Origin of the sequence: Nocardia sp. MDA0666 (assembly GCF_003023875.1) — a bacterium.
Lineage (GTDB): Bacteria > Actinomycetota > Actinomycetes > Mycobacteriales > Mycobacteriaceae > Nocardia > Nocardia aobensis.
Genome location: NZ_PYHT01000003.1, coordinates 284782 through 342452 on the forward strand (window position 1 = coordinate 284782; position 57671 = coordinate 342452).

Here is a 57671-nt window from a genome sequence, read left to right on the forward strand (position 1 = left end):
TGGCGAAGACGACCACCTTCATGGTCGACATCCTCGCCGGTGTGCCCTCGATCGTGGCGGCGCTGTTCGTCTTCGCGCTGTGGATCGCCACCTTCGGTTTCCCGCAGTCGGCCTTCGCGGTGTCACTGGCACTGGTGCTGCTGATGTTGCCGGTGGTGGTGCGCAGTACCGAGGAAATGCTCAAACTCGTGCCCGACGAATTGCGCGAGGCTTCGTACGCGCTGGGCATCCCGAAATGGAAGACGATCCTGCGGATCGTCGTGCCGACCGCTCTGCCCGGCATGATCAGCGGTATGTTGCTCGCGGTCGCCCGCGTCATGGGCGAAACCGCGCCGGTGCTGGTCCTCGTCGGCTATTCGAAGTCGATCAACACCAACATCTTCAACGGAAATATGGCGTCGCTGCCACTGATGATCTACCAGGAACTGGCCAACCCGGAAGCGGCCGGCCGGATGCGAGTGTGGGGCGCGTCGCTGACGCTGATCCTGATCATCGCCCTGCTGTACATCGGCGCGGCCGTGGTCAACAAACTGCTCACGCGGAATCGATAGAAGCGAACGGAATACGACAATGGCCAAGCGGATCGACGTCAAAGATCTCAACATCTACTACGGCAAATTCCACGCCGTAAGCGATGTGTCGCTGACCGTATTGCCGCGCAGCGTCACCGCTTTCATCGGTCCGTCCGGTTGCGGTAAGTCGACGGTGCTGCGTTCGCTCAACCGCATGCACGAGGTGACGCCGAATGCCCGCGTCGAGGGCGCGGTGCTGCTCGACGGTGAGGACATCTACGGCTCCGCGGTCGACCCGGTCGGCGTGCGGCGCACCATCGGCATGGTGTTCCAGCGGCCGAACCCGTTCCCCACCATGTCGATTCGCGACAACGTGGTGGCCGGGCTGAAGCTGCAGGGGGTGCGCAACCGCAAGGAGCTCGACGAGGTCGCCGAGCGCTCGCTGCGCGGCGCCAACCTCTGGAACGAGGTGAAGGATCGCCTCGACAAGCCGGGCGGTGGCCTGTCCGGCGGTCAGCAGCAGCGTCTGTGCATCGCCCGCGCGATCGCTGTCTCGCCCGACGTGCTGCTGATGGACGAGCCGTGTTCGGCGCTGGACCCCATCTCCACGCTCGCGATCGAGGATCTGATCTCCGAGCTGAAGAAGGAGTACACGATCGTCATCGTCACCCACAACATGCAGCAGGCCGCGCGTGTGAGTGACCAGACGGCGTTCTTCAACCTGGAGGCCCAGGGCAAGCCCGGCAAGCTCATCGAAATCGATGAGACCGAGCGGATCTTCTCCAACCCCACGCAGAAGGCGACCGAGGACTACATCTCCGGCCGCTTCGGCTGAGCGGGCCGAGCCTGTCTGTGTTTCGGAAGCCCCGTCCCTGGTGGGACGGGGTTTTCTCTTGTCGCACGCAGGAATATTGATATGGCGTGCATCACAGTGGTCTCCGAGTTGTGTGCTCGCTCATCTCATACCGTAGTCGGTTGTCTGACACTCGTGGTAACAGTTATCTTCCTCCTGAACTAAACCGATCGTTATAGTCAGGAGGCGGGATGACGGTGTCAACGGCGAGACCAGTAGCCCAGCAGGGGATTCCGATCGCGACGCGGATGCGGATCTTCGCGTTGATCGCGATCTGTCTGGCCGAACTGCTGGTCGTACTGGACAACACACTGGTCAATGTGGCTCTACCGTCGATGGCGGTGCAGTTGCAGGCCCGGATGAGTGGCCTGCAGTGGATCGTGGACGCGTTCACCCTGGCGTTCGCCGGACTGCTGCTGCCGCTCGGCCATCTGGGCGACCGCTACGGCCGCCGCCGGCTGATGATCATCGGCCTGGCGGGCGTGGCCGTCATGTCGGCCGCCGGTGCCATGTCCTCGGGCCTCGGCCAGGTGATCGCCGCGCGCGCCGGCATGGGCGTCTTCGCCGCCGCGGTCTTCCCGGCGACGCTGGCGTTGATCATCAACCTGTTCCCGGAGGCGCGGGCCCGGGCCGCGGCCATCGCGTTGTGGACCGCCATGGCCGGTATCGCGGTGGCGATCGGACCGGTGACCGGCGGGTGGCTGCTCGAATACTTCAGCTGGCACGCCGTGTTCTGGATCAATGTGCCGATCGCGGCGATCACGATCGCGGCAGTGCTCGTCGTCGTTCCCGAATCGCGGGCCGAGCACAGCGGCCGGCTCGATGTGCTCGGCATCGGTCTCTCGCTGGTGGCGGTCACGACGCTGGTGTGGACGATCATCGAGGCGCCGAAGCACGGCTGGCTGTCCGGGCGCAGCGTCGGCGGCTATGCGCTCTCGCTGATTCTGCTTGCGCTGTACGTGATCTGGGAGTTGCGGGTCGAATCACCGGTGCTGAACATGCGGCTGTTCCGGATCCGGCGCTTCTCGGTTCCGGCCCTGGCGATCACCGTCTCCTATTTCTGCGCCTTCGGATTCCTGTTCCTGATCACCCAGTACTTCCAGGGGGTGAAGGAGTTCAGCGCCCTCGAATTCGGTATCCACTCCTTGCCTTTCGCGGCGGCGGTGGGCTTCGGCGCGCCCCTGGCGACCCTGGCAGCGCAGCGCATCGGCACTACCGCCACCGTGGTGTGCGGTCTGCTCCTGCTGGCCGCCGGCATGTTCTTCGCGGGCCGGGTGACCGTCGAAACACCGTATCTGGGAACGGTTCTGGTCTCGATGGTGCTGATGGGCGTTGGCTTCGGCGTCGTGCAGGGGCCGGCCACGGAATCCATCATGGGTGCGGTGCCGATCGAGGAGGCGGGCGCCGGGTCGGCGGTCAACGACACCACCCGCGAGGTGGGCGGCACCCTCGGTGTCGCCGTCCTCGGCTCGATCATGACCTCCGTCTACACCGATCGAGTCGGCGCCCGCATCGACGCGATCCCGGACGCGATCATGAATCCGACCCAGAAGAGTCTGGCCCGCGACACCCCGATCAGCGTGCTGGAGATCGTGAAGGCGCCGATCAGCCCGTTCTTCGCCAGCGGGAAAGCCGATCTGGTGCATGCCATGAAGGTGGCCGCTCTCGCCGGCTCGACGGCCGCATCCTGGGCGGCGGTCGGCGCACTGCTGGTCTGCGCGGCGCTCGTGGCGGCGCTGTTGCCCTGGAAACCTCAGCGCGGCGCGTCACTACTGCTGGGCCGAACCACGGAGGAAGTCCCGGCGACAGTGGGCCGCCCCACGGCGGACACCCCGGCGAAAGCCGAAACCGTCAGCCGCACATAACACCTCGCTGCCCGTCCGCGTGCCGGACGGGCAGCGGGCTCCGTCCGGCCCCGGAGAGGCGGAACAGGCTCAGATCTTCTCGGTCGCGGCGTCCGGGTCGGGCGGCAGCACACCGGTCACGAGGAAGACGACCCGGCGGCCGATCTCGACCGCATGGTCGGCGAAGCGTTCGTAGTAGCGGCCCAGCAGCGTGACATCGACGGCGGCGGCCACGCCATACTTCCATTCCCGGTCCATCAGCAGCGAGAACAGGTGGCGATGCAGATCATCCATCGCCTCGTCGTCCTCGTTGAGTTGCGCGGCCCGCTCCGGATCGCGCGTCTCCAGGACCTCCTTGGCGGCGGCGCCCATATTCACCGCGATGCGGCCCATCTCGGCGAAGTAGCCGTTCACCGATTCCGGGAGCGCGTGGTTCGGGTGCCGGCGGCGGGCCACCTTGGCCACATGCAGCGCCAGCACACCCATCCGATTCACATCGGAGACGATCTGGATGGCGCTCACCACCTGCCGCAGGTCGCCGGCCACGGGCGCCTGCAGCGCCAGCAGCGCGAACGCCTTCTCCTCGGCCTGCGCGATCATCTCGGCGATCCGGTCGTACTCGGTGATCACCTGTTCGGCCAGCGAGATGTCGGCCTGCAGCAGCGACTGGGTCGCCCGCTCCATGGCCGAACCGGCCAGTCCGGCCATCTCACCCAGAAGATCGGCGAGTTCGGCCATTTGTTCGTTGTAGATGACACGCATGAAACCAAAGACTAGTTCCCGGCTCTGACCAAGTCACGAACGGTGGGTGAATCGTCGGTGCCGGGCAGACCGGCGCTGTCGTCGCAGGTGAGCGCGGCTCACTTGCAGAGGTCGTCGCCCGCGTTGACGTGCTCGAGGTCGGAGGGGAGTGTGACCGGCGTCGCGGCGGCATCGGTGGCTCCGGCCGGGGCGGGAACCGGCGACCCGAACGCGGTCGGCGTGCCGACGGTGCCGGAGAAGTCCGCGCCGAGGGCCACCTCCACGATGCTGCCCAGATTCGATGCCACGGCCAGTTTCGCGCCCGGCAATGCCGAGGCCACCGTCGCGGCCTCGGCCTCGTGACCGGCCGAATAGCGGACCGTGGTGTTGTCGATCGTGCCGCCGGAGTAGTTGCCGACGTTGTAGATCTGGAAGCCGTCGGCCGCGAACCTGGTCGCCGCCGTACTCGCCACGCCGGTCACTCCGGAACCGTTGGACACCTGCACCGACACCGTGTTCGGATCCACGGCGGTCAGCTGCGGCGGGGCCGGAGCCGGAGCGGACTTGGACGGCTCCGGCGCCTTCTTCTCGCCCGGCAGCGGCTGGTCGTCGATGATCGCCTGGAAGATCGCCTTGATATCCGATTCGCGGGGAATCTCGTTGCCGTAGGAGGTGGTGCCCGCGGTCGGCACCGTCAGGAACGTGATCGCGCCCGCGCTCACCTTCTGCAGCGAGCGGCCCAGCATCAGCAGATCCTTGGTGTTGACGTTGTCCATGAAGGCATGGCTGCTGAACGCGCCGATGAAGCCGTTGAGCTTGCCGATGTCGAAGAGCACCTTCGAGGACAGGGCACTGCGCAGCAGCGAGGACAGGAACAGCTGCTGGCGGTGGATGCGGTCGTAGTCGCTGCGCTCCTCGCCCTGGACGTGGCGGGCGCGGACGTAGTCCAACGCGGTCGGGCCGTTGAGGATCTGGCGGCCCGGATTCGGCAGCACCGTGCCGAGCTCCTCGTCGACCAGCGGCCGGTTGGTGCACACCTCGACACCACCGATGGTGTCGACCATCGACTGGAAACCGCTGAAGTCGATGCCGACGAAGTGGCTGATCTTCAGGCCGGACAATCTCTGAATCACCTTGGTCAGGCATTTCGGCCCACCCAGGGCGTAGGTGGCGTTGAGCTTGTCGCCGATCGCGGACGGGAATTTCGCGTCGGTGTATTTGGCCTTGTCGTTGTCCCAGCCCTCGCATTCGGGGCGGCTGACGTCGAGGTCGCGGGGGAACGAGACGGCCACGACGCGGGAGCGGTTCGCCGGAATGTGCACCAGCATCACGGTGTCGGACCGGGCGCCCTCGGCGTCGTCGGTGGTGCCGGCGCCGAGCGAGCTGTCCACGCCGGCGCGGGTGTCGGTGCCGACGATGAGGAAGTTCTCGTCACCGGTCTGGCCGCCGGGATCGATGATGTCGGCGGAATTCTCGTCCAGTGCCGACACCTGGGTGAACCCGTTGTCGGTGGCGCGCAGGTAGTTCCAGCCGACACCGGTCATGACGAGAGCCAGAACCGCACACATCGACGTGGTCACCCGGGCCGCGAGCCGGGTACGCCGGCGCCGGCGCTGCCGGCTCGCCGCCAGCCGCGACAACGGCGGCTTGCCGACCGTCTCGGGGCCCGCCGAAGCCGTTGCCTCCGTGCCGGATTCGTCGTCGGGTACGGGCAGCTGGTCGGTCACCTGGTCGGCGACGGGCGCCTTGGCGGGGGCAGGTCGATCGGCCGGACCCTCGGCAGCGGGGGCGCGGTAGACCGCGGTCCGCTGGCCGTCGGCGGAAACCGGTGCGGCACTACGCGTTGCGGCGGATTCCGGTCGTTGCGATCCCGGTTTCGACGCTGCGCGTGGATCGGATGCGCCCCCGAGGCGACGTGGGTCCGCGGCCGTACCCGGCGGGACCGGAGCGGCCGGCGGGCGTGTGCCCGCCGCGGGTTCACGCTGCGCGGCGGCCGGCCCGGGCTGTGGCGGCGCGGGCTTCGGATCGGGGCCACGCCTGCCCGGTGCCGCGGGTGTGGCGGACTGCTCGGGGCGCGGCCGGCGAGTGCGCGGGTCGGGCGCCGGGCCGGATGTGCCGCTCGCGGCGTTGCCGTCGGCCGGCTTGCGGCCGCGTGTGGTCGGGATGGCGCCCGAGGCACCGGTCGGTGCCTTCCCGCGGGCGAGGTCGCGCGGGTCGCCGCCGCGGCCGGGCGGGTTTGCCGGCTGGGCGCCCCGCGGGGCGCCGCTACCGGCCGCTCGGTTCGCGCCGGTGGCGGGCCGGGCGGTGTTATCCGTTGTGCGCCCGCGGTTTCCGGCCTGACGGCCGGTGTTCTCGGGCTGCGGGGTGCGGCCGCGGCCGGTGCCGCTCTCGTTCGCGGTGCGGCGCTGACCGGCCTCATCCTTGCGGCGGCGCTCGATACGTTCACTGTCGACCCGCTGCACGAGGTCGTGGACGGTGATCGGCTTGGAGGTCTGCGGTTCGTCCGCACGCCGGTTACGGGGGGCCTCGTCGGAATCCGGCGCAGGGTATCGCTCCCACGGGGCGCGACCTCCGGGCCGGGACGAACGCCCGCGCCGATCGTCGTCACCCACCAACGAACCTCACTTCACTCTTCGTCGCGACCGGAGCTGTCGATTCCATCACTCCGGTGGCGGCACGCGCAGTCACATCCGGCCGAATCGGCCCCAGCCATGATAACGATTACGCCACAGTTGGCCACTTCTCAATCACCCATAACTGTCGGCGCAGGTCGGAGAGTATGCGCGCGTCAGCCTCCGCTGTGCATCACGTCGGCGGCCGAGGGCACGGTGGGATCCTCGGGATCGTCGAGCCAGCCCTCGGGCAGCACCACCTTCGCCGCCGGGGAACCCTGGCGGCCGCGCGGCCCCTGCGCATCCGCGGGGAACGGCACGTCCGGCGGCAGTTGCTCGATCAACTCGCGCAGCTGTGTGAGACTGCTCACGGTCGCGAAGCCGCGGCGCAGCTGCGAACCCAGCGGGAAGCCCATGAAGTACCAGGCCATGTGTTTGCGGATATCGCGCATGGCCTTGTCCTCGCCGTCGTGGTCGACGAGCAGGGTCGCATGCCGGTACAGGATTTCGCCGACCCGGCCCAGTCGCGGTCCCTCCGGAATCGGTTCCCCGCGCAGCGCGGCGCTCAGTTCGGCGAACAGCCACGGACGGCCCAGGCATCCGCGCCCGACGACCACTCCGTCACAACCGGTTTCGGCGATCATCGCGAGTGCGTCTGCGGCACTGAAGATATCGCCGTTGCCGAGTACCGGAATCGTGGTGACGGCCTCCTTGAGCCGCGCGATGGCGGACCAGTCGGCGGTGCCGGAATACAGCTGCGCGGCGGTACGGGCGTGCAGCGACACCGCGGCGGCGCCCTCGGCCTCGGCGATGCGCCCGGTGTCGAGATAGGTCCGATGGTCGTCGTCGATGCCGATGCGGAATTTGAACGTCACCGGCACACCGGCGGGTTCGGCCGCCGCGACCATCTCCCGCACGATCTCGGCGAACAGCCGCCGCTTGTAGGGCAGCGCCGCACCGCCACCGAGCCGGGTCACCTTCTTCACGGGGCAGCCGAGGTTCATATCGATGTGGTCGGCCCAGCCCTCGCCGACGATGATGCGCACCGCCTCGCCGAGCGTCTTGGGGTCCACGCCGTAGAGCTGCATCGAGCGGGGATGCTCGTCCTCGTCGAAAGCCATCATGTGCAGCGTCTTCTCGTGCCGCTCCACCACCGCGCGAGCGGTGATCATCTCGCAGACGTAGATCGAGGTGCGGCTGCCGAATTCGCGGCACAGCTTCCGGAACGCGACATTGGTGATCCCGGCCATGGGCGCGAGCACCACCGGCGGATCGACGGGGTAGGGGCCGATTCGCAATCCGGTTCTGGTGTCGAGTGCCGCGGTCACGAGTTCCAGTGTCCCATCCGAATGACAGTGCGAGAGATCACAGGTCTCCCAGTGCGTGCGACGGGACCGGTGCCGTGCGGCACCGGTCCCGGTCCTAGTCGTGCGGGCGAGCTCAGCTCGCCGCGGTGAGGTCGCGCTCGCGCTTTGCGGCCTCGCGGGCCAGCATGCGGTCGCGCTGCTCCTCGAACTTCAGGACGTCCTTGCCCAGCTTGTCCAGGAACAGGCCGAGCCGCTCGCGGGTCTGCTCGCCGTGCGCGGTGAAGTCGTCGCGCTCGAAGATCTGCCACTTCTTCAGCACCGGCTGCACCACGTCTTCGAGGTGCTGGCGCAGGTCGTAGATGCCGTGCTTGGCCATCAGCACACCGTTGCGGCGGAAGTTCGGCATTCCGGCGCCGGGCATCTGGAAGTTCTCGAGGATCAGGGTGATCGCGTCGAGGGCCTGATCCGGCGCCAGATCCAGCGCCGCACCGCACATGTTGCGGTAGAAGATCATGTGCAGGTTCTCGTCGGCGGCGACGCGCTGCAGCATGCGGTCGGCGATCGCGTCGTCGCACACCTTGCCGGTGTTGCGGTGGCTGACGCGGGTGGCCAGCTCCTGGAAGGTCACATAGGCGACCGAGTGCAGGAAGCCGGCGTCGGCCTCGGCGGGGGAGGCGAAGCCGTTGGTCATGTGGACCATGCGGGCCTGTTCCAGCGCCACCGGGTCCACGCCGCGGGTGACCACGAGGTAATCGCGCATCACGATGCCGTGGCGGTTCTCCTCGGCGGTCCAGCGGCCGACCCAGGTTCCCCAGGCGCCGTCCTGGGAGAAGTTCTCGGCGATCTCGCGGTGGTAGGAGGGCAGGTTGTCCTCGGTGAGGAGGTTGGTGATCATCGCGGCCTTCGCCACTTCACTGAGCTTCGACTGCTCGGGATCCCAGTCGACGCCGCCCAGCGCGGCGAAGTTGCGGCCCTCGTCCCACGGCACGTAGTCGTGCGGGTGCCATTCCTTGGCCATCGAAAGGTGCCGGTTGACGTTTTCTTCGGCAACCGGCTCCAACTCCGTCAGCAGCTCGAGTTGAGTCAGATCCCTTGCCATACATACGCCCTTCGGTGTTGTCCTGCGATATTGCTGGTCGCCCCCCTGCTGGCCGTGCCGCAGCCGCCCATACCTTACGGCACCGTAGGTGTGATGCGAAGCGCACCTGTATGAGTTCACAGCCTCGGTGACAGAACTCATAAGGGTGTTCGGCACATGCCCCAACCGGTTGCGAGTGTAGGGGGGAGACCTGTGCGTCAACGGTGTATCGGCTGGGAGTCTCGAACGTTAGCCGAGTATCGGATTGCCCAGGTCCCGGGCACCCGCACTGGGGGACTACGCCGGAGACGGCGATGGGCCGGAGCTTGCACTCCGGCCCATCGGTGTGCCCCCACCAGGGCTCGAACCTGGGACCTGCGGATTAAAAGTCCGTAGCTCTACCAACTGAGCTATAGGGGCGCGGTCCGCAAGTCTAATGTTTCGCGCGCGGAAGTGGTAACCGGTATCCGTGTGACGGTGGGGCGGTGGGTATCTGCGCTGGTCGCGCGGCATTCGGCGGCGGGGTGGCGGCTTCCGGGAGCGGGATCGCCGCCGGCCATATCGGGGCAGCCCCCTGAACGCCGGGCCGCGCCCGCCTCGACGGTCCGAGGGTTCCGTATCCCGGCCTCGCCGGTGCCGGAGCGCCGGGGCGTCCCCGGATACCCGGCCGATTGCCGGGCAATCGCCTTGCTCAGCAATTTGTTTCAGCGCGGAAGTGTGGAAACATTGTTCAAACGTAGTGCGTGACAACATATTTGGTACGGGAGGTGATCGTGTCGGTGGATCCGCCCGGTGGCCGACCGCAGCGGCCGGGATGAGTCCCGGGTATCCACGGCGCCGGCCGGTGGTGGTGAACATTGCTGGGGCGCGCCGGAATTCGCATACCCGGGCGCTAACCGGGCATTTGCCGCAACCGGCTCCGGTTCCCGGTGAAGTGACTCCTCGGTACGTGGCGCGCTGCCCCGGGATTGGGGGTACGGTGATCGCTTGGTGAATTCCGGCGAATCCGGGAGATCTTCCGGCCGTTGGGATTCGGCCGAAGATTGTGGTGCCGGCACATCTCGCGACCGGCCGGGCCGGTCACGAGGTCGGAGGAGACGACGTCGCAGGAGGCGGATCCGAGACGAACAAAACGCCCGGGTGCGCACCCCCTGCGGCGCACCCGGACGTCGAAACTATACCAGCTGGTGTGTTTCAGGTATCCCTGCGAATTTTCGTACCGAAAGTCTGAAAGCCGGGCGTTAGCCCGGAATTAAGTATTTGAAAATCTAATAACTTCTCGTCGAGGACCGTCCCCTATCGGTTCCTCCGGCGGCAAGCAGCTTCGGAGGCGTTTCGAGCATGGCACGGCAGCAAGAGCGGGCCCGCCGGACACGGGCGGCGATCATCAGGTCCGCCGCCGTTGAATTCGGGAAGAGCGGCTATGCCGCGGCATCGCTGAATCGCATATTGGAGGGATCGCGCGCGACCAAGGGCGCGATGTACTTCCATTTCGATTCCAAGGAGGATCTGGCCCGGGCGGTGCTGGACGCTGCCGTCGAACGATATCGGGCGACCACCGAGAGGTGGCTGGCCAGAACGGATCTCGAGCCGCTGGACATCATGCACGGGATGATCGACGAGGTCGCGCTGCGCCTGGAGAACGACATCATCGCCCAGGCGGAGTTCCGGCTCGTGATCGAACCGGAGTTCTACCAGGACGCGCGAGCCGGCGGCAGCCGCATCGTCAGCCGGTCCGCGCGGCTGCTCGCGGTGCGCGCCGTCGACCGCAAACAGCTGCGCCTGGACACCGACCCGGACCGCTTCACCCGAACCCTGGCCGCCGCGCTGGCCGGCCAGCGCTACATCATCGATCTGCTCGGCGGCGGGGTCGATCTGCGCACCCGGTTCACCGAGGCGCTGGAGGTGATCATCGAGGCGATGGCGACTCAGGATTGGCTCGAGGAGTTCCGCCGGCACGGCTGGAAGGCCTCGGCACGCCTGGAAGATCTGAATCTGGGCCTCTGACCAGCCGATTTGGGAATAGCGCAGAGCCTGTCATAAGCTATGCGAGCTCCCAACGGAAGCCGTTGAGGTACGGACCGGAGAGATCCGGCGGGCCCCCTTCGTCTAGCGGCCTAGGACGCCGCCCTTTCAAGGCGGTAGCGCGGGTTCGAATCCCGTAGGGGGTACGGTGGCAACACCGTTGAGAGCATGCAAGGCCCTGTGGCGCAGTTGGTTAGCGCGCCGCCCTGTCACGGCGGAGGTCGCGGGTTCGAGTCCCGTCAGGGTCGCTTTGTTGTACGGCATTCGGTTCGGGTGCCCCGGCCAGGTAGCTCAGTTGGTACGAGCGTCCGCCTGAAAAGCGGAAGGTCGCCGGTTCGATCCCGGCCTTGGCCACTTTCAAATCCCCTCGACCTGCGGTCGGGGGGATTTTTCGTGTCCGGGATATCACCGAGCGTCAGGCGAGCCGGCTGCCGGGGCGCGATGTCTCTCGGCTCGCCGGGATGGATATGAACCGTTCGTTCGTCTCGGGGAGACGAAATCTGTGCGGAACGGGGGTGGGGTTGGGGTTGGGGGCCTACCGTCCGTGGTGTGGTGAAGGCGCGGGATGGTGACGTCGGGTCGGGCGAATATGTCGCTCGGATCGCCGCGCGGTTGAACGAGCAGGTGACCGGGGTCAGTTCGCTGATCAAGGATGCGCTCGAGCAGCTCATTCCGGAGTTGCGGGGGGATGCGCGGACGGTGGAGCTGCTGGGGGCGAGTGTCGAGGGGAATGTCGACACGATTCTGCATGCGCTGCGGCACGGGATCGCGGTGGAGCGGATCACCGCGCCGACCGCCGCGCTCGAATACGCCCGGCGGCTCGCGCAGCACGGGGTGCCGGTGAATGCGCTGGTGCGGGCATATCGGCTGGGGCAGCGGCGGTTGACCGAGCTGGTCTTCGCGGAGCTGCACGCCATCGATATGGAACCGACCACCCGGATCGCGGTGATCGAGGAGATCACCGATGTGCTGTTCGCCTATATCGACTGGATCTCACAGCAGGTTGTCGCGGTCTACGAGGAGGAGCGCGAACGGTGGCTGGAGAACCGAAACAGCGTGCGCGCCATGCGGGTCCGGGAGGTGCTGGCCCAGGACACCGCCGTCGACGTCGACGATGCCGCCGCCGCGATCCGGTATCCGCTGCGCCGGCATCACGTGGCGATGGTGCTCTGGTATCCGGACGCCGACTCCGACGGCGACGACCTGGCGCGGTTGCAGCGATTCGTCCGGGAACTCGCCGGTGCGGTCGATGTGGCTGCCGCCCCGCTGTTCGCCGCGGCCGACCGCACCAGCGGATGGGTCTGGCTGCCGTACACCTCGGATCCCGATGATCCGGCCGCGCGGATCCGCCGGTTCGCCGCCACCCGGCCGGACGCACCGCACATCGCGATCGGCGCCGTGGGGGTGGGAGTCGAGGGTTTCCGCCGCTCGCATCGTCAGGCCCAGCGGGCCCGCACGGTGGCGGCCCGGAGTGGGGCGGCGGACAAGGTCGTGGCGGCCACCGATCCGGGCTTGACCGCGGCCGCACTGCTCGGCGAGAACCCGGCGGCCGTCCGGGACTGGGTCGCCGACGTCCTCGGACCGCTGGCGACCGACACCGCGAGCGATGCCCGGCTGCGCGACACCCTGCGTGTGTTCCTGCGCACCGGATCCAGCTACAAGGCGGCGGCGCAGGAACTGGATCTGCACTACAACTCGGTGAAATACCGGGTGAGCCGGGCGGTCTCCCGGCGCGGGCGACCGATCGCCGGCGATCGGCTCGATGTGGAGATCGCGCTGCTGGTGTGCCAGTGGTACGGCACATCGGTGCTCATGCGCTGAGCCCGCGAACGCGCACCGGGCACCGCCGGCCGCACATTCTTTGTCTCGCGAAGACGACACTTCCGCAGTAATTCGTCCACACGCGACGGTGTGGTCCAGCTCACTAATTCCTACGGTTGACGTATTCGTTCGAGATCGAGGATTCAGGACCGTCCATGCACCTTTCCGAGTTACCCGACCTGCGCAGCCGGCACGACCCCGGCGGGCCCTGTGTGGCCGACGATGAGGTCGAGCTGACCAACGCCGAGTTCGCCGATGCGGTACGAGGCGCGGCCACTGCCCTTGCCGCGCACGGAGTTTCCTCCGGCGATGTCGTCGCGGTGATGTTGCCCAACACCGTGGCGCTGGTGGTATCCCTGTTCGCCGCGTGGCGTCTGGGCGCCGCGGTGACGCCGATCAATCCGTCGCTGGTTCCGGCCGAGGCCGGCTATCAGGTCGCCGATGCCGGGGCCGAGGTACTCGTCACCGATCGGCCGATGGATATCGGGGCCACGGTCCTCACCCCTGCCGAGCTCACCGCGCGACCGCCCGCCGATATCGCCCCCGAAACTCGCGACGATGCGCTGGCACTGCTCGTCTACACCAGCGGGACCACCGGCCGGCCCAAGGGCGTCATGCTCGATCACGCGAACCTGAACGCCATGTGCGCCATGGTGATCGGCGCCTTCGAACTCACGGCCGCCGACCACAGCCTGCTGGTGTTGCCGCTGTTCCATGTCAACGGCATCGTGGTGAGCACGCTGGCGCCGCTGCTCGCCGGTGGGCGCACCACGATCGCGGGACGGTTCAGCCCGAACGCGTTCTTCGACCGGTTGGAGCGCAGCCGCGCCACGTACTTCTCTGCGGTGCCGACCATCTACACGATGCTGGCCGATCTGCCGCCGGACGTCGCCCCCGATACCTCGGCGGTGCGGTTCGCGGTCTGCGGCGCCGCACCCGCCAGTGCCGAACTGCTGCTGAAGTTCGAAAATCGTTACGGCATACCGATCGTCGAGGGCTACGGCCTGTCCGAGGGCACCTGCGCGAGCGTCGTCAATCCGCTGCGTGGCCGCCGCAAGCCGGGCACGGTCGGTCTTCCGCTCCCCGGCCAGACGATCCGCATCGCCGACTCCGACGGCAATCCGGTCGCCGACGGTGCCGCGGGCGAGGTGCTGATCCAGGGACCGAATGTCATGCGCGGCTACCTGAATCGGCCGGAGGACACGGCCCGGACGATCATCGACGGCTGGCTGCACACCGGCGATATCGGCCGCATAGACGAGGACGGCTACCTCGTCCTGGTGGACCGCGCCAAGGACATGATCATCCGCGGCGGCGAGAACATCTATCCCAAGGAGATCGAGAGCGTCGTCTACCAGCTGCCCGAGGTCGCCGAGGCCGCGGTGGTCGGCCGGGCCAGCGAGCTCTACGGCGAGGAGCCGGTGCTGTTCCTCGCCCTGAACTCCGGCGCCACCCTCACCGCCGAACAGGTGCTCGCCCACACCCGGCGGAGTTTGTCGAAATACAAACTGCCGGTGGCGATCACCTTCCTCGACGACCTGCCCAAGAACGCCGTCGGCAAACTCGACAAACCGTCGTTGCGCCGCGCGCCCACCGCCTGATCCGCCCCACGAGAAGGAGATATTCCGATGGGATTCACGAAGCCGGATCTGCCGGCAGTCGATCCGGACACGTTCCTGCAGAAACCGCTGATGGAGCGCATGCGTATCCTCGGCGCCGATTGGGCCGAAAACGGCTTCGGCTCACCGAAGATGGTGCATTGCGTCTACATCCTCAAACTGATCGTGCTCTACGCCATCGGCGGAATCACGGTGGCCACACTGACTTCCGGCCTCCCGGCGTTCTGGCATGTCGCCGAATGGTGGAATCAGCCGATCGTCTATCAGAAGGCGGTCGTCTGGACGGTGCTGCTGGAGGTCATCGGTCTCGCCGGTTCGTGGGGGCCGTTGGCCGGCAAGGTGAAACCGATGACCGGTGGCATCCTGTTCTGGGCCCGCCCCGGCACGATCCGGCAACGCCCGTGGGCTTGGATGCCCGGCACCGGCGGTGACCGCCGCACCTGGTTAGACGTCACCCTGTATCTGGCCCTGCTGGCGAGTCTGGTGCTCGCGCTGGCTCTGCCCGGCGCGCACAGTGATTCGCTCGCGGCGGTTGTGCCGGACAACGCGTCCGGGCTCATCGCTCCCGCTGTGCTGCTCGCGCCGATCGTGCTGCTGATCCTCAACGGATTGCGCGACAAGGTCGTCTTCCTCGGCGCCCGCGGCGAGCAGTATCTGCCGGCGCTGATCGCGTTCACCGTGTTCCCGTTCGTGAACATGATCGTCGCGTTGAAACTGCTGATCGTGGTCGTCTGGGTGGGCGCCGGATTCTCCAAACTCGGCAAGCATTTCTCCAACGTGGTGCCGCCGATGGTGTCCAACAGTCCGTCGGTGCCGTTCAAATCGGTGAAACGCGCGCACTACAAGGACTTCCCGCGCGATATGCGTCCCTCCGGCATCGCGCATTTCATGGCCCACGTCAACGGCACCTGTGTGGAGATGCTGGTTCCGCTGGTGCTGCTGTTCTCCACGAACAAGTGGGTGACGCTGATCGCGGTGCTGATCATGGTGATCTTCCACCTCTTCATCGTGTCCACCTTCCCGCTGGCCGTGCCGCTGGAATGGAACGTGCTGTTCGCCTACGCCACCGTCTTCCTGTTCCTCGGCTTCCCGGCCTGGAACGGATACGCCGTGTGGGATATGTCGCCGGTATGGCTGGTCGTCCCGGTGGTCGCCGCGCTGCTGTTCTTCCCGGTGCTCGGCAATCTGCGGCCTGACAAGGTCTCGTTCCTGCCGTCGATGCGGCAGTACGCGGGCAACTGGGCCTCGGCGGTGTGGACGTTCACCCCGGGCGCCGAGGAGAAGCTGAACCGGGTGACCCGCTCGGCCGGCAATCAGATCGATCAGTTCATCGAATTCGGTTACGAACCGCAGTGGGCGGAGATCACCCTGCAGAAGACGATCGCCTGGCGCACCTTGCACAGCCAGGGCCGCGGCCTGTTCTCGCTGCTGATCGCGCGGCTGCCCGATATCGATTCGCGTACGGTCCGGGAGGGGGAGTTCCTGTGCAACTCGATCGTGGGGTTCAATTTCGGTGACGGCCACTTCCACGACGAGGAGATGATCCGCGCGGTGCAGGACGAGGCTCGCTTCGAACCCGGCGAATGTGTGGTCGCCTGGGTGGAATCGGAGGCGTTCGGCAGCGGCGTGCAGCACTACAAGCTGATCGACGCCGCGCTGGGCGTGATCGAACGCGGCACCTGGCGGGTCGCGGACGCGGTCGCCGAGCAGCCCTGGTTGCCGAACGGGCCGATTCCCCTGCAGCCGATCTGGACTCGTGCCGCCGCAGCGCGGATCGAACCCACGCAGGACGATTTCGGAGTGGTGGCGTGACAACCGCACTGGTGGTCGGCGGCGGGCCCAACGGGCTCGCCGCCGCCGTCGCCCTCGCCTCCGAAGGCGTCGAGGTCACCGTGCTCGAGGCGGCCGAGCGGATCGGCGGCGGCACGCGCAGCGGCGAGGCGATCGTTCCCGGTCTGCTGCACGACCACTGCTCGGCCATCCACCCGATGGCCGTCGGTTCCCCGTTCCTCACGAGCCTGGGCCTGGACCGCTACGGGCTCACCTGGCGGCTGGCCGAGATCGACTGTGTGCATCCGCTCGACGACGGCAGCGCCGGTGTGCTGTACCGCTCGGTCGAGCAGACCGCGGCCGCGCTCGGTCGCGACGGCTCGCGCTGGCGCCTGGCATTCGAACGCCCGGTGCGGCGATACGACGCGCTGAGCGAGGACATCATGCGCCCGCTGCTGCGCCTGCCGCACCATCCCCTGACGCTGGCCCGGTTCGGGATGCCGACGCTGTTACCCGGATCCACCTTTGCCCGGCTGTTCCGGACCGAGCAGGCGCGAGCGTTGTTCGGAGGTGTTGCGGCGCATGCCTTCCGGCCGTTGCATCAGCCGCTCACCTCGGCCATCGGACTCGGGATCTTCACGGCCGGGCATCGGCACGGCTGGGCGGTCGCCGCCGGCGGATCGCAGGCGATCAGCGATGCGATGGCGGCGCTGCTGGCGGAGCTGGGCGGAAAGATCGAGACCGGAGTGCGGATCGAGTCGGCAGCACAGCTGCCCCCCGCCGACATCACGATCTTCGATCTGGCACCCGATGCCGTCGGCCGCATTCTCGGGGACCGCCTGCCAGGCCGAGTCCGTAAGGCGTTCAGTCGCTTCCGTCGCGGCCCCGGTGCCTTCAAGGTGGATTTCGCGGTGGCGAACGGAGTGCCGTGGACCAATCCGCATGCCCGCCGTGCCGGAACCGTCCATCTCGCCGGGACCTACGGTGAGCTGGCCGCGACCGAACGCGAGATTCACGCCGGTCGCATGCCCGAGCGTCCGTTCGTCCTGGTCGGCCAGCAGTACCTGGCCGATCCGCAGCGCTCGGTGGGCGATGTGCACCCGGTGTGGAGTTATGCGCACGTCCCCAACGGCTTTACCGGCGACGCGACCGAGTTGATCATCGCGCAGATCGAGCGGTTCGCACCCGGTTTCCGGGAACGCATCGTGGGACAGGCGGTTCGCTCGACGACCGAGATGGCCGTCTACAACCCGAACTATGCCGGCGGCGACATCATGACCGGCGCCAAGGACATTCGCCAGCTGATGTTCGGACCGCGAACCACATTGTCTCCCTACAGCCTCGGCGTTCCCGGCATGTACATCTGTTCGGCGGCAACACCACCCGGGCCGGGAGCGCACGGAATGTGCGGCGCCAACGCGGCACAGCTCGCACTCGCCGAGTCGAGGCGCGGGTAGGGCCGAGGCACCTCGTTGCGCAAGCCCGGTCCGATCACTTCAATACGTTGACCGCCCGCGCGATGACCAGAGCCGCGGTGATCAGCGATAGCGCGGATTCGGCCATCATCAGCGTCTTGGCCCAGCGCGTCATCGGCATCACATCGGTGGGGCTGAAGGCGGTGGCGTTGGTGAACGACAGGTAGAGGTAGTCGAGGAATTCCGGTTCCCAGTCGGCGGGCGCCAGGTCGCGGTTCTGCATCTGGACGAACAGAAAGTCCGGGAGCGGTTCACGGGCGTGCGCCCGGGCGGCCGGCCCGCCGCGATCGAATTCCCAATACCAGAGCGCGAATACGGTGACGTTGGTCAGCCAGATCGCCGCGCCGGAACCGAGCAGCACCGGGGGATCGTTGCTGAGGGTGCCGTCGATGAGCCCGGCGACGAGCCGGAACACCGACCATGCGGTGGCGATCCCCAGCAGCGCCGACATCGCCAGACCACACCACCGCAGCCAGATCTCCTCCCGGTCGAGCCGCACCGGACTGCTCACCACCAGCACGATGAGCAGCAGTACCTCGAGCAGCGGCAGCAGCCAGATCGGCCGCAGCTGGAAATGCTGGGGCAGCAGCAGCTGCAGCACGATGATTCCCACCATCGCCGCCGTAGCCGCCCAGCGCGATTCGCCCGCGGTGCGCCGTTTCCACGCCGGGATCTCGTCGCCGTTGGAGCTGTCGTTTCCGGAGCCGCTCACCCGAGCAGTATTGCCCGCGCAGGGACGGCATGCACGCAGGAACGCGGGCCTGTCAGGGCGGGGGGGACCCTAAGATGGGGAACCAAGGCGCGTAGTCGGCTCGCAGGAGGGTTCGGTGACGACTGTGGTTCGCAAGATAGTTCTGGGCGGCGCGATTGCCGTGATGCTGGGCTCGGGCATCGGGGCGGCGGCCGCAGGGACGGTTCCGTTTCAGATCAACCCCGCGCCGTACGGTAATCCGAACGGCAGCGTCGATTCGCTACCCGCCCGCTGTGTGGCCATCACCGGTGCACGAGCGGGGGAAATCACGATCACCGGCGCGAAAGACCGTGGGTGGGGCTGCTATTCGGCGCCGGTGCGATGGCTGAACCTCGCCACCGGCGCATCCGGCGAAGCGCGTCTTTCCGACGGCCTCAACGGGATTCCGCAGGCCGTCACGGTCGCGACCGGGAGCGGACCCGTCGTCGCCATCGTTCTCACCGGCGGCGTGTACACGCCCGGCTTCGTCTCCGTGCAGGTGCCGTAACCGACGGTCGGCTCACAGCGCGCGGGGCCGCGGTGGCAGGGGTACGAAGGCCGAAACCCTGTGCACCACATCCCGATACGCGGGGCGCCGCTGGAGACTGCGCTGTTCCATCATCGGAATGCTGACACCGACGAACATCGCGACCATCGTCACCACACCCGCGAGAACCCACCAGCTACCTGGGGCTGCGGCCAGACCGAACAGGCCGAACGAGAGCCAGACGCCGCACTCACCGAAATAGTTCGGATGCCGCGACCACGCCCACACCCCGCGGTCCATGACCTGGCCGGGAGATTTGGTGGCGGCGAAGCGATGCATCTGCAGGTCGGCGACGGCTTCCAGCGCCACCGCGCCCGCACCGATCACGAACGCGACGACGTCGAGCACGCCCAACGGTTCGCCGGCGCGCGTCGCCACCACGTACACCGGGATCATCCCGGCGAACACCTGCAACGTCGGAAAGACGTGAATGCCGAACAGATCCGCGGCGAAGGCGAATCTGCCCGCGCGTTCGCGCACCATCGGATAGCGCCAATCCTCGTGGTGCATACCGGGAAATGTGGTCACCCAGTTGGCGGTGAGCCGCACCGCCCACACCAGCATGACGGCCATCATCAGCCACCAGCGCGCGGGATCGGACGGCTCGTCGCTGCGGATCCACCAGTAGAAGGCCAGCAGCGGTGGGATCACGCTCCAGTACGGGTCGTAGAAACTGGAATTCTCGTAGATCCGGCTGAATGCGAAGACCACGACCGTCGCGATCAGATCGGCGATCAGGCCGTCCAGCCACAGCTGTCCGGTGCCCGGACCCCACAGCAGCCACACCAGTGCCACCGCGACGGCGACCACGTAGGCGGTCGTCACTCGAATCAGGGAGCCCGTTCTGCTCATGTGCGCACTCTATGCATCGTGCGGCTGGGTGAGGACGCAGATGGCGCCGGTACGAGATAATGTGACCGACAAGAGGTTTCACTCCATGAGATGTCGATATTCGTCCGCGGCGCCGGGAGCGAGCAATGTGGGCAGCACGAACCGCACCTGTGCCCGGATGTATTGCTCGACGGTGTAGCGCGGCGCGAAATGCCAATGCTTGAGGGCCCAGGCGTGGGCGAGCATCATCAGGTTGAAGACGACGAGATCCGGATCGAGGTCGTTCATCAGCCGGGCCGCGATTCCCGCCTCGACGGCGGCCCGCAGCGGGGCCGAGGTTTCGACCTCGAGTTCCTTGATCCGTTCGCGGCCTTCGGGATCGAGGGTCCGGCTTTCCCGATAGGTCAGGACCACGGCGTCGAGGTTCTCGTCGACAATTTCCACATAGTGGCGGAAACCGGCGACGAGCCGTTCCACCGGATCGTCGCCGACCGCGTCCATGGCCGGATCCAATTCGTCGCGGAAGGCATCGAGGATGTCGACGATGGCCGCGAGCAGCAGGTCTTCCTTACCGCCGAAATACTTGTAGATGAGCCCGACGCTCACATCGGCCTGATCCGCGAGTGCCTGCATCGACATCTGATGAAAGCCCGTGGTCTGCATGACGGCGACGGCCGCGTTGAGGAGTTGGCGCCGGCGCGAACTGGTTCGCACCGCACGCACGGCCTCCTCGATTTCCATCGGTGCGGATCGCTTCGCCATCGGGCATACCCTTCCGTATCTGCGCAGTCGAATGAACGACGGTTCACTCAACTCTAGAGTGGTCCACCGAGAATCAGATGCCCAGCTCCTTCGCGATGATCGTCTTCATGATCTCGGTCGTGCCGCCGTAGATGCTCTGAATACGCGCGTCGACGAAGGCCCGCGACACCGCGTATTCGCGCATATAGCCGTAGCCGCCGTGCAGTTGCAGACAGCGGTCGGCCACCCGCATCTGCAATTCGGTGGTCCACCATTTCAGCCGCGCGGCGCGGGCCGCGGTGAGGCCGCCGGTGATGTGTTCGGCGAGGCAGTCGTCGAGGAAGGTCCGCGCGATATCGAGTTCGGTCGCCAACTCCGCGAGCACGAATTGTGTGTTCTGGAAGCTCGCGACCGAGGTGCCGAAGGCCTTGCGTTCGCGCACGTAGTCCAGGGTCTGCGCGAGCACGCCCTCGGCCGCCGCGACCGCGCCGACCGACAGCGACAGCCGCTCCTGCGGCAGATTCCGCACCAGCTGATAGAAGCCCTCGCCTTCCGCGCCGAGCCGATTCGCCACCGGCACCCGCATCTCGGTGAAGGTCAGTTCGCTGGTGTCCTGGGCGTGCAGGCCGATCTTCTCCAGGTTGCGGCCGCGGCCGAATCCCGGTGTGCCGGCCTCGACGACCAGCAGCGTGAGCCCCTTGTGCTTGTCCTCGCCGGTGCGGACCGCGACCACGAACAGATCACCGTTCTGCCCGTTGGAGATGAAGGTCTTACTGCCGTCGACCACGTAATACTCGCCGTCGCGGACGGCGGTGGTGCGAATGCCGGTGAGGTCGCTACCGGTACCCGGTTCGGTCATGGCGATGCCCAGGACGGTCTCGCCGGTGACGACGCCGGGCAGCCAGCGGGCCTTCTGTTCCTCGTCGGTGAGATCGGTCAGATAGGGCAGCACCACATCGTTCTGCAGGGAGAACGCGATACCCGCGGCGGCCGCACCCGCCCGCGTGATCTCCTCGATCACGATGGCGTGGTAGCGGAAATCCTCGACCCCCGGACCGCCGAAGCGCTCCGGGACCGGGAAGCCGAGCAGTCCGAGCTTGCCCGCCTCGGTGAACAACGATCGGTCCAGGCAGCCGGCCCGCTCCCAGCCCTCGTGGGCTGGTGCGACCGTCTGGCGAACGAAATCGTGCACCACGGAACGGAATTGGCGGTGTTCGGAGTCGTACTCCAGTCGTGCGTTCATGAGACCTCTTGTCAGCGGAAGGCGTTCTGGCCGGTGAAGGCCTGGCCGAGCACGAGTTGATGCATCTCCGGCGTTCCCTCGTAGGTGAGCACCGATTCGAGATTCACCATGTGCCGGATGATCGGATATTCGAGCGAAATCCCGTTGCCGCCGAGGATGGTTCGCGCGGTGCGGCAGATCTCGATCGCCTCGCGGGTGTTGTTGAGTTTGCCGAAACTCACCTGTTCGGGACGCAGTCCCACCGAATCCTTGAGCCGGCCCAGATGCAGTGAAAGCAGTTGGCCCTTGTGCAGTTCGACGGCCATATCGGTGAGTTTCGCCTGGGTCAGCTGGAATCCGGCGATCGGGCGGCCGAACTGGTGGCGCTGCATCGAATAATCGCGAGCCGCCTGCCAGGCCGAGCGCGCGGCACCCATCGAACCCCAGATGATGCCGTAGCGCGCCTCGGACAGACTCGACAGCGGCGCCTTCACACCCCGGCCCTCGGGCATCATCGCCTCGGCGGGCAGGCGCACATCGTCGAGGACCAGTTCGCTGGTGATCGAGGCGCGCAGCGACAACTTGTGCTTGATGGTGTGTGCGCTGAATCCCGGGGTGTCGGTGGGCACGATGAACCCGCGGATGCCCTCGTCGGTATCGGCCCACACCACCGCGACATCGGCGATCGAGCCGTTGGTAATCCACATCTTGCGGCCGTTGAGGATCCAGTCGTCGCCGTCGCGCTTGGCGCGGGTCTGCATGGCCGACGGATCGGAACCGACATCCGGTTCGGTGAGGCCGAAGCAGCCGATGATCTCGCCCGCGGCCATTCCCGGCAGCCACCGCTGCTTCTGTTCCTCCGAACCGTTGTTCCAGATGGAGAACATGGCCAGCGAGCCCTGGACCGAGACCAGGGAGCGGATACCGGAATCGCAGGCTTCGAGTTCCAGACAAGCCAGACCGTAGTGCACGGCCGAGGCGCCGCTGCATCCGTAACCCTCGAGATGCATGCCGAGTAGGCCGAGCCTGCCGAATTCGCGGGCCAGATCGCGCGCGCCGGGCAGATCGCCCGCTTCGAACCAGTCGGCGATATGCGGGGTGATGTGCTCGGCGCAGAAGCCGCGCACACTGTCGCGCACCGCCCGTTCGTCCTCGGTCAGCAGCGAATCGATGGCCAGCGGGTCGAGTGCGTCGAATGCGGGGGGACGTTTCGCGCTCATGCTGATTCCTTGTCCGGATAGGTGAACAGGCCGGCCGCGGCATCGTCGCGGGCCTGCTCGGTAAGTTTGTAGTGCAATTTCTTGCCGGTGGCCGACACCGGCAGCGAATCGACGAAGCGGTAGGCGCGTGGGCGTTTGAACGCCGAGAGCATGGGATGGGTGCGGCAGTGCCGGTCCAGTTCGGCCACGCCGACGCCGGGTTCGGCGGCGACCACATAGGCCACCACCACCTGCCCCCAGCGCTCGTCGGGTATGCCCACCACCAGGCAGTCGTCTACGCCGGGATGTTCGTTGAGCGCCTCCTCGACCTGGACGGGATGGACGTTCTCGCCACCGGAGAGCAGCATGTCGTCCTTCCGTCCGACGATGGTGACGAATTCCTGCTCGTCCCAGGTGGCGAGGTCACCGATATACAACCAGCCGCGGTGGAACTTGCGGGCCTCCTGTTCGGGCGAGTCGACGTAGGCGCCCGAGCCCTTCGGAGAGCGGACGATGACCTCGCCCACCTCCGTGCCGTCCTTGGCGACGGTCTCCTCCGGCTCGGCCAGCCGGTCGTCGAGGACCCGCACCACCGCCACGTCGTCATCGATGCACGCGCGCCCGGCGGTCCCGGCCATGGCCGGCAGATCGGTCGGCCGCAGGAAGGTGTTCCAGAAACCCTCGGTACTGCCGTATCCGTTGAAGATGTTGGGATTCAACACCTTCTGATACCGCAGCGCCGCCTCGCGTTCCAGCGGAGCGCCCATCGTGACGATGCCGCGCAGGCTCGACAGATCGCGGCGCCGAGCCTCCTGCGCGTGGGCGAGCATGGCCAGATTGGTCGGCGCGCCGATCAGGAAGGTCAGGCCGTAGCGCTGCACGTGGTCCAGGGTGGTGCCGGCGTCGAAGGCGCGCATCGGCACCAGGGACGAGCCCAGGTAGAACGTGGGATTCGGTCCGGCGCAATACAATCCGCCGCGGTGGAACCACGGGGTCATGTTCAGCGTCTTGTCCTCGGGTGACAGCGGGAAATGCATGACGACGTCGTGTGCGCTGAAGATCTCCACCAGACTGTTGAGCGGTACGCCCTTCGGCATCCCGGTGGTGCCGGAGGTGTAGAGGCGGGTGGTCTCGTCCCACACCGTGCGCTGCGCGTCGAGTGGCCGCGCCGTCGCCGCGGACAACTCGTCGAAGCGGACCGCGCCCGGTAGCGGCTCGCCCGGACCCGAAGCCACCAGCAGTTCGGGACGGAACGCGCTGCGCTCCAGCGCTTCTCGCACCATCGGCGTGAGATAGGTGTCGTAGACGAAGACGCGGGGACGGTTAGACGCGAGGATGTAGGACGTCTCACCGGCGGCGAGCCGGAAGTTCATCGGCGAGCCGACGGCACCGGCGGCCTGCGTCGCCAGATACAACTCGGCGAACTCGACGCCGTTGAAAAGCTGATATGCCACGACATCACCCGGCTCGACACCGGCGTCGGCGAGGCCGGTGGCCAACCGGTCGACCCGCTCGCCCAACTCGGCGTAGGTGACGGTGGTGCCGGTCGCCGGATCCTCGATCGCCGGGTGGTGGGCGTAGCGGTGGACGTTGCGCCGGAAACCGTTCAGATAGGTGAAATCGTGTTCGAAGTACTGCCGGTAGGCGTGGGCGTCGTACATCTGGTCCTCCGAAGTCGGCTCGGCGCTCAGCCGGCCATGGTGAGTCCGCCGCTGACGCTGAGCACCTGACCGGTGATGAACGAGGCGTCGGGGGAGGCGAAGAACAGGGCCGGGGCGGCGACCTCCTCCGGCCGGGCGAGGCGGCGGAACGGAATCGCCTTGATCAGAGCCTCTTTCAACTTCTCGTCCTGGGCCTGGAACAGCGGGGTGTCGGTCGGTCCGGGGCAGACGCAGTTCACGGTGATCGAATAGCGGGCCATCTCGCGCGCCAGCGATTTGGTCAGGGCGATCACGCCGCCTTTGGCACCGGCGTAGATGGTTTCGCCCGAGCTGCCCACGCGTCCGGCGTCGCTGGCCAGGTTGACCACCCGCCCGCCGCCGGCCTCCACCATGCCCGGCAGGAACGCGCTGCACATGTGCACGGGGCCCAGATAATTGATCGCGACCACCTTCTGCGCGAATTCCGGTGTGGCATTGAGGAATTTGTCGGTGCGATCCCAGCCGGCGGCGTTGACCAGGATGTTCGGCATCCCGACCTCGGCGTGCACCTGATCACGCAGGACCTGCACCTGGGCGGCATCGGCGACGTCGACCTTCATCGCGACGATGCGGTCGGACTGCTGTTCGGCGGTGCGCTTGGCGGCGTCGAGGTCCAGATCGGCGGCCACGACCCGATCGCCGCGGGCGGCCAGGGCCAGGGTGATCGCCCGGCCGATGCCCGATCCGGCTCCGGTGACTACCGCGATGGTGTTGTCGCTCATCGTATTCGGCTCCTCAGTTACCGGTGACCGCGCGGGCGGAGGGGAAGTTGGGGGCGCGCTTCTCGCGCAGAGCGGTATAGCCCTCGGTGACATCCGGGCCCATGAAGCAGAGCATTTCGTAGGCGGCGGACTGGTCGAAGATCGGACCGGCCTGCTTGAGCCAGTTGTTGAGCGCCTTCTTCGTCCACCGGATGGCCAGCTGGGAACCGCCCGCCAGTTTGTTCGCGACCGCCAGGGCGTCGTCGAGCACCCGGTCGCGCGGCACCGCGCTGGTGACCATGCCGATGCGTTCGGCCTCGGCGCCGACGACCATCTCCCCGGTCAGCAGGTAGTACTTGGCCTTGGCCATACCGGACAGCAGCGGCCAGAGGATCGCCGCGTGATCGCCGGCGGCCACGCCGAGCTTCACATGCCCGTCGCCGAGCTTGGCGTCCTCGGCACAGATCGAGATATCCGAGAGCAGGGCCACCACGAGCCCCGCGCCGACCGCGACACCGTTGATCGCGGCGACGACCGGCTTCTCGCAATTGATCATGTTGTAGACCAGGTCGCTCATCTCCTGCAGCATGTTCGCCACCCGCTCGTGGTTGCCGGCCATGCGCTCGACCATCGCCAGGTCACCGCCCGCGGAGAACGCCTTCCCGGCGCCGGTGATCACCGCGACCCGGGTTTCGGGATCGGCGGAGACATCCGTCCAGACCCGGGCCAGCTCGGCGTGCATCTGCTCGTCGGCGGCGTTGTATTTCTCCGGCCGATCGATGGTGATCAGCAGGATGCCGTCGTCCAGGCGTTTGAACGTGAGCTGCGAGTAGGTCGAGAAATCCATTGCGCTTCCTTCTGCTCCGACGAGTCGGCGAGCGGATCACCGCCGCGATGAGTGAACTGGCATTTCTTGTGAATGAACGTACATTCACTGTGCGGGTGTGTCAAGGGCCACAGCCGCCGTCCGGTCCCGGCCGAGGCAGTCCGACGTGCGGATTCGCCGGTTACCTGACAGGCCGGGCCCCGGATGCGACGATGATCGGCATGGGCGATTCCGACGATCAGTGGTACTACTGCCTCAAACATCACCGCGCCGAACAGGGCAAGCGGTGCTGGTTCGCCGATCGGATGGGGCCGTATCCGGATCGCGCCACCGCCGAGCGGGCGCTCGAGATCGTGCGCGAGCGCAATGCGCGCGAGGATGCCCGCGACGGGAGAGACTGAGCCGCTCGTGCCCTCTCAGGTGGGTGGGCTACGGTTCTCCAGAGCACGTCGTGCCCTGATCCGGGCGCGCGCAGTCAGGTCGAATCGAGTGGAGGGCGACTTGTGAAGGTGACCGTGGTGGTGCCGACCTACAACGAGCGGGAGAACCTGCCGGTGGCGGTGGAGCGGCTGACCGCACTACCGGTCGCCGATCTGCATGTTCTCGTCGTCGACGACAACTCCCCGGACGGCACCGGCGAGGTCGCCGACAAACTGGCCGCCGAACTGCCGTCGGTGGTGGGCGTGCTGCACCGCACCGAGAAGGACGGCCTCGGCCGCGCCTACATCGCCGGCATCACCGCGGCCCTCGACCAGGGCGCCGACGTGGTCATCCAGATGGACGCCGACCTCTCCCACCCGGCCGAGGTGATTCCGGCCATGCTGGAGAAGCTCGAGACCTCCGATGCCGGTGTGGTCCTGGGATCGCGCTACGTCGAGGGCGGCTCCACCGCGGCGGAGTGGAAGTGGTACCGCAAGGCGCTGTCGGCGTGGGCGAACTTCTACGTCAACGCGATCCTGCGGCTCGGCGTCAAGGACGCGACCGCGGGGTTCAAGGCGTGGAAGGCGGACACGCTGCGCGCCATCGATGTGGCCTCCATCCACAGCAACGGCTACTCGTTCCAGGTAGAGATGAACTACCGCACGATCAAGCAGGGCATCTCGATCGCCGAGGTGCCGATCCGCTTCGAGGAGCGCACCAAGGGCGCGTCGAAGATGAGCCTCAAGGTGCAGCTGGAATCGGCACTGATGCCGTGGAAGCTGCTGTTCGGCCGCCGCGTCTGACGGCTGAGGCGTCGGAGGCCAGGGGTCGGGAGGCTGGGCCGTCCGAGGTTCAGGGCACCGCTTCCACCGCCGCGTCGACCGGCCAGTCCAGCAGCGTATCGACGAACAGCTGCCGCACGCGCGCGATGTCGGCGTCCATGTCCTGCGGATCCCAGCCGCTCACATCGATCGGTGCCAGCACCGCCACGTCCACCGTGCCCTTGCGCACGATCGCCGAATTCCGCCAGGCGATTTCGCCCGCGTTGCGGATGACGAGCGGAATGATCGGCACTCCGGCCTCGATCGCGATGTGGAAGGCGCCCTTCTTGAAGGGGCCGATCCGCGGCGTCATCGAGCGCGTGCCCTCCGGTGCCACCACGAGCGAGAGTCCGCCACGCAGGGTGTCGACGACCGGTTCCAGCGCCGCTTTCGCGCCGGTGGTGTCGGAGCGATCGATGAAGGTCGCCTCGGCGAACCGCAACAGCGGGCCGAAGACCGGGTTGGTGGTGACCTCCTTCTTCACCACCGCGGTGAATCCCGAGCGCAGCACCGCGGCCAGCACCACCATGTCGAACTGGCTCTGGTGATTGAACAGGAAGACCGCGGGACGCGGCTGCCGGGCGTGCTCGGCGCCCACCACCCGCACCCGCACGCCGGTGGTGCGCAGGGTGGCGTCGGCGGCGGTGGCGATCATGGCGTCGGCCATCGCGCGGTGGCGGCGGGTGGCCGCGCGAGAGGCGACCCCGAAGGCGGCGCCGCTCAGCAATCCGGTGAAACCTACTGCGGTACGGGCGAAGTCGGTGACGCCCGCCGGATCCCGCGGTTTGAAGGTCAGGGTCGGCCAGTCGCGTTCACCGGCGGTCATCGACATCCGCGGTCCCGGATTCACCGCGACCGGATGGCCGACCGTTTCCAGTAGCGGAACGTCCGGGGCCGCATCGGCATAGGCGTAACTGTCACCGGGATCGATATCGTGTTCGGCGGCGAAGCGGCGCACCGCCGCGGCCTTCTCGGTGCGCCACAGCGGTTTTCCCTCGGTGAAGCCGGTGAGCACACCGTCGGAGGTGGCCATCGCGGTGTAGAGCACATGGTCCACGCCGAGCTCCCGGGCGGCGGGCAGCACCTGGAAACGGGTGAGGCTGGTGACGATCACCACCGTGTGCCCGGCCGCCTCGTGCTCCCGGATCAGGTGCCACGCTTCGGGATACACGTGCCCGTGTACGGTGCTGCGGAACAGCTGTTCGCCGAGTTCGGTCAGCTCCTGCTCGGAACGGCCCGCCCACACCCGGGCGACGCGCTGCAGGAAGCGCTCGTACTCGCCCTCGGTCCGTGAACCGCGAATGCTGTACAGCAGCGTGTCGGTCAGCGCTCGGCGCGAGTCGCGTCCGCGCAGCAGGCGCAGCGGTGCGGCGGCGGGCGCGAAGCCCGCGACCACCGTTCCGCCGAAGTCGAAGACGGCCGCCACCCGCGGGCCCTGTGGCCCGGTCCGGATGGCGGAAATCGCTTCGGAAAGGTTCACACTGTCCCCTGCGGTGCGCGATTGGACGGGTCGAGGGCAGCCGCGCGGGAGATGCGGATGCCGATGGTGCGCAGTTCGTCGGCGAACTCACGTCGACGCTGCGCGAGATCCGGGGTGCCGAGGTCGAGCAGGCCGTAGTTTTCGGCGAGTTTTACTGCGCTGGAGAACAATTCGGACGATACCGACTCGGTGCTGTGCAGCCGTTGCTGCAGCAGCATCTGGCGTCCGACGGCCAGGCATTCGTCGATGAACTGTTTGCGGTCCAGCGGTGCGGCCGGGTCGGCGGCGGCCAGGCGCTCGGCCACCACGAGCTGGGCATCGAAGAACGAGCGCACGACACGGTGCGCCATGATGAAACCCGAATCGGCCAGCGCGCACACCAATTCCGCGGCGCTGCCGCGCTGCTCCCAATTGCGGTCCAGCAGAAGCAATTCCGCGCTCATCGCGGCGGCGAATTCGACCCGGTCAGGGAAGAAGAACTCGAATTTGAGCAGATCGCGCAGCCGGTAGGCGGCACCCCAGATGACCTCTATGCCGGGTGCGGCGCCAGCCTGTTCGTCAGCCACCTCCAGAATCGCCAATTCCAGAATCGCCCGGTTCACGAACCAGTGCACGGCGCTGTTGCGATAGAACGCCGCCTCCAGATGGGCGCCGGCCTCGATCGAATACACCGGTTCCAGCCCGCCTCGGTACACCGTCACCACCTTGGCCAGCGAGAGCTGTTCCAGGACCACCGCCAGCCCCTGGTCGTCGCGCAGCGTATCCAGCTCGCCGGTCGGCAGCGCGCGGCGTTCGATGTATCCGCGGACCGGCTCCAACGTCTGGCGCACCTCACCGAGGGTGAGCGCGCGCTCGTGCACACCGAGCAGGGCCAGCGTCACCAGCGCGTTGACCGTGACCGGCGTGACCGCGTTGATGCCGACCGCCACCTCGAAGGCCAAGCGCTGCACGGCTTTGCGCTGCCGGTCGGCCACTTCCTCGCCGTCCGGGGCCAGCGGTTCCGCGATCGGCTGCATCGGATCACCGTGCGCGGCCAGCCGGTCGCGCGCCGACAGCGGGGCGCCGAAGCGGACGTAGACCCGCCCGGCGGAATGCTGCTGGCTGCGGATGTAGCGGGCCAGCCAGGTCAGCCCCTCGGGTTTCTTGGCACCGCCGACCTGTTCGGTGGCAATGGATCCGAGTTCGTTGAGCCGCTCGTAGGTGATCGACACCGGCACCAGCATCACATCGTCGATGCGCCGCGCACGGATGGCCGAGGCCAGATAGTTCAGCAGTCCGAACCGGGGCGGCCGCAACTTCCCGGTGCGGGTGCGCCCACCCTCGAAATACCACTCCAGATTGAAGCGTTTGGCGAGCAGATAGGCGAAGTACTCCTCGACCACGGCCTTGTAGATCTCGTCGTCGCCGAAGCTGCGGCGAATGAAGACGGTGCCGGTGCGGCGCGCGACCGGCCCCATCGGCCAGAAGCTGAGATTGGCGCCGCCGATCACGTGATTGGGTGGAAAGTCGTTGCGCGCCAACGCGTCACCGAGGACGAAGGCGTCCACGTAGGAGCGGTGTGAGGGCAGGAACACCAGCGGGTAGTTGCGATTGAGCCGCCGCAGCGCGGCCAGCCCGGACCGGTCGCAGTCGATCTTCCAGGCCGAGGCGTGCACCGGCCGCATCGCCTGGGTGAACAGATCCGAGATCAGCCGGCTCTGCGCGGCCACGAGTTCCCGCAGCGCCTTCTCGGCCCGCCGATACACCTCCCTGGGTTCGGTGCCGGTTTCGGTGGCGATGGCGTCGAGCCGGCGCAGGAAGTCGGGAGAGTCGAGAATCTCCTCGACCACCATCCGGGGGACCTTGTAGCGGTCGCCGATCACCGATCGTTCGGCGCGTTCGAGCGCCACCGTGCCCGCGCGGACGATCGCCCGCGCGAACGGTTCCGAACTCTCCGCCGCCCCGGGGTTGTTCGCGCGCAGATCGCTGAGCCGCGCGGGCTGTCCGGTGAGGATGAGATGCCGGTCGGGCGCCTTGTTCACCAGCCGGCGCTGCAGCAGCCGGTGTGGCCGGCGCGGATTGCTCAGCAGCGCCAGATCGGCGAAGGTGGTGCGCCGCACGCCGTCTCGTTCCGGCGGCAGCCACAGCACCCGGATCGGGATCACGATCGGGTCGTCGCGGCGGCCGACGAGCCGGGCGGCAATGGCGGTGGCGTCCAGGTCGATCTGCGTGACGGGCGCGTCGATGCCGAGTTCGGCGGCGATCCCGCCCTCGGCGAGCCACCCGCCGATCAGCTCGCGTTCCACCGGCGACACCGCGTCGACCAGGGCGACCGCCGAGCGTGGCAGATCCTTCGCGGTACTCGGAGCCGGATTGCCGGCGGCGTGATCGATCATGGCGGGCCCCTCCTCGACGGCGCTCCACCATTCAAGCTCGCGGAAGCGGATTCGCGCAGGAAGTTGACCATGACGCTCGCAAAGCGAGTCCGATGTGTGCTCCGGCACAACACCGAAAAGGGCAGGTAATGCTAACCTCACCTCTTGTAGTTAGGTAAGCATAACCTTGGAGGAACGGTGTCGACCACGGACGAGCGGGTGCGAAACGGTTACGGGGACGGTCCGGGGGCGACGGGGCAGCTGGCACCGGGGACGGAGGTGACGGGCACGGCGTCGGCGATCGCACCCGCCGACGCCATGGCGGCGCTCGCCGCGGCCGACCGCTTCGGCGAGTACGTCGGGTACGAGGGTCCTGACGGCTGGGTGTTCGCCGCCGATCCGATCGGCAGCATCGAATTGGATTCCGGCGAACTGCGTGTCGAGTGGGAGGGCCGGGCCACCGTCGAGCCGTGGCAGGGGCGTCCGGCCGCGGTGATCGACGCGGCGCTGGCCGCGCTCCCGCTGCAGGGGCGCAACGCCTACGGCTGGATCGGATTCGAATTCTGCGCCTGGGCGCTGGGCGCCGACGCGCACGTACCGGCCCGAACCGCCCTGGCGCATCTGATGATTCCGCGCATCGAGGTGCGCATCGACACCTCCGGTGTGCGGGTGTCCGGTGCGACGCCCCGCGAGACCGCGGAGATTCACGAACTGATCGCACAGGCGAGTGCGCAACCTCCGGCCCCACCGCGGCCGGTGGATGTCACCATCGACCCCACGGACTACCGCGGCCGGGTCGCCGAGGCGGTAGACGAGATCCGGGCCGGGCGGTATCAGAAGGTGATCCTGTCGCGGAAGGTGGATCTGCCCTTCCCCGTGGACGTTCCGCAGACCTATCGGCTCGGGCGCGCCAACAACACGCCCGCCCGCTCGTTCCTGTTGCGGCTGGGCGGCCTGGAGGCGGCCGGATTCAGCCCCGAACTGGTGGCCTCGGTCGACCGGCACCGGGTGGTGACCACCGAACCGCTGGCCGGTACCCGCGCCTTCGGCCGTGGCGAGACGGCCGACGCCGCCGCCCGCGACGAGCTGGTCGGTGATCCGAAGGAAATCGTCGAGCACGCCATCTCGGTGCAGACCTCGTTCGGCGAGATCGCCGCGGTGGCCGAGCCGGGCAGCACCGCCGTCTCCGATTTCATGGCGGTGCGTGAACGCGGCAGCGTGCAACATCTGGCCTCCACCGTGCGCGGCACCCTCGCCGAGGACAAGAGTGCCTGGGATGCGCTGGAAATGCTGTTCCCCTCGGTGACCGCCTCCGGCATCCCCAAGCGCACCGGCGTGGACGCGGTCTTCCGCCTCGACCACGACGCCCGCGGCCTGTATTCCGGTGCGGTGGTGACCGTTTCGGCCGGCGGTGCGCTGGAGGCCACGCTGGTGCTGCGGGCGATCTACCAGACCACGGAGGGCGCCTGGCTGCGCGCCGGGGCCGGCATCGTCTCGCAGTCGCGCCCGGAGCGCGAATTCACCGAGACCTGCGAAAAGCTGGGCAGCGTAGCGCCTTACGTGGTGCAAGCCGTCGTCGATGCGTGAGCGGGACAGAGCCCGGCGGGAAGTGTCCTGCCGGGCTCTGCTGTACCGCCCCGCGAGGAGGCCGGCGGTGCGCCCGGCCGGGTCCTGGCCCAGATGTCGGGCCGCGAAGCCGGTTGTCGAACGACGCAACGGTCAGCCGATCGCGGTCGCGATACCCGATTCGTACCGGGCCCGCAGGATCTTCTTGTCGATCTTGCCGACGGCCGTGAACGGCAGCGCGTCGGCCTGCTCGAGGATGTCGGGCAGTTTGTAGGTCGCCAGGCCACGTGCGGTGAGGAACTCCTTGACCTCGACCAGGCTCGGCATCTCGCCGTCGATCACCAGTACGGCACAGACCTTTTCGCCGAGGGCCGCGTCCGGCAGGCCGACCGCGGCCGCATGACGGACCGCGGGGTGGGCCAGCAGGTGTTCCTCGAGTTCGTCGCAGGAGATGTTCTCGCCGCCGCGGTTGATCACATCCTTGATCCGGCCGGAGACGATCAGGTGCCCGCTCGGCAGTTGCCGGACCAGATCGCCGCTGCGGTAGTAGCCGTCGGGGGTGATGGCGCGGGAATTGTGTTCCGGGGCACGGTAATAGCCGCGGATGGTGTAGGGGCCGCGGGTGAGGAGTTCACCCTCCTCGCCGGGTGCGACGTCGTTGCCTTCGCCATCGACCACGCGGATCTCGTCGGCGGGGGAGAGCGGGCGCCCTTGGGAGACCGCGATCGTTTCCTCGGAATCGTCGAGGCGGGTGTAGTTGATCAGGCCCTCGGCCATGCCGAACACCTGCTGCAGTGTCGCGCCCAGCGCCGGAGTCACCTCGCGGGCATTGACCTCGGCCAATTTCGCGCCGCCGACCTGCAGCAGCCGCAGGCTGGACAGGTCGGCCTCCTCCCATTCCACTGCCGCACACCATAATTGAGCCAGCGGCGGTACCACCGCCGTCACGGTGACGCCGTGGCGTTCGATGGTCGCGAACGCGTTCTCCGGACTCGGGTCGGCCAGCATGACGATCGACGCGCCGGCCGCGACCGTGCCCAGAATGCCCGGGCACGACAGCGGGAAGTTGTGCGCGGCCGGCAGCGTCGCCATGTACACGTCGTCGGCGGTCAGCGCGCAGACCTCGGCGCTGGCGCGGGCGTTGTAGTGGTAGTCGTCGTGGGTGCGGGCGATGAGTTTCGGCAGGCCGGTGGTGCCGCCGGAAACGAGCATCACCGCGATACCGGACGCGTCGACATCCGGCAGCGAATCACCGTCGCGCGCAATCGTTCTCAGATCGACGTAAGCGCCGGGATCACCGAGGGCGAAGATCGTGCGCAGCGACGGCACCCGCTCGGCCACCGCGGCCGCCAGTTCGCGGTAGTCGAAGTCGCCGACCTTGTCGGCCACGATGTAGCCGGTGGCACCCGAGAGCCGGGTCAGATGTTCGATCTCGGCCTGCCGATGGGCCGGCAGGGCCAGCACCGGCACGATTCCGGCGCGCAGCAGCCCGAACAGCACCTCCACGAATTCGATCACGTTGGGCAGTTGGACCACGACGCGGTCGCCGGGTTCGAGTCCGGAGGCGAGCAACCCGTAAGCCGTGCGGTCGGCGCGGCGATCGAGTTCGGCATAGTCGATCGGTCCGGCGTCGGTGTGCAGGGCGGGACGCCCAGGCCCGGTGCGGGCGGCGTCGCGCAGCAGGTCGCCCAGCGGTTCGCCGCGCCAGTAGCCTGCGGCTCGGTAGCGCTCGGCGAGTTCGGCCGGAAACGGTACGAAACCGTCGAGCAGGTCCTGCTGGGCGGGGGATATCGAAGTCACGGGTATCGCCTCACGGGTCGAGCTGCGCAGATCGAAGCTGCCTTAGATAGGTTAGGCAACCCTATATTAGAAGTGGTGGTGTCGCGTCCGGGGTGGTCCGAAACGCCGCGGCCCGGCTCCGCGACAACAGCGCGCACCGGCCCGTGCCCGCCTAGACTCGTGCGGGTGAGCGGTTGGAACATCTCCGATATTCCGGACCAGAGTGGGCGCACGATCATCGTGACCGGCGCGAACAGTGGGCTGGGCGCGGCCACCACCAGGGCGTTGGCGCAGGCCGGTGCGCAGGTGATCATGGCCTGCCGCGACGAGGTGAAGGCCCGCGCGGTCGCCGACACCATCGGCGAACGGGTGCAGGTGCGCCGGCTCGACCTGGCCGACCTGTCCTCGATCCGCGAATTCGCGCGCACGAGCGAGGGCGCCGACGTGCTGATCAACAACGCCGGCGTGATGGCCCTGCCGCTGCGCCGCACCGCCGACGGCTTCGAAATGCAGTTCGGGACCAACCATCTCGGCCATTTCGCGCTGACCGGGCTGTTGCTCGACAAGATCTCCGACCGCGTCGTCACGGTATCCAGCGGCGCCCACATGATCGGCCGCCTCGACCTCGCCGATCCGAACTATCAGCACCGGCGCTACGAGCGCTGGCGCGCGTACGGGCAGTCGAAACTGGCGAATCTGATGTTCGCCTACGAACTTCAGCGCCGCCTCACCGCGGCCGGTTCGCCGAAGGTCTCGGTGGCGGCCCACCCCGGCTACGCCAGCACCGAACTGCAGTCGCACACCGAGTCGTTCCTCGACGCGATCATGGCTCTGGGCAACCGGATTCTCGCCCAGTCGGCCGAAATGGGCGCACTGCCAAGCCTTTACGCCGCCACCGCGAAGGTCGAACCCGGCGCGTTCTACGGCCCGACCCGCCTCGGCGGCCTGCGCGGCTACCCCGAGCGCTGCGGTTCCTCGGCCGCCTCCCGCGACGAGGTCGCCGCCCGCCGCCTCTGGGACCTGTCCGAACAGCTCACCGACGTCACCTACTCCTTCGCCCGGCGCTGAGCCGAACCAATTCTGTGTGACCGGCATCACTTCCGGCGATGTCACACCCCGTGGGTGCCGTTCCGTCATCTCTGTGTAGCGACGCCGCGCAGCGCGGCTCACTTTCCACAGGAGGATGGTCATGGAACCCCGTTTCGCTCTGTTCAACAACGAGATCGCCGCCAAGTTCGTCAAGCGGATCGGTAACGCCGGCCAGGTCGTGGACAACTCGCCGCTGCCCAAGGCCACCCAGGAGTTGGTCAAGCTGCGCGCCAGCCAGATCAACGGGTGCGGCTTCTGCACCGATATGCACTCCAAGGACGCGGCCGCCGCCGGCGAGACCTCGGTGCGGCTCAACCTGGTCGCCGCGTGGCGCGAGGCGATCGTCTTCACCGAGGCCGAGCGGGCCGCGCTCGCGCTGACCGAGGAAGGCACCCGCATCGCCGATGTCCACCGCGGCATCAGCGAGGAGACCTGGGAGCAGGTGCGCAAGCACTACGACGACGAGCAGATCGGCGCCCTGATCTCGCTCATCGCGCTGATCAACGCCTACAACCGGCTCAACGTCATCGCCGGCACCCCGGCCGGCACCTACGAGCCCGGCATGTTCTGACCGCCGTACGCGAATTCGGGCCCGGCACAGGATCGTCGAATCCCGGCCGGGCCCCGTCGCATCCTCGGTGGCTGTGGGGGCCGCCACGTCCGCCCACCCGACCGGACCCACCCGTGCCGCGCCCCTGGTACAGTCGCCCTCGTGCAGCGCGCGTATTTCTGGTTTACCAAGCCGGCCCCGGGTGGGTCGGTCGGTGACCCGCGCTGACCTTCTCCCACCCCGAGCCGGACTGCAGACCGGCTCCACGGGATTTCGCTCGGTGGGTCGGCCTGAGAAAAGGAACCCATCATGACCACCGCAGCCGATGTCGATGCCTCACACAGTGACCTCGACGATCAGCGCACGCTGAGTATCAGCCCGCTACTCTCGCCCGCCGAGGTTCGCCGCGAGCATCCGATCGACGATGCGCTCGCCGACACCGTGCGGGCCGGTCGCGCGACCACCGTCGACGTCCTCGCAGGCGCCGACGACCGCCTGATGGTCGTCGTCGGCCCGTGTTCGGTGCACGACCCCGAGGCTGCCCTCGACTACGCGCGCCGCCTGGCCGCCAAGAGCGCCGAACTCTCCGACCGGCTGCACATCGTGATGCGCGTCTACTTCGAGAAGCCGCGCACCACGCTCGGGTGGAAGGGCCTGATCAACGATCCGCATCTGGACGGTTCGTTCGACGTCAACACCGGTCTAGGACTGGGGCGGCGGCTCCTGGTCGACATCACGGGTCTCGGCCTGCCCGTGGCCTGCGAATTCCTCGATCCGATCACCCCGCAGTACATCGCGGATCTGGTGTCCTACGGCGCGATCGGCGCGCGCACCGCGGCCAGCCAGGTGCACCGGCAGCTGTCCAGCGCGCTGTCGATGCCGGTCGGGATCAAGAACGGCACCGACGGCGATGTGCAGGTGGCCGTGGACGGGGTGCGGGCGGCCGGCGCCAGCCACGTCTTCCCCGGCACCGATCTCGACGGCCGCTCGGCGCTCATCCGCACCAGCGGCAACCCGGACTGCCACGTGATCTTGCGCGGCGGTAGCGCCGGCACGAACTACGACGCCGCCTCCGTCGCCGAGGCCTGCCTGCGCCTGGAGAAGTCGGGGCTGCCCCAGCGGGTTGTCGTCGACGCCAGCCACGGCAACAGCAACAAGGACCACAACAAGCAGGTCGACGTGGTCACCGATATCGCCGAGCGCATCGCCGCCGGCGACCGCGCGGTGGTGGGCGTGATGATGGAGAGCTTCCTGGTCGCCGGCCGCCAGGACCTCACCCTCGGCCACGCCGACGATCTGACCTACGGCCAGTCCATCACCGACGCCTGCCTGGACTGGGAGACCACGGCGGCGCAGCTGGACCGCCTCGCCGACGCGGTGGCCCGGCGCCGCGGCTGAGACACGGTAGCGGTCACCTTCGGTCGCGGCTCGCGGCGTTGGTGACCGCGCGGTCACACGTGGGCCGCGTGCAGACGGCGGACCGCCTCGTCGAGTGTGTCGTCCCGCTTGCAGAACGCGAAGCGCACCAAGCGATTCCACGAGTCGCGGTCGTCGGCGAAGACTTCGATGGGGACCGCGACGACGCCGAGCCGCTGTGGCAGCTCCCGGCAGAAGACCAGCGCGTCGGCGGAGCTCAGCGGGCTGATATCGGCGCACACGAAGTACGTCGCATCGCTGCGCTTGACCAGGAATCCGGCGTCGGCCAACGCCTCCGACAGGCGAATGCGCTTGTCGGACAGGCTGTCGCGAAGATCGGCGACCCACTGCTGCTCGTTCTCGAGGGCGTAGGCGACCGCCGGTTGGAACGGCCCGCCGCCGACGAAGCTCATGAACTGCTTGGCGGCCAGCAATCCGTCGATCAGCGGTGCCGGACCGCACGCCCAGCCGATCTTCCAGCCGGTGACGCTGAAAGTCTTCGCGGCACTGGAGATCACGACGGTGCGCTCGAACATGCCGGGCAGCGTCGAGATGCTGATATGGGTGTTGCCGTCGTAGACGAGATGTTCGTACACCTCGTCGGAGACCACGATCAGATCGTGCTCGCGGGCCAGCTCCGCGATCGCCTCGAGGTCGGCGCGGGACAGGATCGCCCCGGTGGGGTTGTGCGGCGAATTCAGCAGCAGCATACGAGTTTTCGGGGTGATCGCCGCGCGCAGGCTGTCCAGGTCGAGGACGAATCCGTTGCCGTCGGGCACCAGCCGCGCGGTGCGGCGGGTGGCGCCGGCCAGGGCGACCACCGCGGCGTAGGAGTCGTAGTACGGCTCGATCAGCACCACTTCCTCGTCGGCCTCCACCAGGCCGAGCACCGCCGCAGCGATCGCCTCCGTGGCGCCGACGGTGACCACCACCTGCGAGTCGACGTCGTAGTCCACGCCGTAGCGGCGTTTCCGGTCCGCCGCGATCGCCCGGCGCAGAACCGGCATGCCGCGCCCCGGCGGGTACTGATTCAGCCCGTCGGCGATGGCGGTGCGGGCCACCTCCAGCATCGCGGCCGGGCCGTCCGTATCGGGGAATCCCTGACCGAGGTTGACCGCGTCGTGGCGCACGGCCAGTTCGGTCATCTCCGCGAAGATCGTGGCGCGGAACGGGCGCAGGCGGGCGACGGTGGGGATGGCTGACATGGTCCCAACGTAGCGATATCGCCGCCGTGGCCGCGGCGCGCACCCCGGGCCGGGGACCGGGCCGATGCTTGCCGTCCGTTCGCTACGGTTGCGGTGCGATAGCGAAAGGCTATGTTTCACATTTCATTCGGTCGTTTGACCTGTGTGGTTGTGCGGTTTCCCGGTGGCAGCTAGCCTCCCCGTGTTCTATCTCACAACCACTTCGGTGGTGGTTCGAAAGGGGCGGTGTATGGCCTCCTATCTCGACCTTCTGCTGCATCCGGCGGCGGGAACGGTTCTCGGATACATCAACGACACCCTGCACAACATCTTCAGCAACGATTGGGGCTGGGGTTCCTCGACGCCGAACTGGGGTACCGGATCGTCCACGGGCAACTGGGGACTCGGTTCGAGCACCCCGGACATGTGGACCGGTTCGTCCACTCCGTAGTCCGTCGATACCGCAGTCGAGCCGCCGGGACGCTCGATGCGTTCCGGCGGCTACGCCGGATCCCGGGGCAGGCGAATGCCACCGAGCTTCGCGGGATTGGCGACATCGTAAGTGCCCCAGATCAATCCGTCGCGGACGGCGAAGCCGACCACGCGCGGTGGTGATCCCGGCGCGCCGTTGCGCGGGGCGCGCTCGTGCAGTAGCAACCCGAGTTGCCCGTTGACGCCGACGAATTCGAATCGATCGGAGTCGGTGGGCGACAGCTCGGCCCGGTCCACCTGATACATCCGGATGAGCCCCAGCACGAACCGCGCGATCTTGTCCGCGCCGACGATCGCCCGCGCGGCCGTCTTCGCGGTGCCACCGGTATCGCCGATGAAGACCGAATCCGGATGCAGGGCCGCGACGACCGCGTCCACATCACCGGAATACAGCGCCTCGAGCAGTCGCTGCACGGCAGCGAGATGTTCGGTGTCCGACACCGGTTCCGGGGCCGCGGTCAGTGCTTTCCGGGCCCGGACCGCGAGCTGGCGGGCCGCCTCCGGCGTCACCTCGAGCAGCTGGGCGATCTCGTCGAACGGCACCGAGAACCCGTCGTGCAGGACGAAGGCCACCCGCTGCGCCGGCGTCAGCGTGTCGAGGACCACCAGCGCGGCGAAACGGCAATCCTGTTTGCGCACCACCGTTTCCAGCGGATCCGGCAGATTCGACGGGGTCGCGCCGGTGACGATCGGCTCCGGAAGCCATTGCCCCACATAGCTTTCCCGACGGACGGCGGCGCTGCGCAGCCGATCCAGGCAGATCCGGCTGACCACGGTCGTCAGCCAGGCGCGCAGGTCCTCGATCTCGGACTGATGGGTGGTGGCCAGTCGCAGCCAGCTCTCCTGCACCGCGTCCTCGGCGTCGGCCACGCTGCCGGTCAGCCGGTAACCCACCGACAGCAGATGCGCCCGATGGGACTCGAACAGATCGGCGAGCAACGCGGCAACCATTGGCCCGATTCTACGGTCGCCGGAAATCCGCTGGGCCACCGCAGGGTTGCGTGCCAGCATGAAGCGGTGGAGGACTGTGTACTGACCGACGAGACGGTGTGGTTGTCGCGCCCGGCCGCGGCCGATATCGACGCGATCGTCGCCTGCTGCCGGCAGCCGTCGATTCCGGAGTGGACGACGGTGCCGGTGCCGTATCGGCGGGCCGACGCCGTGGGATTCCTGACCGATATCGTCGCGCCCGGATGGGCCGCCCACAGCCCGGTCTGGGCCGTGCGCACGGCGGCGGACGGGCCGGTGGCCGGCATGGTCGGCCTCGAGGCCGGCCCGCAGCCCGGCGCCGCCGAGATCGGCTTCTGGCTCAGCGACGCGGTGCGCGGTCGCGGGTTGATGACCCGCAGCGTCCGGTTGGTCTGTGATTTCGGTTTCGCCGCCGACGGGCTCGGCCTGAGCCGCATCGAGTGGCGGGCGTTCGTCGGCAACCTTGCCTCCGCCGCGGTGGTGCGGCGGGCCGGTTTCCATTACGAAGGTCTGCTGCGCGGGGCCGGTGTGCAGCGCGGCGTGCGCAGGGATTCCTGGATCGCCGGGCGGCTGGCCGGTGACCCGGCGCAGCCGGCCACCGACTGGCCGCCCCTGCGCGGGCCCGGATCGGCGCACTGAGCCGCGTCCGGGTGCGAGTGCGCTCACAGCGAACATCTGCCCAGCTCGCGTAGGGTTGATGAAGGTTTGTCGGGGGGTCCGGCAACAATGTGGGACGTATTCCCCGGGCGCGGGGGCCGACCCGAGAATCTGGAGGAGGTGCCGTGACGGACGGACCGCTCATCGTGCAGAGCGACAAAACCCTGCTGCTCGAGGTGGACCACGAGCAGGCCGATGCGGCCCGGCAGGCGATCGCGCCGTTCGCCGAACTCGAACGCGCACCCGAGCACGTGCACACCTACCGGGTGACACCGCTGGCGCTGTGGAACGCGCGGGCGGCCGGGCACGACGCCGAACAGGTCGTCGACGCGCTGGTCAACTATTCGCGCTATGCGGTGCCGCAGCCGCTGCTGGTCGACGTGGTCGAGACCATGGCCCGCTACGGGCGGTTGCAGCTGGTCAAACATCCCGCCCACGGCCTGGTGCTGGTCAGCCTGGATCGTGCGGTGCTCGAAGAGGTGTTGCGGCACAAGAAGATTCAGCCCATGCTCGGCGCCCGCATCGACGACGACACGGTCGTCGTGCACCCGTCCGAGCGTGGTCGGATCAAACAGATGCTGCTGAAGGTCGGGTGGCCGGCCGAGGACCTCGCCGGGTACGTCGACGGCGAGGCCCATCGCATCGATCTGGACTTCGGCACCCACGAATGGCATCTGCGCGACTATCAGGAACTGGCGGCCGACTCGTTCTGGGCCGGCGGATCCGGGGTGGTGGTGCTGCCCTGTGGCGCGGGCAAGACGATGGTCGGCGCCGCCGCGATGGCCAAGGCCCAGGCGACGACGCTGATCCTGGTCACCAACACCGTGGCCGGCAGGCAGTGGAAGCGGGAACTGCTCGCACGCACCTCGCTGACCGAGGACGAGATCGGGGAGTACTCCGGCGAGCGCAAGGAGATCCGCCCGGTCACCATCGCCACCTATCAGGTGATCACCCGCAAGACCAAGGGCGAATACAAACACCTGGAACTGTTCGACAGCCGCGACTGGGGCCTGGTCATCTACGACGAGGTCCACCTGCTGCCCGCGCCGGTGTTCCGGATGACCGCGGATCTGCAGTCCCGGCGCCGGCTCGGGCTCACCGCGACGCTGGTGCGCGAGGACGGCCGCGAGGGCGACGTGTTCTCGCTGATCGGCCCGAAACGCTACGACGCGCCGTGGAAGGACATCGAGGCGCAGGGCTGGATCGCGCCGGCCGAGTGCATCGAGGTGCGGGTCACGCTCACCGAAGCCGAACGCATGGCCTACGCCACCGCCGAACCCGAGGAGCGCTACAAACTCTGCTCCACCGCGCGCACCAAACTCCCCGTCGTCGAATCCATCCTGGCCCGGCACCGCGACGCGCCCAGCCTGGTGATCGGCGCCTATCTCGATCAGCTCGACGAACTCGGCGAACATCTCGACGCTCCGGTCATCCAGGGTTCGACCCGCACCAAGGAGCGCGAGGCGCTGTTCGACGCGTTCCGCAACGGCGAAATTCCGGTTCTCGTGGTCAGCAAGGTGGCGAACTTCTCCATCGACCTGCCGGAAGCGTCCGTGGCCGTGCAGGTTTCGGGCACCTTCGGTTCCCGTCAGGAGGAGGCCCAGCGCCTGGGCCGGCTGCTGCGCCCGAAATCCGACGGCGGTCAGGCGCACTTCTACTCGGTGGTGGCACGTGACACGCTGGATGCCGAATATGCGGCCCACCGCCAGCGTTTCCTTGCCGAACAGGGGTATGCCTATCGCATCACCGATGCGGACGACCTGCTGGGCCCGGCGATCGGGTAGGCGCAGCCGATCGGCGGCGGTGGGCGCGCCGCTGGGTTACCGCTGCCGGACAGATGTGAGGATTTGAGACGTGCGACGCTTCGAATTCGCGGTCGACCGCGAACATGCCCGGGCGGTGAACGAAGTCGTCCGCGATATCCGGCGGCTGCGGATACTGGCCTTCACCGCGGCCATCGTGCTCGGCCTCGGCACGGCCGGGCTGATCTGGCTGAATCACCCGTACTCGTTCCTGCTGGCGGTGGCCTTCGCGTTGGCGACCATCAGCGCGCTGTTCGTCGCGCTGTGGACGCCGTACCGCTCACGCATCGAGAAGTTGTACGCCGAGGGCGAGCTGGTTCCGGCCGTCGTCTCGGGGCAGCATCCGAAAGGGATCACCCTGCTCGCGCTGGTGAACCTCGCCAAACCCGGCGCCGTGCCGCGCTACGCGCTGATCACCCGGGTGGTGCGAGCCCTGCCCGGACACGACACCGACGCCGGCGAACAGGTGCCGGCGGTGACCGTGCGAGCCGATCGCGCGCCGCGATCGGTCGGCGATCTGCGCCAGCCGGTGAGCGCTATGCCGATCGCCTGGGGCACCCGCGACCTCGGCGTGATCGAGCGCGCCCGCGCCGCGATCAGCGATGTGGAATGGAAGTTGCTGGCCGACAACCTCGGCCTCGCCGAGAAGGTGGGCCGGGTCGACTCGCAACGGCTGCTGCTGGATCCGCAACAGCTGCCCGAGGAACTGCGCGGTTGACGCGTGTGGCGGCTCCCGCGCGCAGCGAGGCCGACTAGCATCGTCGGTTGGTCGGCACGCCGTGCCGCGAAAGGGGTGGAGGGTCGATGAAGTCGCATGCCTGGGCACGGTGTCTCACGGCGGGAGCGTTGTGCGGGGTGGCGCTGGTGCTCCCCGCCCAGGTGCAACCGGTGCCGGCGCAGGCGCAGCCCACCGCCGATCCGTTCACCGGATCGCCCGGCCTCGGCGATCCCTACTACCCCGATGACGGCAACGGCGGCTACGACGTGCAGCACTACGACGTCGCCATCGATTACGACCCGCCGAGCAGGCATCTCACCGGTAAGGCGCGGATCGACGCGGTGTCGACGCAGCCGCTGCGCGCGTTCAACCTCGACTACGCCGGACCCGCGGTGGCGAAGGTGTCGGTGAACAATCTGCCGGCGGGCTTCACCACCGGCGGTGAACACGAACTGACCGTCACCCCGGCGCTGCCGGTGCTGCCCGGGCTGCCGTTCACGGTCACGGTCGACTACGCGGGCACCGAATCCGACGATCCCGATTCCGGCTGGACCATCTCGCCGAGCGGTGGCGCCTTCGCCGCCGGGGAACCGCATTCGGCGACCACCTGGTACCCGCTCAACGACACCCCGGCGGACAAGGCGACTTTCGATCTGCAGGTGACGATTCCGCAAGAGTGGCAAGCGGTGTCGAACGGCCTGCGGGTCGGCGATACCGTCGCCGGAGACAAGCGCACGGTGAAGTGGAGTTCGAGCCATCCGTCGATCGGCTATCTCACCACCGTCGCGATCGACCACTTCGATTTCCTCGAACAGCGCCGCGCGAACGGCACTCCGCTGATCAGCGCCTTCGCGCCGGGTGCGGACAAGGGCCGGGCACTCGAGCAGCGGCTGCCGGAGGTGCTCGATTTTCTCGAATCCCTCTACGGCCCCTATCCCTTCGAGAGCGGCGGCGGAATCTACGTCGACACCGACCTGCATTTCTCGCTGGAGACCCAGACCCGGCCCATCTACGCGCCGTGGACCGATCTCGACACCGTCGTCCACGAGAACACTCATCAATGGTGGGGCGATTCGATGTCGGTGCGGAACTGGTCGGATATCTGCCTGAACGAATGCTTCGCCAGCTATACCGCCGATTATCTGTGGCCGGAGCGCAAAGAGGGCAAGGATGTGGACGCCCTCTACCGCCGCACCATCGCCAAAACCCACGACAATCCGGGGTACTGGGACATTCCGCTGCAAAATCCCGGGGCCGGAAACGAATTCACCACGGTATATTCCCGGGGGCCGTTGTTCCTGCACGCCCTGCGCCACGAACTCGGTGACGACGTGTTCTTTCCCGCCGTGGCGCAATTCGTGCGCTCACATGCCTACGGCAACGCGTCCATGCCGGAATTCCGCAGCTTCATCCAAACGAAGACCGCGACGGATCTGAGCGGATTCTTCACCGCCTGGCTCGATACCACCACGCCGCCGCCGGACCAGTACCTGTACCCGGGTTCGCTGCGCGGCTGAACGCTCTCGGCGGCAACACGTTTCGTGGTTCTCAGCGCAGCTCGTCTACGCGCCGCTGCGCCTGCTCGAGGTCCGCGTCGGCTCGTCGCAACGTCGCTTCGGCGGATTGGGCCCCCGCCGCGGCGAATCGGCGGGATTCCTCGGCCTGCGCGAGTTCGTCGCGTAACGCGGTGATCCGCTCGTCCAGGGCGGCCACGTCGGAGCGTTGCCGCTCGAGGTCTGCCGCTGCCGAATCTCGTTCTGCACGAGCCACTTCCAGAGCTTCGCGGGCGGCGGCCGCCTCGTCGGCGCCGGTGTCGGCAGGTTCCTCTGTCTCCTCGTCGGGGACGGCCGCCAACGCGGGCCCGGCCGGGCCGAAACCGGCGTAGTCGACCGCGGCGGCCAGCACGCCGGCACGGGCCTGGTCGGCGACCTCCGGATCCGCGAGTGCCGCATTGAGAGTCTGTGCGACCGCGCGCAACACCGGTTCGGTGAGGTTCTTCCCGGCATCGGAGGCGAGGCGAGCGGCCTTGTCCGTCAACGCGTTCACCGCTTTGCGGCGTTGGTCGGCTAGGGTGCGCATCCGGTCGGCCGACAGGGTTCGTTGCGCCTCGCGCAACGCCTCGCCGAGATCCAGCAGTGCCCCCAATTCCTGGGTTGCCTTGTGCGCCAGCAGATTCACCGCCCACGCCGCGACGGTCGGGCGCCGCAGCCGCGATATCGCCGTGGCCAGCTGTTTATCGCCGTCAGCGCGCGCGGTGCGGGCCGCTTCGTCGCGAGCGGCCACGAATTCGGCGGGGTCGAGGGCATAGAGCTCTGCGGTTGTCTGCTCGAGCTTCATGCTGCAGAGCGTAACGATTCGGGCGAGGATATCGACTACAGAGCGCGCGTGTGCGGCTGCACCCGCGGATTGTCGAAAGGTGTATCGGATCGTGAATTCCTTCGGGCTCCTGCTACTCAACCACCTGCTGCCCAGCATCGTGAACTATTCGCTGATGGGTTTGTACGGCATGCACTCGCTGCACATGTGAGGCAGGACCCGCCCGGCAGGGCGGGCGGGTATCCTCCCCACCACGTTCGCCATAGGTGAGCGGCTCGGCGAGAAAGGTTTTCGTAGGTGAAGTTCGCAGGACCGAGACCGATCAAGGGTCTCGTGCTGGCGCTCATGGCGGTCGCCGCCCTGACTGTGACCGGCTGTTCGATGTTTTCCGATGCGGCAAAATCCGATACCGCCCGCGCGAAGGTCGGTGACTGCATCAATGTGCTGGAGGGATCGCCCGCAGATTCCAGGACCGAGCCGGTGGATTGCTCCTCGGCCAAGGCCGTCTACACGGTGAAATCGACCTCCGACAAGAAGCAGGACTGCGGGACCGAATACTCCTCGTACGAGGAGACCTTCAACGGCGGTACCACCGCGTTCCTGTGTCTGGCGCCCAATCTCAAACAGGGCAACTGCTATCACGAGGACAAGACGACCGGATACTCCTACGCCGAATGCGACTCGGCGGAGGCGACGGTCAAGGTCGTGAAGCGGGTCGACGGTCAGAACGACGAATTCCTGTGCGACGCGAATTCGACCTTCCTGACGCTCTCGGAGCCCAAGACCACGTTCTGTCTGGCCAACCCCAAGAGTTGAGCCCGCGGTCGCCAGGCGCGCCCGCTGTCAGCCGCGGGTCACGACTCGACCAGGGCCACCGACGCGATCCGGTGCAAGGTGAAGTGCCGGATCGCGCCGGTGTCCGGATCGGTCGCATCCAGCTGACCGCCGGCCACCCGCACCGGTTCCACGATGCGCTGAGTGGCCACGCCCTGGGCGTCCACGTAGCCGATGTGCACCGGGCGGCGCACCCGCACCGCCAGTTGCAGCAGCGCCAGCGTGGCCGCGGTACTCGTGCGGGTGCCGTCGCTGCGGACGCGCTGCCCCGACCGGCTGCGGGCGGCCTTCTCCCCGGCGCGTAGTTCGCCCACCAGCAGCCGCAGCTGTTCGGCACTGGGCGGGGTGGGCCGCCAGGCGTGGCGTTCGTTCGGCCGGGTGGACAGCCGCGCCCCGCGCGGGCGCAGATCCACGATCGCCCCCGACGAATCCTCGCCGGCCGGGCTGAAACCGGCCGCGCGCAGCCGCTCCAACACCTCGCCCAGCGGCGCCTGCGAGATCGCCACCGTCGGCGCGACGGCCCGCAGCGCCAGCTCTGCTGCCACGGGGGCGGCCAGCACCTCGGCCAGCAGCGCCGGATCCTCACTGCGCACGAACGATTGCGCCATCCCGGCACGCAAGCGCCCGTGCCGGCGTGCCACATCGTCGATCAGGTACGTCAGCGATTGCGGGACCGGGGTGCGCGAATGAGCGGTGAACAGCTGATGCAGTTCGGCGGCGGTCATGCCGGCGTCGAGCGCGCGGCGCACCGATCCTTCGCCGATGCGGTAGACGGTGGCCGCGCCCGCGGATTCGATATCGGCGACCAGGGCGATGCGCTCACGCAGTTCCGGCACGAGCGGTCCCGGTGCGACCACGGTCAGATCGGCTTGGACGAGTACATGATCGACCGGTTCGGGCAGTGCCGCGTCCATTTCGGCCTCGGCGTCGGCGACGGTACCGTGCAGCAGCGCCCGGCCCGCGGAGGTCAGCGCGCCGCGGCCGACGACGCCCAGCGCCGCCGCCTCCGACAGCGTGCGCTCGACCGCCTCGATGCGGAAATGTCTGCGCCGCCGCGGCATTCGCCAACTCAGCACGCGCGCCACATCGGCGGCCGTGATCGCCGTACCCGGGGGGAACTCCGCGGTCACCGCCAGAATCGCACGTCGATCGGGGACGGCGTGTGCGGTGCGCAGTTCGGCCGAGAGGGCGGCCAGCGGTTTGTCGTTCACATCGCGCAGGCCGATCATCCAGGGGAATCGGTCCAGCTCCAGCCAGGCGTGGGCGAGCACCGCCCATCGGCGCGGCGCCGGGCCCTCCAGCCAGCCGTCCGAGGCGATGGTGGGCGCCCAGTAGTCCTCACCGGCGTCGTTGTCCGGGGGAGGTTCGGGAATTCCCTTGTCCAGCAGCCGGGCCGCCGCCAGCACCTCCACGAGCAGCCCTACCCGGGCCTCGTCGAGTCCGGTCTGTTTGGCGATGCGCCGCAGTTCCCGGACACCCAGGCCGCCCGCGCGCAGCACCGGCGCCGGCAACTGGGAGAGAACCTCGAGGATGTCGCCGGCGTGGCGCAGCAACTCGCCGACCTCACCGGCGGCCGCGGCGTTGACGTCGGCGGCGGAGTGCTCGCGGGTCTGCGGCTGCGGGGGTGTGAGTACATGGGGATCGGCGACCGGCTCGCGCCGCAACACCTGGCCGACGGCGGACGGGAGTTCGACCGTCTCGTCGTCGATCCAGATCAGGAGCCGGCGGGCCAGCAGCCGTTGGATGGGCCGCTCCGGATCGGTGCCTGGCGCGGCGTCGCGGGTGCGGCCGCGGGGGCCGGTGGTCGCCAGTTTGTCGAGCAGAGCGCGTTCCGCGCCGCCGATCTGACGCAGCGCCGCCTCGATCTCGGGTTCGGTCAGTGCGTCGGGGAGTTCCGTGGTGGCGCCCATCTGCCACGGAAGTGCCTCGGGCGCGGCGGCCACGACGAACAGATCGTCGGTGCCCCACACCAGCGCGCGCTCGATCAGCCGCGCGAGCGCGGTGTCGACGGTCGCGGCGGATACCCGATCGGCGAGCAGTTCGTGCAGGCGCCCGCGGGGCAGCGGTCGCTCCTGGCGACCGCCGCCGAATGCGTTGTGCGCGGCCAGGGTTTCGATTACGGCGAACTCGAGTGTGTTCAGATCGTCGGCGGCGCGCAGAACCGACGCCCGCTGTTCCGCGCGGGCGGCCAGCACGGTCATCGAGCCGGGCAACGGCACGGCGAGATCGGGGCGCAAACCCAGCAGCCGGACGAGATCGTCGTCGCCGCGGGAACTCAGCCAGTCGGTGAGTGTGCCGAGCTCAGCGGGTCCGGCGTCGGCCCCGGAATGCGTCCCGGCGCCGTCGTCGGAGGCTCGGGCATCGGTCGTGGTCATCCAATCCAGACTACGGCGAGCGGACATGCCAGAATGAGGCCGTGGTGAACAAATCGAAGAAACCCTACGTCGACAACGGCTGGCCCCAGGTGGACCACGGTGACCACGCGGTCACCGAATTGTCGTCGACCCGTTCCGGTGGCCTGTCGCCCTACGGCGAGGACACCGAGTTTCCGGTGCCGGCTGACACCCTGCCCTACGTGCATCCGCACACGGTGGTCAACCGCTGACGCGAACACGAAGAAGGCCCGCGTTCCGGTAGGAGTGCGGGCCTTCTTCGTATCCGGGGTCGCATCGGGAACGTGGAGTTCGCCGCCTCGGTACGCAGAGACGGCCCGCATCTCGCGATGCGGGCCGTCTCTGCAGGGGGAAACTATGTGAGTGGTCTAGTTGGGCAGCAGGCCCTTGTTCGCCTCGTAGAAGTTCACGATCGACGGATCCAGCTTGGCGCCACTGGCTTTGAAGGCGTTGTACGCGTCGAGCGCCGGCTGCGGCAACTGCACGCCCTGCGCCTGTGCGACGGTGACGGCCTTGTCGACGGCCGAGAACACCTGCTGGTTGCCGTCGGCCGGGGCCTGGGTCGAGGCCTCGCTCTCGGGGGCAACCGGCTGCCAGCGCGGAGTCTGGGCGGGAGAGGCGGGCAGGTCGCGCTGAGTCGCGCTGCCGTGCAGGCCGAGGCTGGAGGAGCAGGAAGGCCACGCGCCCCAACCCTGGGTCGCGAGCACCTTCTCGGCGACCGCGATCTGCTGGTCGCGGCTGGCCTGGTTGGCCGAGGGAGCGTACTGCGTGCCGCCGTGAGCGGCCCACGTCGACTGCGAGAACTGCAAACCGCCCTGGTAGCCGTTGCCGGTGTTGATGCCCCAGTTACCACCGGATTCACACTGTGCGAGGCGGTCCCACTCCGAATCGGGAGCCGCGGCGGCGTGTCCAGCGAGAGCCACACCCGCGCCACCCATGATCGCGGTGGAAACAGCGACCTTGGCGACGGTGCGACCGGTGTTGGTCTGCTTGCGATGGCGTCCACTCATGTCGGGTCGTCTTCCTCTCGTACGCGCCTGCGAGGTGAGCTGTCGGGTTCGGACTGAGAGGCCGTCCGGTCCCGGCTCGCCGGGACTTCACCCCAAGGGAGCGGTCGTTGCCGGCCGTTCCCGCTTTCCTGCGGAGGCTTCGAAACCCGGTTGAGCTCCGAAAACCTCTGTGGGAACGTGGGTTCCCCGCCCTCGCCCCTGCTTCCGTCGGGGTCCGTACCCGCGGGGCGAGGCTCGGTGCGGCGGGCCGGTGGTGCCGGGATGTCCCGGCTGCGATAGACGGTACGACGATCCGGCGGAAAAATCACTATTTGGTAACCGGCGTGTATGACCGGTCGTACTGTGCCGCAAGACCTTCCGAATCCGCGTCTGTGCAGGTGAGTGCGGCGTGTCACCTTCGAGTGCGGGTCGTGACCGTGGCGTTACCGCGTCGTTATGTGACGAAGGTCACACGTGTAATTGCCCGGCGTGTTGGGGATACGGTCAGCGCGCGCGTCGGCCCGACCAGAGCGCGAACGCGATCGCGAGCAGCAGGCCGAGCGGAGTCGCCGCCATCGCCACCAGATACAGCCACAGCGGCGGGTCCCCGTCGGTCAGGATCGGCGTGAGGAAAATGGCGACGATCGCGAGCAGGCCGACCGCGAACAGGCCCACGGCCACCCGCAACAGCACGTCACTGGAGCCCCGGGGTGCGCGGGGCGAGGAGGAGTCCGGCATGGGTGCACGGTAAAACGGATGTGCTTGCCTTATCCCCACCGGGGTAGACTCGAACCAATCGCGTCCTGCATAGCTGTGTGGGGCGCGTTCTTTTCGCACAGAGATAGGTTCCGGCGTTCTGCCGGGACCTACGTCCGTGTCCGGGGTCGTTCGCCGTCCCGCGGGATTCGGACGGACCGGACAACGATGACGAACGGGTGAGCGCAGTGCCGACCGGCAAGGTGAAGTGGTACGACGTCGACAAGGGCTTCGGCTTCCTTTCCCAGGATGAGGGCGAGGACGTCTATGTTCGGTCGTCCGCCTTGCCCAAGGGTGTCGACGCGCTCAAGCCCGGCCAGCGCGTGGAGTTCGGGATGGCCGCCGGTCGCCGCGGCCCGCAGGCGCTGAGCCTGAAGCTGCTGGACCCGCTGCCCTCGGTGCGCAACGCGCAGGGCCGCAACGACCGCGTCCGCAAGGAAGCTCCGGCCCATCCGCGCAAGGCGCCCGACGACCTGCACGGCATGATCGAGGACATGATCACCTTGCTGGAGGCGACGGTGCAGCCGGAGCTCCGCAAGGGCAAGTACCCCGATCGCAAGACCGCGCAGCGCATCGCCGAAGTGGTGCGCGGGGTGGCTCGCGAACTCGATCACTGAGTTCGCGAGCATCGCATTCGCGAGGGGACCGCGCTCACGCGGCCTTGATCGACCACGCCTGATACGGCGAGAAGGCCTCGTTGCCGGCCTCGTCGCGCACGAGCAGCAGCAACTGCACCTCGACGCCGATCAGGCGCAGGTTCGGTTCGGGATGGCTGTCCACCGTCACGGCCAGGGTGCCCTGCGGGTAGTCCCGGTACGACGCCAGGTGCTGCACCGTCTTACCCGGATTGTCGATCTGCTGGTACTCCAGCACCATGACCCAGGGCGCGTCGGCGATGTGCCGGGGTAGCGACAGCTGCACCGGGTAGCCCAGCGGCGGATTCAGTTCCGCGGTGATCTCGGTGCGCTTGCAGTCGGGAGTGACGCGGCCGTGCGGATCCGGTTCGCCGATCGTGCAGTACAGATAGGGCGGAACCGTGACGGTTCTGCCGTGCGCGTAGGCGGTGACCGTGGGATCGGCCTCGTGCGCGTTGTGCACCGCCACCGCCACGATGCCGGCGACGGCCGCGGCGACGACCAGAACTGCCGCCAGGGCCAGCGCGAGGATCGTGCGGGTGCTGGGCTTGGTCACTGTGGCTGTTTTCCTGTCGCTAGGGGGACTTCCTGTTTGACGTGCTGCGGACGGTTACCGCCCAATCCGGGGAGCAGCGAATGCCCACGGTAGCTCACGAAGGTTTGCGCCAAACCGAGCGCCAGGACCGCCGTGACCACCGCGAAACCCTCCCAGTACACGGTCGGCAGCAGTACGCCGCCGGCCCCGCCGACCACCCAGGACAGCTGCAGCACCGTTTCCGAGCGCCCGAATCCGGAGGCGATCGATTCCGGCGGCAGATCGTCCTGGATCGAGGCGTCCAGCGAGACCTTGGCCAGTGCGCTGGCACAGGCGGCCACCAGCGCGGCGACCGCTGCGCCGATCAGATTGTCGAGCAGCATCGCGACGACGGCGACCGCGGTGCACGCCGCGGTGCACTCCACCACGATCAGCGACGGCCGGCCCAGTTTCAGCCGGGCGCCGGTCGCGTTGCCGGCGAAGTTGCCGATCGCCGCGGCCGCGCCGACCAGTCCGAGCATCGCGGCCTGCTGCACCGGGCGGTGTTCGGTCGATTTCGCGACGAAGGCCACGTAGAAGGTGAGAAAGCCGGTCAGCACCCGGATCGCGCTGTTGCCCCACAGTCCGGTGACCACCGACCGGCCCAGCGGCTGCCGGCGCCGGCTCGGTTTCACCGTCGATTTCTCGCCGCGGTCCAGCACTTCGGTGCCGCCGTCGCGGCTGTGGTAGCCCAGGGTCGCCGGCACCTCGCCCTCGGTGACCTCGACCCAGGACGGAATGCGCAGGCTCAGATAGGCCCCGGCCGCCGCGATCAGCGCCGCGAACACCAGGGCGCCGACGGACCCGGCCACCGCGGCGACCGCTCCGGCCACCGCGCCCGCACCGAGCGTCCCGCCGACCAGGCCGAATACGGTGAGCCGGGAATTGGTGCGGACCAGATCGATCCCGGGCGGCAGCACCCGTGGCGTCACCGCGCTCTTGAGGACCGCGAACGATTTGCTCGAGATCATCATGCACAGCGCCAGCGGGTACAGCGCCCAGCTGTCGAAATTGAAGATCAGCAGGATCGCGAAGACCACCCGGATCGCGAACGAGGCCGACAGCGCGAGTCTGCGCCCGCGTTGCAGCCGGTCCAGCAGCGGGCCGATCAGCGGCGCGATCACCGCGAACGGCGCGATCGTGATCAGCAGATACAGCGCCACCTTGGTCTTGGATTCGGCGGTGGCACTGGCGAAGAACAGCGTATTGGCCAGCGCCACCGCGATCGCGGCGTCGAGGGCGAAATTGGCCATCGTCGCGTAAACGAGTGCGGTGAGCCCGGATTCGCCCGCGCCGTCGGCCCGCGCCGCGCGCTGGAAGGTGTGAAAACCCTTCTCGGTGAGGTTCCTGGTGCGCATCGCCATCACCCGCGTCACCGTCATCTTGCGAGGGACACGTTGGCGTTCGGCGATTTTCGCGTCCTTGGGCCGGGGGCGCTCGGCCGCGCTCGGGGTCTCGGAGGTCGGCGCCTCGGACGCCTCGCCGGCACGGTCGTCGCTGTGCGAGCCGCGCGGGGGGAGCGCTCGCGGCGGTTCGCCCGACGCCATGCGCCGGGTCACGAATTCGGGCACGTCCGGTTCACCGTTGCGGCGCGGGAGCGGAGGCAGCGGTGCGGACGACGGGGCGTTCGGCGGCGGGTACCGGTCGTAGCCGGGATGCCGCCGGGTAGCGGGATACTCCTCGCCGTCCCACGGACCGGGTTCGGTGCCGGAGGGTTCGCGGGAGGCAGTCACGATTCGATTCTCTCGCACTCGGCCGACGCGTGGACATCGGCCGGGCTGTGATCCGATGCGTGTCGGCCGCCGTCGGGGCGACCGACGCGCTCACATCGGGACGAATCGGACCTCGAACATGGTGGGCCAGTACTTTCCGGTGATCAGGAATCGGTCGGTGCCGGGGATCTGGGCGATGCCGTTGAGGACGTCGGCTCCCGTGCGCTCGGTGGGGCGCAGCAGGCCGCCGGCCTCGATCTCGGCCAGTACCGCGCCGCTGACGGGATCGATGTGCAGGATCTGATCGGTCGGCCACACGTTGGCGTAGATCGAACCGTCTGCGGCGCAATCGAGTTCGTTGAGCCGGGCGTCGTGATGGCTGGTGAGCCGGATCGTGCCGGTCGTCGCGAAGGTGGCGGGGTCGCGGAAGGTGAGGGTGTCGCTGCCGTTGCTCATCACCACGCGGTCGCCCCGGGTGCACAGGCCCCAGCCTTCGCCGTCGTAGTGGACGCGGCGGCGTTCGGCGAGTGTGCGCGGATCGCGGGCGAAGGCGGTCTCGTCCTTCCAGGTGAGCTGCCAGACAGTGGCCCCGGCACGGGTGACGCCCTCGCCGAAGTAGTCGCCGGAGAGTGTGGCGGCGGCGATCGGCGCGCCGGTGGCGAGGTCGGTGGCCCGCACTCCGGAGTCGCCTTCCATCCCGGTGCTCTCGTAGAGAACCGGGCCGTCGACCTCGAGTCCCTCGGTGAATGCGGCCCGGTCGTGCGGCCGGGTGGCGACCACCTCGACCCGCAGGCGCGGGGTGTTGTCGTCGCGCTCACAGGCCGTGGCGGACAGCATTGTGGCCGCCGCGATCAGCACTGCTGCGGCCGCCGCACGGCGTTGGCATTTCATACGGCAAAATGTAGGGCGTGAGCGCAGTGTCTGTTTCGGAGTCCGGCGTGCGACCGATCCTGGCGGAGGCGGTCGGCCTGGCTCGCCGTGCGCTCCTGGAGTTGCAGCCCACGGGTGTGGGCGAACATCTGGGCGTCACCGGCGAGAACGAGTGTGCGGCCACCCATCACTTCGCCGCGACCCTGCCGGGGTACCGCGGCTGGCAGTGGGAGGTCGTGGTCGCGGCCGCGCCCGATGCCGAGTACGCGACGGTCAGCGAGTCCGCCCTGCTGCCCGGGCCCGACGCTCTGGTGGCGCCGGACTTCGTGCCCTGGGATCAGCGCATCCGCCCCGGCGATCTGGCCCCCGGCGATCTGCTCGCCCCGCGCGTCGACGATCCGCGCCTGGTGCCCGGATATCTGGAGACCGGCGACCCGGTGGTCGACGAGGTCTGTGAGGAGATCGGTCTCGGCCGCCGCCAGGTCCTCAGCCGCGAGGGCCGCGTGGAGGCCGCCGAGCGCTGGTACTCCGAATTCGGTCCCGACACCGAGATGGCGCGTTCGGCCCCCGGCACGTGCGGAGTCTGCGGCTTCTTCGTGCCCCTCGCCGGCGCCCTGCGCGCCGCCTTCGGCGTCTGCGCCAACGCGATGGGCGCCGACGGCCGGGTGGTCCACGTCGAATACGGCTGCGGCGCCCACTCCGACACCGAAATGCCCACCGGAGCCGGCTCCCCGCTCTACGAGGCCTACGACGATGCGGCGATCGAGGTCGTCCCGGCGGAGGAATTGACCGCGCGGGACGGATCCGCGGAGGCCGAACGGTCCGCCGCCACCGAGGGATCGGATGCGGAGGACGCCGCCGGTTCGGCAGCAGCGATTGCCGTCGACACCGGAGAACCTTCGAGCGCCGATCCGGAGACGGAAAAAGGTGCACCCGCGGGCCCCGACACGCCCGCAGCGTCGACCGCGGCTGTGGCACCCGTCGGCGAAGGTGCTGCCGAGGCCGAATCGCCGTCGACCACCGTGGACGACGTCTCCGCGACCAGTGGCAGCGCAACCGCCGAAGCATCGCCTGCCGATGTGGACGCCCAGCAGGCGCGCACACCCGGTACCGCCCCGACAGCTCCTGCGGCCGAAGAACTTTCGAGCGGAGCCGACGCGACAGCTGTACGCGAGCCGTCCGATTCGGCTGCTGCATCGCCCGAAATCGCCTCGAACTCCTCGGCTTCGGTCGTCGGGGCGCAGGAATCCGGTACCGCGGCAGCCGGTGGCGATGCCGGGGCCGAACCGGTTCGCTACAGCGATGCCTGGGCGGTGTCCGCGGTGCGGGTGCAGCCGGGTGAGTCCGGGGCGGCGGAGGAGAACTGACGAGCGCGAGCGGGGGAGCCGTAAGGGTGACAGAGGATCCGTTCGGCACCGCGGACTTGCGTGCGGGAGTGCTCACCGCATGGCGGAATTCGCCTACTCGCCTGCGCGAGGACGCCGCCACCGAGGCGGATCTGGTCCGGGCCGGATATCGCGATCGGTTGCTCACCGAGCTGGCGCAGAACGCCGCCGACGCCGCGGTCAAGGCGGGGGTCTCCGGCCGGGTCTCGGTGTGGTTGCGGGGCCGGGCTCTGCATATCGCCAATACCGGTGCGCCGCTGGATCTTTCCGGCGTGCACGCACTGACGGCGTTGCGCGCGTCGGGCAAGACGGGCACGGCGGTCGGCCGGTTCGGTGTCGGGTTCACGGCGGTGCTCTCCGCCGGTGACGAGGTGGAATTTCGTTCCACCACAGGGTCTTTGCGATTCTCCCGGGCACAGACTCTGACCGAACTGCGCGACAGCGGCATCGACCTCCCCGTCGGCGCGGACGGCCCCGCCGTCCCGGTGCTGCGCTTGGCCTGGTCGGTGGCGGTCGCCCCGGAGCCCGGTTTCGACAGTGAGATCGTGGTCTGGCTGCGCGAGGACGTCGACGCCGCGGACCTGCTGGCGACCATGCGGGCCGAGGCGGTGGATCTGCTGCTGGAACTGCCGGGGCTGCACACGATCCGGATCGGGGACGACGAATCCTGGCGCGCGGTCGAGGATCTCGGCAACGGCCTGCAGCGGGTCTGCGTCACCGCACCCTCCGGCGTGGACTTCCGGTGGTGGCAGTACACCACCGAGCGGGCGCGCTGGCTGCTCCCGGTACGTGACGGCCGGGCCGTGGCGGCGTCCGCCGATGTGCTGCGCGCACCGACCCGCACCGACGAGGAATTGTCCCTGCCCGCCCTGGTGATCGCCGATATCGCCCTGCAACCGGATCGGCGCCGACTGATGCCCGGCGCCCGGGTGGCCGAATTGGCCGAGGGCTACGCGGATTTCGCCCGTGCCCTGCCGCCGGGGGATCGGCTGGTACTCGTTCCGGCGCCCGGCTTCGCGCGCAGCGAGGCCGACGGCCTGTTGCGTGAGGCATTGGTGAAGCAGCTGCGCGAAAATCCGTGGTTGCCGGTACTGGCCCCGGCTGCCGGTGCGAGCGACGACCCGGCCGATGGCGGGTTCGCGCTGCCCGATTTCGGCGGCGCTGCGAGTACGTCCGGAGACGACACGGCGGCCCCGGTGCGGACCGATGCGGCGCCGTCGCGTGCGAGTGTATTTCCGGGCGTCACCACCGAACTCGCCGATCTGCTGGCGACTCTGCTGGGGCCGCTGGTGGTTCCGGAGTTGTCGGGCCGCGCCACCGCCGAACTGCTGGGCGTGCTGGACGTCCACCGCATCGGCCTGGCCCGCGTCGCCGAACTGACCGGAAGTGTGCAGCGCCCGCCGCAATGGTGGTATTCGCTCTACGACGCGCTGGAACCGTTCGTCACCGATCCGCTCGCCGCCGAGGAGTTGGGGGCGCTGGCCGTTCCGCTCTCCGACGGCCGCCTGGTCACCGGCCCACGCACGGTGGTGCTCGACGATCAGCTCGAGGACGCCGTGGCGGTGCCGTGGGCGCGGCTGGCCCACCCGGAGGCCGCGCACGAGCTGCTCGGCCGCCTCGGCGCACAACAGGCCGGTGTGGAGGATCTGCTGACCGATACCGCGCTGCGCGCCGAACTGGATTACCGCCCCGACGACGAGGATCTGCGCGAGGCCGTGCTCGGTCTCGCCGCCCACCTGCCGGCCGGCATCACGTT

The 57671-nt window shown here is 68.2% G+C and carries 49 protein-coding genes, 4 tRNA genes and 1 riboswitch (2 of these 54 only partly in view); of the genes, 28 read left to right on the forward strand and 25 right to left on the reverse strand.

The features are described 5' to 3' along the window. The 3 genes from pstA to C8258_RS07680 all read left to right on the forward strand — a co-directional run. Positions 1 to 551: the 3' portion of a phosphate ABC transporter permease PstA gene (gene pstA, locus C8258_RS07670; protein WP_036497805.1), read on the forward strand. 349 nt of this gene lie to the left of the window's left edge; 551 of the gene's 900 nt are visible here — the last part of the coding sequence; its start codon lies beyond the left edge, outside the window; it ends in the stop codon at positions 549 to 551. 19 nt (positions 552 to 570) lie between these two features. Further along, a complete protein-coding gene (gene pstB / locus C8258_RS07675; protein WP_036497807.1) occupies positions 571 to 1347 on the forward strand; it encodes a phosphate ABC transporter ATP-binding protein PstB in 777 nt (258 codons plus the stop codon). A gap of 209 nt (positions 1348 to 1556) precedes the next feature. Continuing rightward, complete coding sequence (locus C8258_RS07680) at positions 1557 to 3230, forward strand: MFS transporter (protein ID WP_106954541.1); 1674 nt, start codon at positions 1557 to 1559, stop codon at positions 3228 to 3230. Between the two features lie 69 nt (positions 3231 to 3299). On the opposite strand, the gene phoU is transcribed toward C8258_RS07680, so the two are convergent. The 5 genes from phoU to C8258_RS07705 all read right to left on the reverse strand — a co-directional run bounded on the left by phoU (position 3300) and on the right by C8258_RS07705 (position 9367). Further along, on the reverse strand, positions 3300 to 3971 hold the full coding sequence (phoU, locus tag C8258_RS07685) for a phosphate signaling complex protein PhoU (RefSeq protein WP_063065931.1): 672 nt from the start codon (positions 3969 to 3971) through the stop codon (positions 3300 to 3302). A 98-nt stretch (positions 3972 to 4069) separates the two neighbouring features. Further along, positions 4070 to 6562 (reverse strand): LCP family protein, encoded by a 2493-nt coding sequence (locus C8258_RS07690; RefSeq protein WP_233224929.1) that lies wholly within the window; start codon positions 6560 to 6562, stop codon positions 4070 to 4072. Between the two features lie 176 nt (positions 6563 to 6738). After that, on the reverse strand, positions 6739 to 7890 hold the full coding sequence (dusB, locus tag C8258_RS07695) for a tRNA dihydrouridine synthase DusB (RefSeq protein WP_106954542.1): 1152 nt from the start codon (positions 7888 to 7890) through the stop codon (positions 6739 to 6741). 112 nt (positions 7891 to 8002) lie between these two features. Then, positions 8003 to 8968 (reverse strand): acyl-ACP desaturase, encoded by a 966-nt coding sequence (locus C8258_RS07700; RefSeq protein WP_106954543.1) that lies wholly within the window; start codon positions 8966 to 8968, stop codon positions 8003 to 8005. Between the two features lie 326 nt (positions 8969 to 9294). Further along, positions 9295 to 9367: transfer RNA gene (locus tag C8258_RS07705), tRNA-Lys, on the reverse strand. Between the two features lie 921 nt (positions 9368 to 10288). Here C8258_RS07705 and C8258_RS07710 point away from each other — a divergent pair. The 8 genes from C8258_RS07710 to C8258_RS07745 all read left to right on the forward strand — a co-directional run bounded on the left by C8258_RS07710 (position 10289) and on the right by C8258_RS07745 (position 17639). Then, complete coding sequence (locus C8258_RS07710; RefSeq protein WP_030517458.1) at positions 10289 to 10954, forward strand: TetR/AcrR family transcriptional regulator; 666 nt, start codon at positions 10289 to 10291, stop codon at positions 10952 to 10954. Positions 10955 to 11045: 91 nt separating this feature from the next. Next, positions 11046 to 11118 (forward strand) — tRNA-Glu (locus C8258_RS07715). Between the two features lie 28 nt (positions 11119 to 11146). Then, a tRNA-Asp gene (locus C8258_RS07720) sits at positions 11147 to 11220 on the forward strand. Positions 11221 to 11252: 32 nt separating this feature from the next. Continuing rightward, positions 11253 to 11326 (forward strand) — tRNA-Phe (locus C8258_RS07725). 198 nt (positions 11327 to 11524) lie between these two features. Then, on the forward strand, positions 11525 to 12793 hold the full coding sequence (locus C8258_RS07730; RefSeq protein ID WP_106954629.1) for a CdaR family transcriptional regulator: 1269 nt from the start codon (positions 11525 to 11527) through the stop codon (positions 12791 to 12793). 155 nt (positions 12794 to 12948) lie between these two features. Then, positions 12949 to 14394: a class I adenylate-forming enzyme family protein gene (locus C8258_RS07735; protein ID WP_106954544.1), complete on the forward strand. Its 1446-nt coding sequence runs from the start codon at positions 12949 to 12951 to the stop codon at positions 14392 to 14394. Positions 14395 to 14421: 27 nt separating this feature from the next. After that, positions 14422 to 16224 (forward strand): DUF3556 domain-containing protein, encoded by a 1803-nt coding sequence (locus C8258_RS07740; protein ID WP_106954545.1) that lies wholly within the window; start codon positions 14422 to 14424, stop codon positions 16222 to 16224. Next, positions 16221 to 17639, forward strand: a complete 1419-nt coding sequence (locus C8258_RS07745; protein WP_106954546.1) for an NAD(P)/FAD-dependent oxidoreductase — start codon at positions 16221 to 16223, stop codon at positions 17637 to 17639. The genes C8258_RS07740 and C8258_RS07745 overlap by 4 nt, the downstream gene beginning before the upstream one ends. A 34-nt stretch (positions 17640 to 17673) precedes the next feature. Here the strand turns inward: C8258_RS07745 and C8258_RS07750 are convergent, their stop codons facing one another. Continuing rightward, a complete protein-coding gene (locus C8258_RS07750; RefSeq protein WP_233224931.1) occupies positions 17674 to 18369 on the reverse strand; it encodes a hypothetical protein in 696 nt (231 codons plus the stop codon). 115 nt (positions 18370 to 18484) lie between these two features. Here C8258_RS07750 and C8258_RS07755 point away from each other — a divergent pair, with 115 nt between their 5' ends. Further along, positions 18485 to 18895, forward strand: coding sequence for a hypothetical protein (locus C8258_RS07755; protein ID WP_369974722.1), 411 nt, complete (start codon positions 18485 to 18487; stop codon positions 18893 to 18895). Positions 18896 to 18907: 12 nt separating this feature from the next. On the opposite strand, the gene C8258_RS07760 is transcribed toward C8258_RS07755, so the two are convergent. The 7 genes from C8258_RS07760 to C8258_RS07790 all read right to left on the reverse strand — a co-directional run bounded on the left by C8258_RS07760 (position 18908) and on the right by C8258_RS07790 (position 26175). Then, positions 18908 to 19786, reverse strand: a complete 879-nt coding sequence (locus C8258_RS07760) for a DUF1295 domain-containing protein (RefSeq protein WP_106954547.1) — start codon at positions 19784 to 19786, stop codon at positions 18908 to 18910. 78 nt (positions 19787 to 19864) lie between these two features. Beyond that, positions 19865 to 20527, reverse strand: a complete 663-nt coding sequence (locus C8258_RS07765; RefSeq protein WP_106954548.1) for a TetR/AcrR family transcriptional regulator — start codon at positions 20525 to 20527, stop codon at positions 19865 to 19867. A 73-nt stretch (positions 20528 to 20600) separates the two neighbouring features. Beyond that, complete coding sequence (locus C8258_RS07770) at positions 20601 to 21749, reverse strand: acyl-CoA dehydrogenase family protein (RefSeq protein ID WP_106954549.1); 1149 nt, start codon at positions 21747 to 21749, stop codon at positions 20601 to 20603. 11 nt (positions 21750 to 21760) lie between these two features. Next, positions 21761 to 22948: an acyl-CoA dehydrogenase gene (locus tag C8258_RS07775; RefSeq protein ID WP_106954550.1), complete on the reverse strand. Its 1188-nt coding sequence runs from the start codon at positions 22946 to 22948 to the stop codon at positions 21761 to 21763. Next, complete coding sequence (locus C8258_RS07780) at positions 22945 to 24588, reverse strand: class I adenylate-forming enzyme family protein (protein ID WP_106954551.1); 1644 nt, start codon at positions 24586 to 24588, stop codon at positions 22945 to 22947. Before C8258_RS07780 ends, C8258_RS07775 begins: the two co-directional genes overlap by 4 nt. Positions 24589 to 24614: 26 nt before the next feature. After that, positions 24615 to 25349, reverse strand: coding sequence for an SDR family NAD(P)-dependent oxidoreductase (locus tag C8258_RS07785; RefSeq protein WP_106954552.1), 735 nt, complete (start codon positions 25347 to 25349; stop codon positions 24615 to 24617). 13 nt (positions 25350 to 25362) lie between these two features. Beyond that, positions 25363 to 26175 (reverse strand): enoyl-CoA hydratase/isomerase family protein, encoded by an 813-nt coding sequence (locus C8258_RS07790; RefSeq protein WP_106954553.1) that lies wholly within the window; start codon positions 26173 to 26175, stop codon positions 25363 to 25365. Positions 26176 to 26375: 200 nt separating this feature from the next. On the opposite strand from C8258_RS07790, the gene C8258_RS07795 reads away from it, so the two are divergent. Further along, on the forward strand, positions 26376 to 26555 hold the full coding sequence (locus C8258_RS07795; protein WP_036497946.1) for a hypothetical protein: 180 nt from the start codon (positions 26376 to 26378) through the stop codon (positions 26553 to 26555). A gap of 120 nt (positions 26556 to 26675) precedes the next feature. After that, positions 26676 to 27377: a polyprenol monophosphomannose synthase gene (locus C8258_RS07800; protein ID WP_036497947.1), complete on the forward strand. Its 702-nt coding sequence runs from the start codon at positions 26676 to 26678 to the stop codon at positions 27375 to 27377. 49 nt (positions 27378 to 27426) lie between these two features. On the opposite strand, the gene C8258_RS07805 is transcribed toward C8258_RS07800, so the two are convergent. After that, complete coding sequence (locus C8258_RS07805) at positions 27427 to 28875, reverse strand: HAD-IB family hydrolase (protein ID WP_106954554.1); 1449 nt, start codon at positions 28873 to 28875, stop codon at positions 27427 to 27429. After that, on the reverse strand, positions 28872 to 31250 hold the full coding sequence (locus C8258_RS07810; protein ID WP_106954555.1) for a glycerol-3-phosphate 1-O-acyltransferase: 2379 nt from the start codon (positions 31248 to 31250) through the stop codon (positions 28872 to 28874). The genes C8258_RS07805 and C8258_RS07810 overlap by 4 nt, the downstream gene beginning before the upstream one ends. Positions 31251 to 31547: 297 nt before the next feature. Between C8258_RS07810 and C8258_RS07815 the strand changes: the two genes are divergently transcribed. Further along, the gene (locus C8258_RS07815) at positions 31548 to 32816 is read left to right on the forward strand and encodes a salicylate synthase (protein ID WP_106954632.1); all 1269 of its coding nucleotides are present in this window, start codon (positions 31548 to 31550) and stop codon (positions 32814 to 32816) included. A gap of 132 nt (positions 32817 to 32948) precedes the next feature. On the opposite strand, the gene C8258_RS07820 is transcribed toward C8258_RS07815, so the two are convergent. Continuing rightward, positions 32949 to 34595, reverse strand: a complete 1647-nt coding sequence (locus C8258_RS07820) for a (2,3-dihydroxybenzoyl)adenylate synthase (RefSeq protein ID WP_106954556.1) — start codon at positions 34593 to 34595, stop codon at positions 32949 to 32951. Between the two features lie 165 nt (positions 34596 to 34760). Between C8258_RS07820 and C8258_RS07825 the strand changes: the two genes are divergently transcribed. From C8258_RS07825 to C8258_RS07835, 3 genes are all read left to right on the forward strand, one after another. Beyond that, positions 34761 to 35642, forward strand: a complete 882-nt coding sequence (locus tag C8258_RS07825) for an oxidoreductase (protein WP_106954633.1) — start codon at positions 34761 to 34763, stop codon at positions 35640 to 35642. A gap of 121 nt (positions 35643 to 35763) precedes the next feature. Then, entirely contained in the window at positions 35764 to 36234 is a 471-nt protein-coding gene (locus tag C8258_RS07830; RefSeq protein WP_039776178.1) for a carboxymuconolactone decarboxylase family protein, read from the forward strand. A 288-nt stretch (positions 36235 to 36522) separates the two neighbouring features. Beyond that, positions 36523 to 37611 carry a 3-deoxy-7-phosphoheptulonate synthase gene (locus C8258_RS07835; RefSeq protein WP_106954557.1) on the forward strand — a complete coding sequence of 363 codons (1089 nt, stop codon included), beginning with the start codon at positions 36523 to 36525 and terminating at the stop codon, positions 37609 to 37611. Positions 37612 to 37664: 53 nt separating this feature from the next. Here the strand turns inward: C8258_RS07835 and C8258_RS07840 are convergent, their stop codons facing one another. Then, positions 37665 to 38834 (reverse strand): pyridoxal phosphate-dependent aminotransferase, encoded by a 1170-nt coding sequence (locus C8258_RS07840; protein ID WP_106954558.1) that lies wholly within the window; start codon positions 38832 to 38834, stop codon positions 37665 to 37667. Between the two features lie 229 nt (positions 38835 to 39063). On the opposite strand from C8258_RS07840, the gene C8258_RS07845 reads away from it, so the two are divergent. Then, entirely contained in the window at positions 39064 to 39264 is a 201-nt protein-coding gene (locus tag C8258_RS07845) for a hypothetical protein (RefSeq protein WP_030513254.1), read from the forward strand. Positions 39265 to 39314: 50 nt separating this feature from the next. Here C8258_RS07845 and C8258_RS07850 read toward each other — a convergent pair whose 3' ends face one another. Beyond that, entirely contained in the window at positions 39315 to 40256 is a 942-nt protein-coding gene (locus C8258_RS07850) for a sigma-70 family RNA polymerase sigma factor (RefSeq protein ID WP_106954559.1), read from the reverse strand. Between the two features lie 66 nt (positions 40257 to 40322). Here C8258_RS07850 and C8258_RS07855 point away from each other — a divergent pair, with 66 nt between their 5' ends. The 4 genes from C8258_RS07855 (at position 40323) to C8258_RS07870 (ending at position 44968) form a co-directional block, all read left to right on the forward strand. Further along, positions 40323 to 40913: a GNAT family N-acetyltransferase gene (locus tag C8258_RS07855; protein ID WP_233224932.1), complete on the forward strand. Its 591-nt coding sequence runs from the start codon at positions 40323 to 40325 to the stop codon at positions 40911 to 40913. Positions 40914 to 41056: 143 nt separating this feature from the next. Next, positions 41057 to 42715, forward strand: a complete 1659-nt coding sequence (locus C8258_RS07860) for a DNA repair helicase XPB (RefSeq protein ID WP_106954561.1) — start codon at positions 41057 to 41059, stop codon at positions 42713 to 42715. A 70-nt stretch (positions 42716 to 42785) separates the two neighbouring features. Continuing rightward, positions 42786 to 43451 carry a DUF3239 domain-containing protein gene (locus C8258_RS07865; protein WP_051024217.1) on the forward strand — a complete coding sequence of 222 codons (666 nt, stop codon included), beginning with the start codon at positions 42786 to 42788 and terminating at the stop codon, positions 43449 to 43451. A gap of 86 nt (positions 43452 to 43537) precedes the next feature. Next, positions 43538 to 44968: a M1 family metallopeptidase gene (locus C8258_RS07870; protein WP_106954562.1), complete on the forward strand. Its 1431-nt coding sequence runs from the start codon at positions 43538 to 43540 to the stop codon at positions 44966 to 44968. Between the two features lie 31 nt (positions 44969 to 44999). Here C8258_RS07870 and C8258_RS07875 read toward each other — a convergent pair whose 3' ends face one another. Then, positions 45000 to 45788, reverse strand: a complete 789-nt coding sequence (locus tag C8258_RS07875) for a hypothetical protein (protein WP_106954563.1) — start codon at positions 45786 to 45788, stop codon at positions 45000 to 45002. Positions 45789 to 46064: 276 nt separating this feature from the next. Between C8258_RS07875 and C8258_RS07880 the strand changes: the two genes are divergently transcribed. Continuing rightward, complete coding sequence (locus tag C8258_RS07880; RefSeq protein ID WP_036497921.1) at positions 46065 to 46583, forward strand: hypothetical protein; 519 nt, start codon at positions 46065 to 46067, stop codon at positions 46581 to 46583. Positions 46584 to 46621: 38 nt separating this feature from the next. Here C8258_RS07880 and C8258_RS07885 read toward each other — a convergent pair whose 3' ends face one another. Next, on the reverse strand, positions 46622 to 48976 hold the full coding sequence (locus C8258_RS07885) for a helicase-associated domain-containing protein (RefSeq protein WP_106954564.1): 2355 nt from the start codon (positions 48974 to 48976) through the stop codon (positions 46622 to 46624). 41 nt (positions 48977 to 49017) lie between these two features. On the opposite strand from C8258_RS07885, the gene C8258_RS07890 reads away from it, so the two are divergent. Next, positions 49018 to 49206, forward strand: a complete 189-nt coding sequence (locus C8258_RS07890; protein ID WP_030513263.1) for a hypothetical protein — start codon at positions 49018 to 49020, stop codon at positions 49204 to 49206. 156 nt (positions 49207 to 49362) lie between these two features. On the opposite strand, the gene C8258_RS07895 is transcribed toward C8258_RS07890, so the two are convergent. Both C8258_RS07895 and C8258_RS07900 read right to left on the reverse strand, forming a co-directional pair. Further along, complete coding sequence (locus C8258_RS07895; RefSeq protein WP_036497926.1) at positions 49363 to 50004, reverse strand: resuscitation-promoting factor Rpf1 domain-containing protein; 642 nt, start codon at positions 50002 to 50004, stop codon at positions 49363 to 49365. Between the two features lie 9 nt (positions 50005 to 50013). Beyond that, positions 50014 to 50224, reverse strand: a riboswitch (cyclic di-AMP (ydaO/yuaA leader). Between the two features lie 263 nt (positions 50225 to 50487). After that, positions 50488 to 50721 (reverse strand): hypothetical protein, encoded by a 234-nt coding sequence (locus tag C8258_RS07900; RefSeq protein ID WP_106954565.1) that lies wholly within the window; start codon positions 50719 to 50721, stop codon positions 50488 to 50490. A 206-nt stretch (positions 50722 to 50927) separates the two neighbouring features. Between C8258_RS07900 and C8258_RS07905 the strand changes: the two genes are divergently transcribed. After that, a complete protein-coding gene (locus C8258_RS07905; RefSeq protein WP_174372251.1) occupies positions 50928 to 51356 on the forward strand; it encodes a cold-shock protein in 429 nt (142 codons plus the stop codon). Between the two features lie 34 nt (positions 51357 to 51390). Here C8258_RS07905 and C8258_RS07910 read toward each other — a convergent pair whose 3' ends face one another. The 3 genes from C8258_RS07910 to C8258_RS07920 all read right to left on the reverse strand — a co-directional run bounded on the left by C8258_RS07910 (position 51391) and on the right by C8258_RS07920 (position 54551). Continuing rightward, the gene (locus tag C8258_RS07910) at positions 51391 to 51930 is read right to left on the reverse strand and encodes a DUF2771 domain-containing protein (RefSeq protein WP_106954566.1); all 540 of its coding nucleotides are present in this window, start codon (positions 51928 to 51930) and stop codon (positions 51391 to 51393) included. After that, positions 51927 to 53681 carry an MFS transporter gene (locus C8258_RS07915; protein ID WP_233224933.1) on the reverse strand — a complete coding sequence of 585 codons (1755 nt, stop codon included), beginning with the start codon at positions 53679 to 53681 and terminating at the stop codon, positions 51927 to 51929. Before C8258_RS07915 ends, C8258_RS07910 begins: the two co-directional genes overlap by 4 nt. A gap of 90 nt (positions 53682 to 53771) precedes the next feature. Continuing rightward, positions 53772 to 54551 carry a glutaminyl-peptide cyclotransferase gene (locus tag C8258_RS07920; protein ID WP_106954567.1) on the reverse strand — a complete coding sequence of 260 codons (780 nt, stop codon included), beginning with the start codon at positions 54549 to 54551 and terminating at the stop codon, positions 53772 to 53774. Between the two features lie 17 nt (positions 54552 to 54568). Between C8258_RS07920 and C8258_RS33615 the strand changes: the two genes are divergently transcribed. Then, on the forward strand, positions 54569 to 55897 hold the full coding sequence (locus tag C8258_RS33615; protein ID WP_369974723.1) for a DUF3027 domain-containing protein: 1329 nt from the start codon (positions 54569 to 54571) through the stop codon (positions 55895 to 55897). Positions 55898 to 55965: 68 nt separating this feature from the next. After that, positions 55966 to 57671, forward strand: the 5' portion of a protein-coding gene (locus C8258_RS07930; protein WP_106954635.1) for a sacsin N-terminal ATP-binding-like domain-containing protein. 1093 nt of this gene lie beyond the right edge of the window; only the first 1706 of its 2799 coding nucleotides appear in the window; the start codon lies at positions 55966 to 55968; its stop codon lies beyond the right edge, outside the window.

Coding starts and splice junctions, on each gene's coding strand:
- C8258_RS07885 (WP_106954564.1), bottom strand. CDS start 48,976: ATGACCACGACCGATGCCCGAGCCTCCGACGACGGCGCCGGGACGCAT.
- C8258_RS07795 (WP_036497946.1), top strand. CDS start 26,376: ATGGGCGATTCCGACGATCAGTGGTACTACTGCCTCAAACATCACCGC.
- C8258_RS07835 (WP_106954557.1), top strand. CDS start 36,523: ATGACCACCGCAGCCGATGTCGATGCCTCACACAGTGACCTCGACGAT.
- C8258_RS07700 (WP_106954543.1), bottom strand. CDS start 8,968: ATGGCAAGGGATCTGACTCAACTCGAGCTGCTGACGGAGTTGGAGCCG.
- C8258_RS07920 (WP_106954567.1), bottom strand. CDS start 54,551: ATGAAATGCCAACGCCGTGCGGCGGCCGCAGCAGTGCTGATCGCGGCG.
- C8258_RS07900 (WP_106954565.1), bottom strand. CDS start 50,721: ATGCCGGACTCCTCCTCGCCCCGCGCACCCCGGGGCTCCAGTGACGTG.
- C8258_RS07760 (WP_106954547.1), bottom strand. CDS start 19,786: ATGAGCAGAACGGGCTCCCTGATTCGAGTGACGACCGCCTACGTGGTC.
- C8258_RS07815 (WP_106954632.1), top strand. CDS start 31,548: ATGGCGGCGCTCGCCGCGGCCGACCGCTTCGGCGAGTACGTCGGGTAC.
- C8258_RS07810 (WP_106954555.1), bottom strand. CDS start 31,250: ATGATCGATCACGCCGCCGGCAATCCGGCTCCGAGTACCGCGAAGGAT.
- pstB (WP_036497807.1), top strand. CDS start 571: ATGGCCAAGCGGATCGACGTCAAAGATCTCAACATCTACTACGGCAAA.
- C8258_RS07765 (WP_106954548.1), bottom strand. CDS start 20,527: ATGGCGAAGCGATCCGCACCGATGGAAATCGAGGAGGCCGTGCGTGCG.
- C8258_RS07775 (WP_106954550.1), bottom strand. CDS start 22,948: ATGAGCGCGAAACGTCCCCCCGCATTCGACGCACTCGACCCGCTGGCC.
- C8258_RS07740 (WP_106954545.1), top strand. CDS start 14,422: ATGGGATTCACGAAGCCGGATCTGCCGGCAGTCGATCCGGACACGTTC.
- C8258_RS07710 (WP_030517458.1), top strand. CDS start 10,289: ATGGCACGGCAGCAAGAGCGGGCCCGCCGGACACGGGCGGCGATCATC.
- C8258_RS07845 (WP_030513254.1), top strand. CDS start 39,064: ATGGCCTCCTATCTCGACCTTCTGCTGCATCCGGCGGCGGGAACGGTT.
- phoU (WP_063065931.1), bottom strand. CDS start 3,971: ATGCGTGTCATCTACAACGAACAAATGGCCGAACTCGCCGATCTTCTG.
- C8258_RS07770 (WP_106954549.1), bottom strand. CDS start 21,749: ATGAACGCACGACTGGAGTACGACTCCGAACACCGCCAATTCCGTTCC.
- C8258_RS07875 (WP_106954563.1), bottom strand. CDS start 45,788: ATGAAGCTCGAGCAGACAACCGCAGAGCTCTATGCCCTCGACCCCGCC.
- C8258_RS07735 (WP_106954544.1), top strand. CDS start 12,949: ATGCACCTTTCCGAGTTACCCGACCTGCGCAGCCGGCACGACCCCGGC.
- C8258_RS07680 (WP_106954541.1), top strand. CDS start 1,557: ATGACGGTGTCAACGGCGAGACCAGTAGCCCAGCAGGGGATTCCGATC.
- C8258_RS07830 (WP_039776178.1), top strand. CDS start 35,764: ATGGAACCCCGTTTCGCTCTGTTCAACAACGAGATCGCCGCCAAGTTC.
- C8258_RS07790 (WP_106954553.1), bottom strand. CDS start 26,175: ATGGATTTCTCGACCTACTCGCAGCTCACGTTCAAACGCCTGGACGAC.
- C8258_RS07840 (WP_106954558.1), bottom strand. CDS start 38,834: ATGTCAGCCATCCCCACCGTCGCCCGCCTGCGCCCGTTCCGCGCCACG.
- C8258_RS07895 (WP_036497926.1), bottom strand. CDS start 50,004: ATGAGTGGACGCCATCGCAAGCAGACCAACACCGGTCGCACCGTCGCC.
- C8258_RS07780 (WP_106954551.1), bottom strand. CDS start 24,588: ATGTACGACGCCCACGCCTACCGGCAGTACTTCGAACACGATTTCACC.
- C8258_RS07785 (WP_106954552.1), bottom strand. CDS start 25,349: ATGAGCGACAACACCATCGCGGTAGTCACCGGAGCCGGATCGGGCATC.
- C8258_RS07850 (WP_106954559.1), bottom strand. CDS start 40,256: ATGGTTGCCGCGTTGCTCGCCGATCTGTTCGAGTCCCATCGGGCGCAT.
- C8258_RS07870 (WP_106954562.1), top strand. CDS start 43,538: ATGAAGTCGCATGCCTGGGCACGGTGTCTCACGGCGGGAGCGTTGTGC.